This window comes from Serratia sp. CY55921 (genome assembly GCF_052167655.1).
Taxonomy (GTDB): Bacteria; Pseudomonadota; Gammaproteobacteria; order Enterobacterales; family Enterobacteriaceae; genus Serratia; species Serratia ureilytica.
In genome coordinates this window covers 112639-168679 of record NZ_JBJNMU010000007.1, presented here as the reverse complement: position 1 = coordinate 168679, position 56041 = coordinate 112639, and the positions used below count along the sequence as shown (strand labels likewise).

At 61.7% G+C, this 56041-nt stretch carries 49 protein-coding genes (2 of these 49 running past the window's edge); 16 read left to right on the top strand and 33 right to left on the bottom strand.

Annotated elements, in window-relative coordinates:
* The 9 genes from ACJ8M3_RS22640 to ACJ8M3_RS22600 all read right to left on the bottom strand — a co-directional run.
* Positions 1–1139, bottom strand: partial view of an FGGY-family carbohydrate kinase gene (locus ACJ8M3_RS22640; protein WP_004931001.1) — the 5' portion only. It extends 499 nt beyond the left edge of the window; 1139 of the gene's 1638 nt are visible here — the first part of the coding sequence; its start codon is at positions 1137–1139; the stop codon falls past the left edge of the window.
* Positions 1140–1149: 10 nt separating this feature from the next.
* Positions 1150–2103, bottom strand: a complete 954-nt coding sequence (locus ACJ8M3_RS22635; RefSeq protein WP_016930441.1) for an ABC transporter permease — start codon at positions 2101–2103, stop codon at positions 1150–1152.
* Between the two features lies 1 nt (position 2104).
* Positions 2105–3094, bottom strand: coding sequence for an ABC transporter permease (locus ACJ8M3_RS22630; protein ID WP_015379367.1), 990 nt, complete (start codon positions 3092–3094; stop codon positions 2105–2107).
* Positions 3087–4586, bottom strand: a complete 1500-nt coding sequence (locus ACJ8M3_RS22625; protein ID WP_028128101.1) for a sugar ABC transporter ATP-binding protein — start codon at positions 4584–4586, stop codon at positions 3087–3089. The genes ACJ8M3_RS22630 and ACJ8M3_RS22625 overlap by 8 nt, the downstream gene beginning before the upstream one ends.
* A 105-nt stretch (positions 4587–4691) precedes the next feature.
* A complete protein-coding gene (locus tag ACJ8M3_RS22620; RefSeq protein WP_033636379.1) occupies positions 4692–5678 on the bottom strand; it encodes an autoinducer 2 ABC transporter substrate-binding protein in 987 nt (328 codons plus the stop codon).
* A gap of 329 nt (positions 5679–6007) precedes the next feature.
* On the bottom strand, positions 6008–7351 hold the full coding sequence (gene gdhA / locus ACJ8M3_RS22615; RefSeq protein WP_021505207.1) for an NADP-specific glutamate dehydrogenase: 1344 nt from the start codon (positions 7349–7351) through the stop codon (positions 6008–6010).
* Between the two features lie 200 nt (positions 7352–7551).
* Positions 7552–7989, bottom strand: a complete 438-nt coding sequence (gene uspA, locus ACJ8M3_RS22610; protein ID WP_004930988.1) for a universal stress protein UspA — start codon at positions 7987–7989, stop codon at positions 7552–7554.
* Between the two features lie 267 nt (positions 7990–8256).
* Positions 8257–9165, bottom strand: coding sequence for a LysR family transcriptional regulator (locus tag ACJ8M3_RS22605; protein WP_089197540.1), 909 nt, complete (start codon positions 9163–9165; stop codon positions 8257–8259).
* 104 nt (positions 9166–9269) lie between these two features.
* Positions 9270–10043, bottom strand: a complete 774-nt coding sequence (locus ACJ8M3_RS22600; protein ID WP_033651782.1) for an SDR family oxidoreductase — start codon at positions 10041–10043, stop codon at positions 9270–9272.
* A 434-nt stretch (positions 10044–10477) separates the two neighbouring features.
* Between ACJ8M3_RS22600 and uspB the strand changes: the two genes are divergently transcribed.
* Positions 10478–10813: a universal stress protein UspB gene (gene uspB, locus ACJ8M3_RS22595; RefSeq protein ID WP_004930978.1), complete on the top strand. Its 336-nt coding sequence runs from the start codon at positions 10478–10480 to the stop codon at positions 10811–10813.
* Between the two features lie 74 nt (positions 10814–10887).
* Here the strand turns inward: uspB and pitA are convergent, their stop codons facing one another.
* Positions 10888–12390, bottom strand: coding sequence for an inorganic phosphate transporter PitA (gene pitA / locus ACJ8M3_RS22590; protein ID WP_033645348.1), 1503 nt, complete (start codon positions 12388–12390; stop codon positions 10888–10890).
* Positions 12391–12690: 300 nt separating this feature from the next.
* Between pitA and ACJ8M3_RS22585 the strand changes: the two genes are divergently transcribed.
* Entirely contained in the window at positions 12691–13890 is a 1200-nt protein-coding gene (locus ACJ8M3_RS22585) for an NAD(P)/FAD-dependent oxidoreductase (protein WP_033645347.1), read from the top strand.
* Between the two features lie 29 nt (positions 13891–13919).
* Here ACJ8M3_RS22585 and add read toward each other — a convergent pair whose 3' ends face one another.
* Positions 13920–14912, bottom strand: a complete 993-nt coding sequence (gene add / locus ACJ8M3_RS22580; RefSeq protein WP_089197725.1) for an adenosine deaminase — start codon at positions 14910–14912, stop codon at positions 13920–13922.
* Between the two features lie 9 nt (positions 14913–14921).
* Positions 14922–15863, bottom strand: a complete 942-nt coding sequence (locus ACJ8M3_RS22575) for a nucleoside hydrolase (protein ID WP_033645346.1) — start codon at positions 15861–15863, stop codon at positions 14922–14924.
* Positions 15864–16021: 158 nt separating this feature from the next.
* Here ACJ8M3_RS22575 and ACJ8M3_RS22570 point away from each other — a divergent pair, with 158 nt between their 5' ends.
* The gene (locus ACJ8M3_RS22570) at positions 16022–16705 is read left to right on the top strand and encodes a Crp/Fnr family transcriptional regulator (protein ID WP_033645345.1); all 684 of its coding nucleotides are present in this window, start codon (positions 16022–16024) and stop codon (positions 16703–16705) included.
* On the opposite strand, the gene ACJ8M3_RS22565 is transcribed toward ACJ8M3_RS22570, so the two are convergent.
* The 4 genes from ACJ8M3_RS22565 to ACJ8M3_RS22550 all read right to left on the bottom strand — a co-directional run bounded on the left by ACJ8M3_RS22565 (position 16702) and on the right by ACJ8M3_RS22550 (position 19580).
* Positions 16702–17121, bottom strand: a complete 420-nt coding sequence (locus tag ACJ8M3_RS22565; RefSeq protein ID WP_033645344.1) for a VOC family protein — start codon at positions 17119–17121, stop codon at positions 16702–16704. The genes ACJ8M3_RS22570 and ACJ8M3_RS22565 overlap by 4 nt on opposite strands.
* Before the next feature lie 144 nt (positions 17122–17265).
* Positions 17266–17682, bottom strand: coding sequence for an SRPBCC family protein (locus ACJ8M3_RS22560; protein WP_033645343.1), 417 nt, complete (start codon positions 17680–17682; stop codon positions 17266–17268).
* A 36-nt stretch (positions 17683–17718) separates the two neighbouring features.
* A complete protein-coding gene (locus ACJ8M3_RS22555; RefSeq protein ID WP_033645342.1) occupies positions 17719–18516 on the bottom strand; it encodes an SDR family NAD(P)-dependent oxidoreductase in 798 nt (265 codons plus the stop codon).
* 53 nt (positions 18517–18569) lie between these two features.
* On the bottom strand, positions 18570–19580 hold the full coding sequence (locus ACJ8M3_RS22550; protein WP_089197539.1) for an aldo/keto reductase: 1011 nt from the start codon (positions 19578–19580) through the stop codon (positions 18570–18572).
* Positions 19581–19721: 141 nt separating this feature from the next.
* Here ACJ8M3_RS22550 and ACJ8M3_RS22545 point away from each other — a divergent pair, with 141 nt between their 5' ends.
* The gene (locus ACJ8M3_RS22545; RefSeq protein WP_033645340.1) at positions 19722–20621 is read left to right on the top strand and encodes a LysR substrate-binding domain-containing protein; all 900 of its coding nucleotides are present in this window, start codon (positions 19722–19724) and stop codon (positions 20619–20621) included.
* A 33-nt stretch (positions 20622–20654) separates the two neighbouring features.
* On the opposite strand, the gene ACJ8M3_RS22540 is transcribed toward ACJ8M3_RS22545, so the two are convergent.
* From ACJ8M3_RS22540 to ACJ8M3_RS22530, 3 genes are read right to left on the bottom strand one after another with little or no spacing between them, the layout of a single operon-like run.
* Complete coding sequence (locus ACJ8M3_RS22540) at positions 20655–22847, bottom strand: virulence factor SrfC family protein (protein WP_060660153.1); 2193 nt, start codon at positions 22845–22847, stop codon at positions 20655–20657.
* A complete protein-coding gene (locus tag ACJ8M3_RS22535; protein WP_060660862.1) occupies positions 22844–25789 on the bottom strand; it encodes a virulence factor SrfB in 2946 nt (981 codons plus the stop codon). Before ACJ8M3_RS22535 ends, ACJ8M3_RS22540 begins: the two co-directional genes overlap by 4 nt.
* On the bottom strand, positions 25789–27027 hold the full coding sequence (locus ACJ8M3_RS22530) for an SrfA family protein (protein WP_089197724.1): 1239 nt from the start codon (positions 27025–27027) through the stop codon (positions 25789–25791). Before ACJ8M3_RS22530 ends, ACJ8M3_RS22535 begins: the two co-directional genes overlap by 1 nt.
* Before the next feature lie 297 nt (positions 27028–27324).
* Here ACJ8M3_RS22530 and ACJ8M3_RS22525 point away from each other — a divergent pair, with 297 nt between their 5' ends.
* Positions 27325–28239 carry a DMT family transporter gene (locus tag ACJ8M3_RS22525; protein ID WP_033645389.1) on the top strand — a complete coding sequence of 305 codons (915 nt, stop codon included), beginning with the start codon at positions 27325–27327 and terminating at the stop codon, positions 28237–28239.
* Here ACJ8M3_RS22525 and pdxR read toward each other — a convergent pair.
* The 9 genes from pdxR to ACJ8M3_RS22480 form a co-directional block, all read right to left on the bottom strand.
* Positions 28236–29729, bottom strand: a complete 1494-nt coding sequence (gene pdxR / locus ACJ8M3_RS22520; RefSeq protein ID WP_033645337.1) for a MocR-like pyridoxine biosynthesis transcription factor PdxR — start codon at positions 29727–29729, stop codon at positions 28236–28238. The genes ACJ8M3_RS22525 and pdxR overlap by 4 nt on opposite strands.
* Positions 29730–29808: 79 nt before the next feature.
* On the bottom strand, positions 29809–30432 hold the full coding sequence (locus tag ACJ8M3_RS22515; RefSeq protein WP_033645336.1) for a LuxR C-terminal-related transcriptional regulator: 624 nt from the start codon (positions 30430–30432) through the stop codon (positions 29809–29811).
* A 109-nt stretch (positions 30433–30541) separates the two neighbouring features.
* Entirely contained in the window at positions 30542–31081 is a 540-nt protein-coding gene (locus ACJ8M3_RS22510) for a fimbrial protein (RefSeq protein ID WP_033645335.1), read from the bottom strand.
* Positions 31082–31099: 18 nt separating this feature from the next.
* Positions 31100–32104 (bottom strand): fimbrial protein, encoded by a 1005-nt coding sequence (locus tag ACJ8M3_RS22505; protein WP_033651772.1) that lies wholly within the window; start codon positions 32102–32104, stop codon positions 31100–31102.
* Between the two features lie 14 nt (positions 32105–32118).
* Positions 32119–32730, bottom strand: a complete 612-nt coding sequence (locus ACJ8M3_RS22500; RefSeq protein WP_089197537.1) for a fimbrial protein — start codon at positions 32728–32730, stop codon at positions 32119–32121.
* A gap of 11 nt (positions 32731–32741) precedes the next feature.
* Positions 32742–33488, bottom strand: coding sequence for a fimbrial biogenesis chaperone (locus ACJ8M3_RS22495; RefSeq protein ID WP_033645332.1), 747 nt, complete (start codon positions 33486–33488; stop codon positions 32742–32744).
* Between the two features lie 24 nt (positions 33489–33512).
* Positions 33513–36014: a fimbria/pilus outer membrane usher protein gene (locus ACJ8M3_RS22490; protein WP_033645331.1), complete on the bottom strand. Its 2502-nt coding sequence runs from the start codon at positions 36012–36014 to the stop codon at positions 33513–33515.
* A gap of 71 nt (positions 36015–36085) precedes the next feature.
* Positions 36086–36637, bottom strand: a complete 552-nt coding sequence (locus ACJ8M3_RS22485) for a fimbrial protein (protein WP_033645330.1) — start codon at positions 36635–36637, stop codon at positions 36086–36088.
* Between the two features lie 91 nt (positions 36638–36728).
* Positions 36729–37259 (bottom strand): fimbrial protein, encoded by a 531-nt coding sequence (locus ACJ8M3_RS22480; protein WP_033645329.1) that lies wholly within the window; start codon positions 37257–37259, stop codon positions 36729–36731.
* Positions 37260–38016: 757 nt separating this feature from the next.
* On the opposite strand from ACJ8M3_RS22480, the gene ACJ8M3_RS22475 reads away from it, so the two are divergent.
* The 5 genes from ACJ8M3_RS22475 (at position 38017) to fetB (ending at position 41514) form a co-directional block, all read left to right on the top strand.
* Positions 38017–38430, top strand: coding sequence for a hypothetical protein (locus tag ACJ8M3_RS22475; protein ID WP_033645328.1), 414 nt, complete (start codon positions 38017–38019; stop codon positions 38428–38430).
* 29 nt (positions 38431–38459) lie between these two features.
* Positions 38460–39560 (top strand): FKBP-type peptidyl-prolyl cis-trans isomerase N-terminal domain-containing protein, encoded by a 1101-nt coding sequence (locus ACJ8M3_RS22470; RefSeq protein WP_230358742.1) that lies wholly within the window; start codon positions 38460–38462, stop codon positions 39558–39560.
* Between the two features lie 37 nt (positions 39561–39597).
* Positions 39598–39885 (top strand): FaeA/PapI family transcriptional regulator, encoded by a 288-nt coding sequence (locus ACJ8M3_RS22465; protein ID WP_004930885.1) that lies wholly within the window; start codon positions 39598–39600, stop codon positions 39883–39885.
* Positions 39886–40076: 191 nt separating this feature from the next.
* On the top strand, positions 40077–40754 hold the full coding sequence (fetA, locus tag ACJ8M3_RS22460; protein WP_033645325.1) for an iron efflux ABC transporter ATP-binding subunit FetA: 678 nt from the start codon (positions 40077–40079) through the stop codon (positions 40752–40754).
* Positions 40741–41514, top strand: coding sequence for an iron efflux ABC transporter permease subunit FetB (gene fetB, locus ACJ8M3_RS22455; RefSeq protein WP_033645324.1), 774 nt, complete (start codon positions 40741–40743; stop codon positions 41512–41514). The genes fetA and fetB overlap by 14 nt, the downstream gene beginning before the upstream one ends.
* A 36-nt stretch (positions 41515–41550) precedes the next feature.
* Here fetB and ACJ8M3_RS22450 read toward each other — a convergent pair whose 3' ends face one another.
* The gene (locus tag ACJ8M3_RS22450) at positions 41551–42387 is read right to left on the bottom strand and encodes a TIM barrel protein (protein ID WP_069100671.1); all 837 of its coding nucleotides are present in this window, start codon (positions 42385–42387) and stop codon (positions 41551–41553) included.
* Positions 42388–42418: 31 nt separating this feature from the next.
* Complete coding sequence (locus ACJ8M3_RS22445; protein WP_069100672.1) at positions 42419–43861, bottom strand: sugar porter family MFS transporter; 1443 nt, start codon at positions 43859–43861, stop codon at positions 42419–42421.
* Between the two features lie 556 nt (positions 43862–44417).
* Here ACJ8M3_RS22445 and ACJ8M3_RS22440 point away from each other — a divergent pair.
* Together ACJ8M3_RS22440 and iolB are read left to right on the top strand one after the other, a co-directional pair.
* Positions 44418–45923, top strand: a complete 1506-nt coding sequence (locus ACJ8M3_RS22440) for a CoA-acylating methylmalonate-semialdehyde dehydrogenase (protein ID WP_089197535.1) — start codon at positions 44418–44420, stop codon at positions 45921–45923.
* A 76-nt stretch (positions 45924–45999) separates the two neighbouring features.
* Positions 46000–46821, top strand: a complete 822-nt coding sequence (gene iolB, locus ACJ8M3_RS22435) for a 5-deoxy-glucuronate isomerase (protein ID WP_089197534.1) — start codon at positions 46000–46002, stop codon at positions 46819–46821.
* Between the two features lie 38 nt (positions 46822–46859).
* On the opposite strand, the gene ACJ8M3_RS22430 is transcribed toward iolB, so the two are convergent.
* Entirely contained in the window at positions 46860–47696 is an 837-nt protein-coding gene (locus ACJ8M3_RS22430) for a MurR/RpiR family transcriptional regulator (protein ID WP_004930856.1), read from the bottom strand.
* Positions 47697–47899: 203 nt separating this feature from the next.
* Positions 47900–49831 carry a bifunctional 5-dehydro-2-deoxygluconokinase/5-dehydro-2-deoxyphosphogluconate aldolase gene (locus tag ACJ8M3_RS22425; RefSeq protein ID WP_047026506.1) on the bottom strand — a complete coding sequence of 644 codons (1932 nt, stop codon included), beginning with the start codon at positions 49829–49831 and terminating at the stop codon, positions 47900–47902.
* A gap of 546 nt (positions 49832–50377) precedes the next feature.
* On the opposite strand from ACJ8M3_RS22425, the gene iolD reads away from it, so the two are divergent.
* From iolD to iolE, 4 genes are read left to right on the top strand one after another with little or no spacing between them, the layout of a single operon-like run.
* Positions 50378–52318, top strand: coding sequence for a 3D-(3,5/4)-trihydroxycyclohexane-1,2-dione acylhydrolase (decyclizing) (iolD, locus tag ACJ8M3_RS22420; protein WP_089197533.1), 1941 nt, complete (start codon positions 50378–50380; stop codon positions 52316–52318).
* A 41-nt stretch (positions 52319–52359) separates the two neighbouring features.
* A complete protein-coding gene (locus tag ACJ8M3_RS22415; protein WP_089197532.1) occupies positions 52360–53373 on the top strand; it encodes a Gfo/Idh/MocA family protein in 1014 nt (337 codons plus the stop codon).
* A gap of 40 nt (positions 53374–53413) precedes the next feature.
* The gene (locus ACJ8M3_RS22410) at positions 53414–54298 is read left to right on the top strand and encodes a sugar phosphate isomerase/epimerase family protein (RefSeq protein ID WP_033645316.1); all 885 of its coding nucleotides are present in this window, start codon (positions 53414–53416) and stop codon (positions 54296–54298) included.
* Positions 54299–54357: 59 nt separating this feature from the next.
* Positions 54358–55254 carry a myo-inosose-2 dehydratase gene (iolE, locus tag ACJ8M3_RS22405; RefSeq protein ID WP_033645315.1) on the top strand — a complete coding sequence of 299 codons (897 nt, stop codon included), beginning with the start codon at positions 54358–54360 and terminating at the stop codon, positions 55252–55254.
* A 60-nt stretch (positions 55255–55314) separates the two neighbouring features.
* Here iolE and ACJ8M3_RS22400 read toward each other — a convergent pair whose 3' ends face one another.
* Positions 55315–56041, bottom strand: the 3' portion of a protein-coding gene (locus tag ACJ8M3_RS22400; protein WP_089197531.1) for a P1 family peptidase. 455 nt of this gene lie beyond the right edge of the window; only the last 727 of its 1182 coding nucleotides appear in the window; its start codon lies off the right edge, out of view; the stop codon is at positions 55315–55317.

Sequence of the window (56041 nt, the reverse complement as noted above, 5' to 3'; positions counted from 1 at the left end):
ATGTGAATGTCCTGCGTCAGGAAGGCGATGTTCTCCGGCTCGCCGGCCATGCGGCGCAGAATGGCGTTCAGCACCTCATAGATGGTCTGGCCCTGAGTTTTCGCCTGCGCCAGCAGCTCCTGATAGCACGGGTGCGACTGGATGACGTGGTCGATCAGCGCGCCGGTGGCGGACTGGCCGCCTTCGTTCAACCAGTATTCCGGCAGGATCGCCGAGTAATACGGCCCCCAGACGCCGCCGATAAAGCGCGCGGTGCGCGACATCGCCATATGACCGGTGGAGGTGCCGCCGATCAGCGCGACGCGGCGGTTGAAGTCGGCCACCTCGCCGGAGACGCCGGTGGCGCCCAGCGTGCCGAGGGTGCCGGCGTGGGCATCGATGATTGACACGCTCACCGCCGTGCCGGCGATCAGCCCCATCTCGCTGGCGGCGCGCTGAGTCAGGCCATGGCCCAGCGGCTCGCCCATCATTTTAACGTCGCTGCCGATCTTGGCGGCGTCGTGTTCCAGCACGTCTTCCAGCCCGATCTGCTGGAAGTAGCTCTTGTCCCAACGCTGCTCGTGGCCGAGATAGGTCCACTTGCACACCGTCGAGCACAGCGAGCGGGTGGCGTCCTGGGTGGCGCGCCAGGTGAGGAAGTCCGGCAGATCGAACAGGTAACCGGCGTTGGCCCAGGTGGTGGGCATGTGTTGCTTCAGCCACAGCAGTTTCGGCGTCTGCATCTCCGGCGAAATGATGCCGCCGACGAAGTCCAGCACCCGGTGTTTGGTGGCGTTGATGCGCTCGGCCTGGGCGATCGCCCGGTGATCCATCCACACGATGATGTTCTGCTCGGTGCGGCCGGAGGGGCTGACGGTCAGCGGTTTGCCTTCTTTATCCAGCACCACCAGCGAACAGGTGGCGTCGAAGCCCAGCCCTTTGACCTGGATCGGGTTGATGTCGGCCTGGTTGACCGCGTCGCGCACCGCATTGCACACCGCCTGCCAGATGTTATCCGACGACTGCTCGACGAAATCCGCCTTCGGCCGGTACAGATCGATGGCCCGGCTGGCCTGGCCGACCATGCGGCCATTGAGATCGAATACGCCCGCGCGCGCGCTTCCGGTGCCCACATCTACGCCAATAAAATAGCTCGCCATTATTTTCTCCTCAGGCTTTTCGATTCTGTAACGCGATAAACAGGATCAGCACGCCGCCCCACAGGGCCATGGTCAGGTAGCTGCTGACCCCCAGCAAATTGAGGCCGCTTTCCAACATTTGCAGCACGATCAGCGCCAGCACCAGCCCCAGAATGCGGCCGAAGCCGCCGTCCGGGTTAATGCCGCCCAGCACCGAGGCCAGAATGGTCACCAGCAGATAAGATTCGCCGTAGCCGGCCTTGGCCGAGTTGAACTTGGCCATCATCAGCAGGGCGGCGCCCCAGCCGAGCAGCGCCGACAGGATATACACCGCGATCTGCACCCGCGCGGTGTTCACGCCGCTGAAGCGGGTGGCCTGCTCGTTGGAGCCGATCAGGTACAGGCTGCGCCCCAGCGTGGTGTGCTCCAGCAGCAGCCACAGACCCACCGCCACCAGCAGGAACAGGATCAGCGCCACCGGCACGCCGAGCACGGCGCCGTTGCCGAGAAATTGAATCGCCGCCGGGAAGCCGGAGATCACCGCGCCGTTGGACAGCAGAATATTCAGGCCGGTGATCAGGGTCATGGTGCCGAGCGAGGCGAGGATGGGCGAGACGCCTATCCAGGCTACCAGCGCGCCGTTGAGCGCGCCGATCGCCACCGCCACCAGCAGGCCGGCCAACAGCGCCAGCGCCAGGAACAGCGGCTGGTCGGGATGGCTGACGATGATCGCCGCCATCACCAGCGAACAGGCGTTGGCGCCGGCGATGATCGACAGGTTGATGCCGCCGGTCAGCATGGTGATGCCCATGCCGAGCGCCAGCAGGCCGAGGATCGGCAGCTGCGAGGCGATCGACTGGAAGTTGCCGAGGCTGAAGAAGCGCGATCCGAGCAGCCCGGCGAACAGCAGCGCCACCGCGATGATGATCGCGCCCTGCAGGCGAATGATCCGATCGTTTGGGATCAACCGAGTTAACTGCGTCATGTCAGATCTCCTTGAGCAGCTTGCGTTTTTCGTTCCAGGCGGTGGTGCTGATGCTGATCAAAATGATCGCGCCGCTGAATACCTGGTGCCAATAGGCCGAGACGCTGAGCAGCGTCAGCCCGTTTTGCAGGAAGGCCAGCAGCACCACGCCGAGCAGGGTGCCGGTCAACGATCCGCGGCCGCCGCTCATGCTGGTGCCGCCCAGCACCACCGCCGCCAATACCGTCAGCTCGAAGCCGAGCAGCGAGTTGGGCGCCACCGACTGGGTGATCTGCGCCTGCACCACCGCCGCGACGCCGGCCAGAATGCCCATATAGCCGTAGACGCAGAAGTGCAGCCGCAGCAGGTTCAACCCCAGGCGCGACGCCGCGTCGCGGTTGCCGCCCATGGCGTAGATCTGGCGCCCCAGCCGGGTGCGGTTCATCAGCACGCCGGTGACGACGATGGTTGCCAGCAGGCACAGCAGCGGCAGCGTCAGGCCGTAGTCGTAACCGTCGGCGCCCTGGAACGAGAACCAGTTGATGCCGTTCATGAACCAGTCCGGGAAGCCGTACAGCCAGGTGCCGTTGGTGGCGTATACCAGCAGGCCGTAGAACAGGTTAAGGGTGGCGATGGTGATGATGATCGCCGGCACCTTCAGCCAGTACACCAGGAAACCGTTCACCAGCCCGAGCAGCAGGCCGACGCCAATCGCCAGGGCGAACGCCAGCGGGAAGCTGCCGCCGTGCTGGATCACCCAACTGGCCATCACATACTGCGCGATGGCGGTGACCGCCGGGAACGAAATGTCGATGCCGCCGGCGATCAGCACCACGAACAGCCCGCAGGCCAGGATGCCGAGAATGGCGTAGCTGGTGGCGACGTCGGTCAGGTTGCCGAGCGTCAGAAACTCATCGGTGCCGGCGCTCAGGCCGATCGCCAGCAGCAGCACCAGCAGGCCGAGATAAAACTCGTGCCGCCCGGCCAGGCGGGCCAATAATGACTTATCCATTCACCACCTCGGCGATCTGTTGTTCGGTACTCTGGTGCGGCGCGAATTCGGCGATCAGCTCGCCTTTGCGCATCACCATCACCCGATGGCTGTTGTAATAGGCTTCCGGGATCTCGTCACAGATCATCAGCACCGCCATGCCCAGCTGCGCCAGATCGCGGGCGATCTGATAGATCCCCTCTTTGTTGGCGATGTCCACGCCGACGGTGGGCGAGTCGAGGATCAGGATCTTCGGCTGGGTCGCGACCCATTTGGCGATGGCGATGCGCTGGGCGTTGCCGCCGGACAGGGTTTTCACCGGCAATGCGCTGTCGGACACCTTGATGTTCAAATCGCGGATCAGCCGGTTAACCAGCTCGGTCGCCTTGGCGTGATCCAGCAGCCCGAGCGAGGTATGCAGCCGATCGAAGACGGTGACGATGGTGTTGTCGTAGATCGATTGCTCCATGATCAATCCCTGCGTCAGACGATCCTCCGACACATAGCCGATGCCGTGGCGCACCGCTTCGCGGTTGTTGTGCAGCTGCACCGCCCGGCCCTCGATGCGGATCTCGCCGCTGTCCGGCCGCGTCATGCCGAACAGGCTGAGGCACAGTTCGGTGCGGCCGGCGCCGAGCAGGCCGACGATCGAGACGATCTCGCCGCCGCGCAGCGCCAGATTGACGTTGCGGTATTTTTCGCCGCGGCTGAGGTTGCGCACCTCGAGCAGCGGCGCCTGTTCGGCCGGCGGCAGCGGGGGCAGCGGGCTGTAATGGAAGCGTTGGCCGGTCATCAGGAACGCCAGTTCATGGCTGTCCAGTTCGCTGGCCGGCCAGGTGCCCACCAGCTTGCCGTCGCGCATCACGCTGATGCGATCGGCGACTTCCATCACTTCATCCAATCGGTGGCTGACGAACACCACGCAGATGCCGGCCGCCTTCAGTTCGTTGACCACCCGCAGCAGGCCGTCGACTTCCTGGCGGGTCAGCGAGGCGGTCGGTTCGTCCATGATAACCAACCGCGCTTCGGCGGCGATGGCGCGGCAAATCGCCACCAGCTGCCGATCGGCGATCGACAGTTTTTCTACTTTTTTATCGGGATCGATGTGTACGCCGACCCGCGCCATGGCGTCCAGCGCCGTCTGGCGCATCACCCGCTTGCGCACCCAGAAGTGGCCGCCGGGCAGGTAACGGTGGATGGCGATGTTTTCCGCCACCGTCAGGTTAGGGAACAGCGACAGGTCCTGGTAGATCACCTGTATGCCGTAATAACCGGACAGCTGCGGCGTCAGGGCGTGGAAGAGTTTGCCTTCCAGCGAAATATTGGCGCCTTTTTCCGGCTGATAGACGCCGGAGATGATTTTAATGATGGTGCTTTTGCCGCAGCCGTTTTGCCCGGCCAGGCAGTGCACTTCGCCTTTATTCAGCGTCAGGTTGATCTGGTCTAATGCCAGCACGCCTGGGAATCGCTTGCTGATATTCTCCAGGGTGATAAATGCGGGGGAGGCTGTCATAACGTTAACCTGTGCTTGCGTAGCGGCCGAAGCCCTGGGCGCAGCAACGCTGCGCCCCTACGAGGGTTTAACTACTTTCCCGGTGTGGCGAAATTACGCGAAAAATCAGAATCCGAGCGATTGGGCGTTGTCTTTGGTCACTTCCAAAATCTTATTAAACCGAATCACTTTGTGTTCCATATCGACGTCGGCTTTGCCGAGGCCCTCGATCGACAGGTCCTTATTCACTTCTTTGCCCTGCAGCAGCTGGTCGGCCACCGTCACCAGCGCATAACCGGCGTCTTTCGGATCCCACAGCAGCGCTTTCTTGATGTCGCCGCGCATCAGGTAAGGAGCGGCCTGCGCCGGCATGGCGATGCCCACCACCGCGATTTTGTCCTTGGCGCGTTTCTTGGCCACCGCCTGGCCGGCACCGATTGGGCCGAGCGAACCGAAGCCGATGATGCCCTTCATCTGCGGATAGGTTTTCATCAGATCCAGCGTGGTGGCGTAGGATTTGTCGATGCTTTCCGCCACCGGCAAGCGCGAGGTGACTTCAAACATGTCCGGGTATTTTTCTTTCTGGTATTTGATGGCGGAATCGGCCCAGGCGTTGTGCAACGGCACAGTCAGCGAGCCGACGTAGATCGCGTAGCCGCCTTTGCCGCCCATGTCTTTCGCCAGCTCATCGACGTTGGCCTGCGCGTATTTCTCGCTGTCGATGGTCTCGATGTCCCACTGGCCGATCTGCTGGTCCGGGGATTCATGGGTCAGCACCACGATGCCTTTGTCGCGCGCTTTTTTCAGCACCGGCTCCAGCACCTTGGCGTCGTTCGGCACCACGATGATGGCGTTGACGTTCTTGGCGATCAGATCCTCAATCACCTTGACCTGCGCAGCCGGATCCGGCGTAGACGGGCCGGTCTGGTAAGCGTTGACGTCGAGTTTTTTCGCCGCTTCGTTGACGCCCACTTCCATGCGGTTGAACCACGGAATGCCGGTCACTTTGGCGACCACGGCAATCTCATATTTATCAGCGGCGAACACAGGTGTTGTCGATAACATGCACGCAGAAACCACACATGCATTTAATAATGCGAGGTTAAATTTCATTAGCTGTACCTTTTTTTATCTGTAGGGGTGGCGGTTTTTCCACCGCTGCAGATTACAAAGGAATGGAAGAGGGAGCGTAGCCGAAGTTAATGAAATGTGATCTGCGCACATTTAAGTAAAATACTGGCGTATTTAGTGTTAAATAAATGTTTAATTATTTGGTGGTGGTAAACTTACTACCAATTAAACGGCCATAAATAACTTTTTATTAACCTTAAATTAACGTTCTCGCATCATTTTGATGGCTTGGACGCGGAAAAAAATGCCGGCGCAGAGGCCGGCATTGAAGCATTTAATCGATGTGTGAACAAGATCACCTTTGCGCCCGATTACAGCACGCCCTGGGCCAGCATCGCCTCCGCAACCTTAACGAAACCGGCGATATTCGCGCCGTGTACATAGTGGGTTTGCTTGCCCTCGCCGCCGTATTCCACGCAGGCATGGTGAATATCCGCCATGATATGTTGTAAACGTACATCCACTTTTTCCGCCCGCCAGCCGATGCGCGCGGCGTTTTGCGCCATCTCCAGCCCCGAGGTGGCCACGCCGCCGGCGTTGGCCGCCTTGCCGGGCGCGAACAGCACCCCGGCGTCGAGGAAGGCGTCGGTGGCCTGGATGGTGGTCGGCATGTTGGCGCCTTCCGCCACCGCTTTCACCCCATTGCGGATCAGCGTCTGCGCCGCCTCGAGGTCCAGTTCGTTCTGGGTGGCGCACGGCAGGGCGATATCCACCGGCACGTTCCACGGCTGCTGGCCCGCCAGGTAGGTCAGGCCGCGTTCGCGGGCATAGTCCGCCACCCGGCCGTAGCGCTGGTTTTTGATCTCCGCCAGGTGCGCCAGCTTCTCGGTGGTGAAGCCGTCTTCGTCCACCAGAGTGCCGCCGGAATCCGACACGGTGATCACGCGCGCGTCCAGCTCCAACGCTTTCTCGATGGTGTACTGCGCCACGTTGCCGGAGCCGGACACCGCCACCCGCATGCCCTCAAAGCCCAAGCCGTGGCGCTGCAGCATGGCGTCGGTAAAGTACACCAGGCCGTAGCCGGTCGCCTCGGGGCGGATCAGGCTGCCGCCGAAGGAGAGCCCTTTGCCGGTAAACACGCAGGCGGTGTTGTTGGACAGTTTCTTCATCATGCCGGCCATAAAGCCGACTTCACGGCCGCCGACGCCGATGTCGCCGGCCGGCACGTCGGTGTCCGGGCCCAAGTGGCGATACAGTTCGGTCATCAGCGCCTGGCAGAAACGCATGATCTCGCCCTGGCTTTTGCCCTTCGGATCGAAATCGGAGCCGCCTTTGCCGCCGCCCATCGGCAGGGTGGTCAGCGCATTCTTGAAGGTCTGCTCAAAGCCGAGGAACTTCAGGATCGACAGGTTCACCGACGGGTGGAAGCGCATGCCGCCCTTGTAGGGGCCGATGGCCGAGTTGAACTGGACACGAAAGGCGCGATTGACCTGCACCTGGCCGCGATCGTCCACCCAGCTGACGCGGAACTGAATGATGCGCTCGGGCTCCACCAGGCGCTCCAGCAGCGCCTGTTCGCGATAGCGCGGGTTGCGCTCGATAAATGGCCACAGCGAGGTGAACACTTCGCGCACGGCCTGCAGATATTCCGGCTGGTGGGGGTTATGGCGTTGTAACGAGGACAGGAAAGACTCTACCGATACGGCATATTCCATGGATAACTCCTTTTAGCATTAAATTTCCCCCCGCTATTTCTTATAGATTTGGGTATAGATGATGCTCGGGGGAGGATGTTGTGTCTTTAGCGACTATATCATCGGAGGGCGGTTGATTATCAAGCGATTAATCGGCGTAGCGGCATGAAAAACGCCCGCAGGGCGCGGGCGTTGGGCAGTTAAGTTAGCAGGCGCTTACTTTATTCGTCTTCTTCGTCGCGCAGCGGCACGATCAGCATATCGATGTGCACGGTATTGATCAGCTGGCGAGCGGAAGACATCAGTTTGCTCCAGAAGTCCTGGTGGTGGCCGCACAGCACCAGATCCATGTCGTATTTCTTGATGGCGTCCACCAGCACCTGCGCCAGATCGCCGCTGCCGCTCAGGGTCTCGGTGATCGGGTAGCCGGCGTTTTGCGACAGCTCGGTCAGCGCCTGGTGGGTTTCTTCAGAGATGCGCTTTTGCATGTCGCCGAGATTGACGTCGATAAGGCCAGTATAGAGATCGGAATAGTTGACATCGACGTGGATCAGAGAAACTTTGGCGTTATACGGCCGCGCCATAGAGACGGCTTTTTCTACCAGGATCTTGCTTTCCGGGGATAGGTCTACCGCGATCAATATGTGTTTGTAAGCCATAAGAATACTCCTTCCATAAACATGCCGATTAAAAAGGGTTAGCAGGCGTTCCGTGTACCCGCCTGGCGCTTTTGGTTCCATAGTATCATTCGGATAACGCAATGATATGTTGGGGCGATCACACTGCGCCGCATCGAAAATCTCTGCGCACGATACCTTTCGTTGTACACCCGCGCGGCGAAAAAGCCTAAGGGTTATGCGGGTTTTAACGGTCTGACCGCTTGAATTATAAGCGTTATTAAACAAAGTATAGCGCTAAATGTGCAATCAGCGCTCCAGATGCGGTTGCAGCAGGCTTTCAAACCACTCGTGAAACACCGCCAAACGGCGGGAACGCTGGCGGCGATGGGGGTAGATCAGGGCGATCGGCATGGAGGCGGCGCGGTAACCGGGCAGGACTTCCACCAGTTCACCGGCGTCGAGCAGGTGTTGCACGTCGTAGCGCGGGATTTGCATCAATCCCAGCCCGGCGCGGCAGCAGGCGATATAGTTTTCGGCGTTGTTGACCACCACCCGGCTGGGCAAGTCGAGCCGCTGGGTGTGGCCGTCGCCGGTCAGGTATTCCCAGGGGGATTCGCGGCCGGTTTTGGGCGAGGCGTAGCCGATGCTCCAGTGCCCCTCGGCGAGATCGGCGGGATGAAGAGGATGGCCGAATTCGCTCAGGTAGGCGGGGCTGGCGCAGTTGATCAGCGCGATATGGCCGAGCGGGCGCATCACCAGGCTGCTGTCGTGCAGATCGCCGACGCGCACCGCGCAGTCGACCCCTTCCTGCACCAGATCGATGGCGCGATCGGCGGAGCCGAGCACCAGCTGCAGATGAGGGTGGCGCCGCAGCAGGCTGGGCAGCGCCGGCGCGATCAGCCGACGGGCGATGCGGCTCGGCACATCGACGCTGAGCCGCCCGGAGGCCTGCCGTTGGCTGGCCTGAAACGACTGATCGATATCCTCCACCTCGGCCAGCAGCGGGCGCAGCCGTTCGAGCAGCTGTTCGCCGTCGGCGGTCAGCCGCACTTGCCGTGTGGTGCGGTGCAGCAGGCGCACGCCCAGCTGCGTTTCCAGTTGCTGAACGGCGGCGGACACCGAGGCGCGCGGCACCTCCAGCGCATGGGCCGCCCGGATAAAGCTGCCCATCTCCGCCACCTGCACGAATACGCGGTATTGATTGAATCTGTCCATCTCGTTGACCTGCTGTTCCTTGGCGCCGTTTCTGACAGAGAGTGTAGCCGCATGGCGCGGTTGCGCGCGAGCAGGTGCGGGGGCGATATTTGCCCCCGTCGAACTTATTTGGTGGTGTAGCCGCCGTTGATCAGGATGGTTTGGCCGGTTACCCACCAGCCGTCGCTGACCAGATGGCGGATGAAGGGCACCACGTCTTCGATATCGGTCAGGCCGGTTTGGCTGAACGGCGACAGCGCCGCCGCCGTCTTGTGGTAGGCCACGGCGTCCGCGCCTTCCGCCGGGTAGAAGAACGGGGTATCCATCGGGCCGGGGCCGACCGCCGTCACGGAGATGCCGCGCTCGCCGAACTCCTTGGCGGCGGCGCGGGTGAAATGCTCCACCGGCGCTTTGGTGCCGGCGTAAGCGGCGTAGAACGGCGTGAAGGCGCCGAGCAGCGAGGTGACCAGCGTGCAGATTTTGCCGTTGTCGTTAAGGTGCTTACCCGCTTCTTTCAGGAAGAAGAACGCGGTTTTGGCGTTGACCGCAGTCATCTCGTCGTACTCGGCTTCGCTGATGTCGATCAGCGGCTTTTTCAGCACCTTGCCGACGGTATTGATGGCGATATCCGGCTTGCCGACGGCGGCGACAGCATCGGCGAACAGCTTCTCGACCGCGCCCGCCGTGGTCAGATCGGCCTGCAGCGCGACGCCTTGCGCCCCGGCGGCCTGAATGGCGGCGACGGTTTTCTCCGCCTCGGTTTTGGAGGCGGCGCTGTTGTAGTGGATCACCACCGCTTTGGCGCCTTGCTCAGCCAAATCGCGCGCGATCAGCCCGCCGAGGTTCTTGGCGCCGCCGGCGATCAGGACGGTTTTTCCCTTGATTGAATGGTTTGCCATAACAGTTTCCTTGGATAAGCGTAACGGAAACCTGAGTCTAGCCAGCGTGGGGGGAAAGATCAGCGGCGTGGCGCGGGATAGACTATCCATAAAAACAGCCTAATCGAAAACGGGCGGTTATCGCTTATAACGCCCCGGCAGGTGACTTTTCGGCACAGGGCGGTAAATTTTATCCACTGCTCAGGCCAGTTTGCGTTTCATTAACCTACAATGATGGATATGGGCCTCATCATTTCTCCTCTGAGTAGAACCATGCCGTGCAAATCTCATCGTGCGGTGCGGCAACGTCTTCGGAGGCGGTGGGTTATGGGCGTGGCCCGTGCAGGCAAAAAAAGGGGATGAGAGCGGTAAGCTCCAGCAGAGTATCGGGTAATGAGGTAGGGCGGTTGGACCCGGCGGATGGCCGCGGATAACAACGCCTTGAGGGGGCAATCATGATCAGTACCGTCGCGCTGTTTTGGGCCTTGTGTGTGGTGTGTGTGGTTAACATGGTGCGGTATTACTCTTCTCTGCGCGCGCTGCTGGTGGTATTGCGCGGCTGTGACCCGCTGCTGTACCAATATGTCGACGGCGGCGGTTTCTTTACCGCCCACGGCCAACCCAGCAAGCAGCTGAGGCTGGTGCGTTATATTTTCGCGCAGCGCTATGTCGAGCACCACGATCCGGAGTTTATTCGCCGCTGCGAGCGGGTGCGCGGGCAGTTTATGCTGACTTCGGCCCTGTGCGGCCTGGTGGTCATCTGCCTGATAGCGATGATGATTTGGTATTAATGCCTTTCTGTTTCCCTTGATGCAGGCAAAAAAAAAGGCGGCCATGCGGCCGCCTTCCTCATGATGCTTGTCGCTTAGATCAGCTTCAACGCGACCCAATACAGCGCACCGGAAAGCAGAATCGAGATTGGCAGGGTGAGCACCCAGGCCAACAGGATGTTCTTCACGGTTTTGCTCTGCACGCCGCCGCCGTCCACGATCATCGTCCCGGCAACCGCCGAAGAGAGAACGTGGGTGGTGGAGACCGGCATGCCGGTATAACTCGCCACGCCGATCGACAGCGCCGCGGTCATCTGGGCCGATACGCCCTGGGCGTAGGTCATGCCTTTCTTGCCGATCTTCTCGCCGATGGTGGTGGCTACGCGTTTCCAGCCCACCATGGTGCCGAGCGACAGCGCCAGCGCGACGGCGACGATGATCCACATCGGCGCGTACTCGACGGTCTGCAGCAGATCCTGACGCAGGTTCTTCAGGAAGCGCTGGTCGGCGGATGAGGTTTCCGGCAGCTTGGCGACTTTATCCGCCGTGTCGGTCACGCACATCAGCAGGCGGCGCAAATGGCTGCGCTGCTCAACCGTCAACTGATCGTAGCTTTGCAGGTTGGTCAGCATGCCCTGAGCCAGCTCGATCGCCGGCATGGCGCGCGAACTGTCGCAGTGGAACTCGGCCGGTTTGCCAGGCGTGGCTTCGTCATCCGGGCTTGGCACCAGCGGCGTCAACGACACCGCATGCGACAGCGCGTCGCCGTGCTGCTGGTAATATTGCTGCAGGTGGGTCACGGCGTCACGCGTACGGGTGATGTCATAACCGGTTGCATTCATATTGACCACGAAGCCGGCCGGGGCAACGCCGATCAGCACCAGCATGATAAGGCCGATGCCTTTCTGACCGTCGTTGGCGCCGTGCGAGAAGCTGACGCCAATCGCCGACAGGATCAGCGCGATACGGGTCCAGAACGGCGGCTTGCGTTTGCCGTCGACCTTTTCACGTTCCGCTGGGGTCATGTGGATACGCTGGCGTTTCTTGGTGCCACTCCAATAGCGGCGCAAGGCGAACACCATCACTCCCGCCACCATCATGCCGACCAGCGGCGAGAACAGCAGAGAAAGGAAAATGCCAATCATTTTCGGGACGTTAAGCGCATCCACGACCGAAGTGTGGGTCATCAGGGCGTTGGTTAAACCGACACCGATGATTGCGCCTATCAGCGTATGGGAACTGGACGCCGGCAGACCGAAATACCAGGTGCCGAGGTTCCAGATGATTGCCGCCAACAGCATGGAGAAGACCATGGCTAATCCGTGTGCTGAACTGACGTTCAACAACAGATCGGTAGGCAACAAGTGGACGATGGCGTAAGCAACACTCAAACCGCCGAGCATTACGCCAAGAAAGTTGAACAAACCTGCCATCACGACCGCAAGTTGCGAGCGCATGGCGCGGGTATAAATAACTGTAGCGACCGCATTGGCCGTATCATGAAAACCGTTGATGGCTTCATAAAACAACACGAACAACAATGCGAGAATTAACATCAGGCCGGTATGGAAATCCAGGCCAGCGAACAAATGCAGCATAAGCGTTACGCCAGTTTGTGGACATGAACGCCGCGCATTATCAGTGACAACCGGTGCCGGGGAAAAGGAAAATATGACGTTTTTTTGATTTGGACATGACGAAATGGTGGCGTGTCTATAACAAAAATATGGAATATCAATGCGTTAATCTGCTCTGACCTCTGTAATATTTTCTTACTATGGCGTTGGCGGCGCGGGGGCTTTACAATCTGCCGCCGTGAATTTGGCGGTGACCGGCGGCGAAACGGCGTAATATGGCGCTCTTTTGTCGCGATTGTGGTTTTGATAAGTGAGGCTCAGGTGGAACAGTTTGATGTCGTAGTGATTGGGGCGGGCGCCGCCGGCATGTTTTGCGCCGCGCAGGCGGGGCAACTCGGTTGCCGCGTGTTGCTGCTCGACAACGGCAAAAAACCGGGCCGCAAGATCCTGATGTCCGGCGGCGGGCGCTGCAACTTCACCAACATGTACGCCGAACCGGCGGCCTATCTGTCGAACAACCCGCATTTTTGCAAGTCGGCGCTGGCGCGCTACACCCAGTGGGACTTCATCGATCTGATCAACCGTTACGGCATCGCCTACCATGAAAAAACGCTGGGGCAGCTGTTCTGCGACGATTCGGCGCAGCAGGTGGTGGATCTGCTGGTCAAAGAGTGCGAGCTGGGCCAGGTGACGATGCGCCTGCGCAGCGAAGTGCTGGGCGTGGAGAAAACCGAGAACGGCTACGCGCTGGCGCTGAATGGCGAAAAAGTAAGTGCTCGCTCACTTGTGGTGGCCAGCGGCGGATTATCCATGCCGGGGCTGGGCGCCTCGCCGTTCGGTTACAAGCTGGCGGAGCAGTTCGGCCTCAGGGTGCTGCCGACGCGCGCCGGGCTGGTGCCGTTTACCCTGCATAAGCCGCTGCTGGAGCATGTGCAAACGCTGTCCGGCGTGTCGGTGCCGGCGGTGATCACCGCCGAGAACGGCGTCAGCTTCCGTGAAAGCATCCTGTTCACCCATCGCGGCCTGTCCGGCCCGGCGGTATTGCAGTTGTCCAGCTACTGGCAACCGGGTGAGTATGTGAGCATTAACTTACTTCCTGAGCTTGATCTGGCGGGCTTCCTTGATGAACAGCGCCTGCAGCACCCTAACCAAAGCCTGAAAAACACCCTGGCGCTGCACTTGCCGAAGCGGCTGGTGGAATGCTTGCAGACCCTGGGACAACTGCCGGAGGCGACGCTGAAGCAGCTGAATGCGCCGCAGCAGGCGGCACTGGTGGATCTGTTGCAGAACTGGCGCGTGCAGCCGAACGGCACCGAGGGTTATCGCACGGCGGAGGTGACGCTCGGCGGCGTCGACACCAACGAACTTTCTTCCAAGACGATGGAAGCCCACAAGGCGCCGGGGCTCTATTTTATCGGCGAAGTGGTGGACGTGACCGGGTGGCTGGGCGGTTACAACTTCCAGTGGGCCTGGAGCTCGGCCTGGGCCTGCGCCCAGGCGCTGGCGGCGCAGGGGCGGTAAAACGCCGCTTGGCCTTGAAACGCGCCGGGTCACATCGACCCGGCATTGAGCTGACTCATTAATTTAATTTTAGTATCGCCGTCGAGAAAACTCGCCTCCAGCGCCTGTCGGTTGCTGCGGTTAAAATCGTCATCCTGCCAGCCGAAGGCGTCATGCAACAGCTGGTACTCCTTGTTCAGCGTGGTATCGACGACGGTGCGCGCATCGGTATTCACGTTTAGCCGCACCCCCCACTTTTTGAGCCGATCTATCGGATGATCGTCGATGCTGTCGAACAAATTGCAGGTGAGATTGCAGCTGGGGCAGATCTCGAGCAGGACGCCGGTGGCTACCAGGCGCTCGACGAGCGCAGGGTCCTCGATGCTTCTGACGCCGTGGCCGATGCGTGACACCTGCAGCCTATCTAGCGTCTCCCGCACGCTGTCGGGGCCTTTCGCCTCACCGGCGTGGGCGATGACGTTGCCGCCGGCGGCACGCACGGCGCGAAAGGCCGCCACATGGTGGGTCAGCGGGTAACGCGCTTCATCGGCGGCCAAATCCAGCGCCACCACGCCGCTTCCCTGATAATCGATAACCAGCTTCGCCGTTTGCAGGCTGGCGGCCGCGTCGAAATGCCGCAGCGTGCATAGGATAAGCCCGGCGGCGATGCCGTAAGCCCGCGAGGCGTTATGCATGGCCGCCAGCACCGTCTCGACCACCGCTTCGCCGGTTAACCCCAGCCGGGTATGCAGCAGCGGCGCGAAGCGCAGCTCGGCATAGATGACATTATCCGCCGCCAACTGCGCGAATAAGTCCTCGACGGCCAGCGCTATCGCCTGGCTTGTCTGCAATAGATCTATTTGCGGCGCTATCTTGCTTAGAAAGTCCCCCAGATCGGCGCATCGTTTCGCCGCGACAAATTGCCGATTAAATGCCGTTCTGGTTATTTGCGGGTCGACCTTTTTTAAATAGTGGTAGCTTAAACAGGTATCCAAATGGACGTGTAATTCCACTTTCTTCAATTTTCTTGGATCGAATTTCATGCGGGTCACTTATTTCATTAACGGCTGAGATAACAACGAGAACAGTTTTTCTTTAAACAGGCCGGGCTTAATGCGGGTAATCACGCGCGCATTGGCCGGTTCGCCGGTAAGCTGAGTGGAATCGATGACGTAATGGCCGTAAGACCTCTCACTTTTATATTCTACCCATGAATACGCTTCCAGACTGGTCTCGACGATATCCGGATAGAGCGCCACCGCCATGGTGGTCGGATCGGGCAAATCAAACCCTTTGCGTTCGGTGCGCCGTGCGTTGAACGCCATCAGCGCGCGATTGCAGCGCACGGCAAAGCGTCCCAGTTCGCCGAGGTTATTCAATCGTTCTATATCGCGTTCGTCGATAAACGCTTCCCCCATGCCGATCTCCCAGCCGACGAGAGTGAGCGGCAGCCCGGCAGTGAGCACCAGATGCGCAGCCTCGGCGTCGGCGTAAAAATTAAATTCGGCCAGCGGGGTGATATTGCCTGGCGTCAGTCCGGAACCGCCCATGACATACACGCGCTTCACTTTTTCGGCCAGCGCGGGCGCTTTCAGCACCGCCATCGCGAGATTGGTCAGCGGCCCCAGGGTGACGATTTCCAGCTCGCCCTTGAGCCGTGCGGCGCAGTCGATGATGGCGTCCACGGCATGAACGGGTTCTACGGCCAAGCGTGGGGTCGGCAAGGCCATGTCGCCCATGCCGTCTTCACCGTGAATATGGTGCGAGTGATAGCGCGTGCGAAACAGTGGTTTCGCCATGCCGGCGTAAACCGGAGGAGCATAGGTTCCCGCTTTTTCCACGCAAATGAGCGCATTTTTGACGCAGTGTTCTAGCGGGCAGTTTCCGGCGACCGCGGTGATCGCTTCCACTTTCACGCCAGGTTCGCGCAACGCCATCAGCAGCGCAACGGCATCGTCGGAAGCGGTATCGGTGTCTATCAGAATGTGTCGCATGGCAATCTCCTCGTAGGGGGTACGGAGAAAATACCCAGGCGGCCCAAGGCAAAAAAGGTCAGATGTCCTTTTTCGTTCTGAAGCGCGTCGGCTATGCTGAACGCAGTCGAAAGCGAGGAGGCAAGACGTTTAAGGATGAACCTTGGGAGTGAATCGCCTTGAAAACGGTCGGTGACAGCAAGCTAAAAGAAGCGTTCATTGAGGTTCACGATCTGCAAACGGCGCTTTCGCCCACGCTGCTCGCCGCACTGCGCCTGGTGAGCGTCGAAGCCGGCGAATACCTGGTGACGCAAAGCGATCGTTTGACCCACCTGTTTTTTCTCGTGCAGGGAAAATTGCAGGTTGAGAATTTTGATGTGAATGGCGCGCACATTGTCTTTTCCTTCGAAACGGATTTCTCGGTAATTGGCGATCTGGAGCTGTTCTCCCAGGCGCAGCGCACGCTGTTCAGCACCGTGCAGGCGGTGACCGACGCGCTGCTTCTCGCGGCACCGATAGAGGTCATCAACAATCACGCCCTGAGCGACCCGGCATTCCTCACCTTTATCTGCCGGCAATTGAGCAATAAGCTGCTGAATTCCTCCTTGCTGCATGCGAACGGCGTTTTGACGGCGGAATATAAACTGCGAAAATTTTTATTATTCAAGGTAAAGAGCGAAGGGGAGTTGATTGAGCTGGAAAACCGGGAGGCGCTGGCGGCGAGATTGGGCATCTCCGTCAGACAACTGAGCCGCGCGCTGGCGCAGCTCGCGGCGGAAGGCATCATTCAGTTTAAAAACAAATCACTGCGGGTGACCGATCGCCAACGGCTGTCCGCTATCGAAGGTAACCAAAGCGGTTAATCGAGCGCCGGCCCTTTCAATTCCACGCGATTGCCGTCCGGATCGCTGAAATAAATCGACGGCCCGTCGCCTTCCGCGCCGTAGCGCGATTCGGCGGGATCCGCGTCGATCCCCTGCGATCGCAGGTAGGTCAACAACGCGTCTTCGTTGAACGGATCGATGCGCAGGCAGACGTGATCGACATTTTGCCGATGAAGATCGGGCGCTTCGCCGCCTTTTTTCCCCAGCACGCCGTTGACGTCCACCAGGTCGATCATGGAGGCGCCGGCGCGCAGGTGCACCAGCCCCAAATCCGGCCGCTGTTTGGCGATATCACAACCGATGACCTGGGTATAAAAACGCAGGCTGTTCTGCATATCGCGCACGCGCAGAACCACATGATCCAACTGTTGCAGGTTGAAAGGGCGCACGGTCATCTCCTCAAATGAACATCTCCTTTACAGCATAAGCGGCGATGGCGGATTTATCCTGTTTCGCGGCGTTGCCGCTTCGCGCGGCCAAACCAAAAAAAAACGGCCGATGGGTGCAGCCATCGGCCGTGGGGCTTGAGTGTTCAAGCGTTAACGAGGGAAGTTACCGCTCAGCGCATCCAGGCCGCCCTGGTAGATGTCGCTGAACAGGGCGATGGCCTCGTCGTCGCTGATGTTGACCGGCGTGAAGCTGCCCGACCATTCCACGCGCGCCACGTTGGCGTCGTCGGTGGCGTGCACTGACAGGGTGGACAGGTAATTCACCACCGGGAACGGCGCCTGCATGATGGAGTAGCTGTAGCTGCGTTGACGGTTATCGAACGCTTCCAGCCGCTCGATGACGGTGCCGCCGTCGGCGGTGGTCAAAGTGCGCACGCGGCCGCCTTGCGAAATGACGCTTTTCGGAATGAACGGCAGCCAGTCAGGCAGGGCGTCGAAGCCGCCGATCAGTTGCCATACGGTGTCGGCGGATGCCGGGATGTCCATTGAGACGGATGTAGTAGCCATTTTCTTTCTCTCTTAATATCGGTTTCGGGTACAGGGTTACATTGCCAGCGTGTCTACGACGCCGCCGTCGACGCGCAGCGCCGCGCCGGTGGTGGCCGAAGACAGCGGAGACGCGAGGTAAACGGCCAGGTTGGCCACTTCATCGACGTCCGCCGCGCGCTGAATGATGGAGCTTGGGCGTTCGGTTTTAACGAACTCGTCGGCCTGATCGCGGGCGCTGCGCCCGGATTTGGCCGCCGCATCCGCCAGCATGTCTTGCAGGCCTTCGGTAAAGGTTGGCCCCGGCAGGATGGCGTTGACCGTCACGCCGGTGCCGGCGAGGCGTTTCGCCAGGCCGTGAGACACCGCCAGGTTGGCGCTTTTGGTGACGCCGTAGTTGATCATGTCCGCCGGGATGGCGACGCCGGATTCGGACGACACGAAAATAATGCGTCCCCAACCCTGCTCGGTCATGCTCTGCGCATAGTGGCGCGCCAGCCGCACGCCTGAGAGGACGTTGACGTTATAGAAGTGCATCCACTCGCTGTCGGGCACGGTAAAGAAGTCGTTATCGTTGAAAATGCCCAGGTTGTTGATCAGCACGTCGGCTCTCGGTTCCGCGGCGAACAGGGTTGCAGCCCCGTGTTCCGTCCCGAGATCGGCGACCACGCCGCGCACCTGCGCGCCGGGCACGTTGGCGCTGATGTCGGCGATGGCGTTATCGACCCCGGCTTTCTGACGGCCGACGATCACCACGGTGGCGCCCGTTTTGGCGAGCCCGCGCGCGATGCCGAGGCCGATGCCAGAGGTGGAGCCGCTGACGACGGCGACTTTGCCTGAAAGATCCAGTTTCATCATGTATCTCATCGAGTTAATGGGGGTAATGGGGCCATGCGGCCCCATAAAACTTAACGAATCGGCAGCGGCGCGTTGTCGGCCACCAGTTTCTGACGGCGCATTTCGGCCCAGAATTCAGCCGGGATAACGGCGTCCAGCGCGGCCAGATCTTCGGCCATCCGGCCAGGGCGGCTCGAACCGGGGATCACGGCGGCGACCGCCGGGTTAGCCAGCGAGAACTGCAGCGCGGCGGCTTTGATGTCGACCTGGAAGCGAGCGGCGATCGCTTTGATTTGCGCCACTTTCGCCAGCACCGCCGGGGATGCTTTCTGGTATTCGTAGTGCTCGCCACTGGCCAGCACGCCGGAGTTGTAAGGGCCGCCGACGACAATGTCGACGTTGCTCGCCAGGGCTTCCGGCATCAAACGTTGCAGCGCGCGTTCATGATCCAGCAGGCTGTAACGGCCGGCCAGCAGGAAGGCGTCCGGCTGCGTTTCGCTCAGGCCCAGCGCCAGTTCGCAAGGCTCGACGCGGTTGACGCCGAGGCCCCAGGCCTTGATCACCCCTTCTTCACGCAGACGGGTCAGCGCGCGGAAAGCGCCGGTGCGGGCGATGTTGAACTGTTCAATCCAGTTGTCGCCGTAGAAATCCTGGGCCGGATCGTGGATCCAGACGATATCCAGGCGGTCGGTTTTCAGGCGCTTCAGGCTGTCTTCGATGGAACGCAGCGTGGCGTCGGCGGAGTAGTCGTTGACTATTTTGTTCTTCAAGCCGTGTTCGAACAAACCGCCTTTCTCGCCCAGATCGCGGGCGGAAGTGTCTTCTTCTTCGTCCAGCATGATGCGGCCCACTTTGGTGCTCAGCACATACTCATCGCGTGGGTAGTGCGACAGCACTTCACCCATGCGGATTTCCGACAGGCCGGAACCGTAGAGCGGCGCGGTGTCGAAGTAGCGGATGCCCAGATCCCAGGCGCCGCTGACGGTGGCTTGCACGTCGTCTTGCGGGATGTTGCGGAACATATTGCCGAGCGGTGCGCCGCCCAAACCGATCTTGCCGGGTAAAATATTTCTGATGCTCATGTCAGGTCCTCAATACGTTATCTTTTCAGGGAAATTGGGGGGCGCACAGTGCGTCTGCCCCGTCACGAGGCTAAAGATAGCGTGGCAAGTTGTGACTTGATAGGACATAATTTGTCTAAGTTAAGTCCTTTGAGGTCTCAAATGATCGATTTACGTCAGTTGAAATACTTCGTCGCGGTGGCGGAAGAGGAGCACGTCGGCCGCGCTGCCGAACGGCTGCACATTTCCCAGTCGCCGCTGAGCCGGCAGATTTCCCAGCTTGAGGAACGTCTCGGATTGATGCTGTTTGAGCGCAATCAGCAGCGCATTCGCCTGACCGCTGACGGCCAGACGTTTCTGGCCGAAACCCGCGCGCTGTTGACGCACGCCAACCGGCTCGAATCGCTCGGACGCCGCCTGGGGCGGGGTGAAGACGGTGGGCTGTGCATCGGCTATATCGAAAATGCGATGCACTCCGGCGTCTTGTCGAACGCCTTGCGGTCGCTGCGGGTGTCCCGGCCGGATGTGCACATCGTGCTTTACAGCCAGCCTTCTTCCATGCAGTTGGAAGGGCTGCGGCAGCGTAGCCTGGACGTGGCGCTGGTCAATACGGCGCCGGATCGCGACGATCAGGATTTGGACTATACGCAGGTGTTGGACGATCGCATGTTGCTGGCCCTGCCGCAGACGCATCCGCTGGCGGACAGGGAAACGCTGCAGCCGGCGGATCTCACCGATCAGGCCTGGATCTCGGTGATCCACAAAGAGGATGCCCATTCGCGCGACGACTTCGTGGCGGCCTGCGTGAAGGCCGGGTTCGATCCGGATATTCGGCTGGAAGCGGGCGAGCCGCTGACGGCGTTGGGGCTGGTCGCCGCCGGGTTGGGGATGACGCTTATCCAGCACAGCCTGCGGCATAACGCGCCGCAAGGCGTGGTGCTGCGCGAGCTGCCCTGGATGCAATACACCACGCAGCTGTGGGCAGTGTGGCACAAGGCCAACCTGCGCCCGCTGGTCACCCACTTTCGCGAAGTGATGTCGGCCGGGCCGGCCTGCCACTGATCGCGCGGCGGCGTCCGGCCCGGATGGCGCCTGCTACGGCGCAGCGCGCAGGGCCGCGACGATCGCCGCCAGGTCGGCGCGCTGCTCGTCTGCCAGCGCGGGCTGCGCCTGCGCGGCATTCTCCGCCAGCAGGGTTTGCAGGCCGATCAGCCAGTCATAGATATAAAACGCGGTATTTTTGGTCGGCGTCGGCGCCAGCCGGGTTAGCCGCTGCTGGCCACTCCAGTCCACCGCCGGCTGCGGCGGCGGGGTAAAGATCGGCTGGCCGGGATTGACGCGGCTCTCGGGGCGCGTGGCCGCGTCGCGCCGCTGGAAGCCGAGCCAGGCGACGAAGTCGCCCAGTAGCGCCAGCGCCTGGCTGATCTGCCGATCTTCACCCTGTTCCGGCAAGCTCCTGGCGCACAGCGCGCGCTCCAGTTCGTCGTCGAGCCGCAGGCGGCAGGCGGCGCCGATCAGCGCATCGACCAGCAGTTCGAGGTGCGGCCTGTCGACGCCGAGCAGATCCAGCAACCGGCGGCTGTCAGGCAGCGCGCGCAGATGGTTGACCCAGTCGGCGAAGATCCGCGCGGCGAAAGGCGATGCGGGCTGCTCGCCGGGCGCCGCAGGGTCTTGCGCACCGAACAGATCGATATCCAGCCCAAACGGCGAAGGCGGCGTCGTCTGGGACGGCGTCGTATGCTGCTGTTGCTGATAAAGCTGGCGCAGCGTATCGCGCTGGGGCAGCAACCGTTCCAGCAGTTCGCCGTGGCGGCCGGCCTGCGCCTGCAACGCGCGCAACAGCTGCTGGGCGCGTTGCTGCGCCGCGTGCGGATCGGCGACGGAGAGCCAGTTGCCGAGCAGGCTTTCCGTCAGTTCGCGCTGCAACTCTTCACGCTGTTCGAGCAAGCGCGCTTGTTTGTGGGCCGGGCGCGCCTGTGCAGCCAGGTAGTTCACCATCCGGCGGCAGTCCTGTTCATCCAGCGCCAGCAGCGTGGCCCAGCTGTCGCCGGGCTCGCCGACCTGACGCTGGACGGCATCGTCGGGCCGCGCTTTGCCTTCCTGACGCAGGTCGAACGGCGTGATCGCCCAGATTAAACCGGGCTTGCGGCGCTGGCGCAGCGCCGGGGTTTCCCCCTGGGTGTGGTTGACCCAATCGGCGAGCGCCTGGCCGACGCGCGCGGTGTCCTGCGGCGTGGCGGCGGCATCGGTCACCAGCAGCAGGCTGGCGTGCAGGCCGTCGGCGCAACGGGCCAGTAAATGGGCGCGCTTCGCCTGCTGCAGACGCTGCGCCGGCTCCGCCTGCGGACAGATGCGGCTGCCGGGCAGGTCGATCAGCGCCACGTCGGCGGGCAAGCCTGCCTGCGTCGTCTGCGGCAGCAGGGTGGTCAATTCTGCGGTCAGCCAGGCCAGATCGCTCAGTGCGATCTCCCGTTCATCGCCGTTTTCGGTCATGACGGCGATCGTGGCGTTTTCCGGTGCGGCGCTTGCGGTCAGCAGCGCCAACGCGCGGCGCGGGGCATGAACCCGTCTGCTGCCGTCGAGGGTATGCAGTGCGTGCGCCAGCTGGCGGTAACGCGCCGTCAGCGTCGCTTCCTCTCCCCACAGCGGCGCAAACAGGCGCGCGCGGTCATCGATGCTCAACTGCGGCGCCAGCGTCACCGCCTGCGGCCAGAAGTGCCTGTCGAGCGTGGATTGCTCTTTGTCGCCGTGGCGGCGCAGGCTGTCCCACAGCGCCAGTACGGCATTGCCGTCGAGGCCATCGATGGCTACCGCCTGTCGGTGGCGCGTCAGCGCTTGCAGGTGGCCGGCGATGGCGCGGGCGTCCCAGTCCGGGCGAAAGCCGCTCATCGCGGCGGCGTCAATCGTCATGGCCAACCACTGCGCTTCATCGAGCAAGGCGAGGGCGATCGGATAATCGGCGGGCCCCGCCTCGGCCGCCGTGCAGTAGCGCACCGCGAGCGAAAGGTCCGCGTCGAAGCGCTTCGCGCCGGGCGCCAGCGCCGCCAACAGATGGGCTTTGGCGGCGGCGTTGTGGCCATATAAACCGATGGCGACCTGCGCAGGCCGTGTGTTTTCCAACAGTGCGGCGCGGTTATGGCAACGCCGCAAACGCTGTATCAGTCGATCGGCTTCCCGCTCCAGGCGGGCGGAGTGATGGCGTGCGGCGTCCACCCAGTCGATCGCCTGCAAAATGCCGGCGCTGAGCGCGTTATTCGGAGCCGCTGGGGCGAGGGTTTGCGTGTTCATCGTGGGTAAATGCTCCCGCTGTCTATCCAGTAGTGGGTCGCACCGGAGGCGCTGGCAGCCAGGGTATTGAGTTTCAGTTGCAGGTGGTGCGCCGGGACGGGGCTGCCGTCGGCCAGCAGCGCCTGGGCGATCTTGACGCTCTCGGCGCCCTGCTCGGCGCTGGCGGTGATGGCCAGCCGCAGGCCGATCACCGCGTCGCCGGCCAGCTTGCGCGCCAACTGGGCGTCATTGATGGTCAGCGTATAGAGCGGCGAGGCCGGCCAGCGTTCGTTGTCCAGCTGGCGGAAGCCCAGACGCAGCGGGCCGCGCAGCTGGAAGCTGCCGGCGGGATCGAGCGCGAAATCGGCGCGATCCAGATCGATGTCGCGGTAATAGACGTTATCGTCCGCCAGCATGTTGTTGCCGTCCAGCATGCCCAGATAGCGAATGGTGGAGTAGGGCTGGAAATCGCCGACGTTGAAGTAAAAGCTCTCCAGCCGCAGATCGATCGCCAGCAGGCACAGCATGGCGCCCACGGCAGCGGTGGATTTCGGGTTGTCGATGCGGCCGCGTTTGTTGAATGGGTACCAGCTGCGGGTGTGGTAGCCCTCGAGCGGCAGAATACGGCTGGCGGGCAGCGGCTGCAGATGGCGCAGCAGCGCCTGCACGCCGGGGAAGCGCGCCGGGCGGCCGGTCAGCAGCAACACGTCGCAGGTGTACAGCGCCACCACTTCGGCCAGCAGGCGCAGACAGCGGCCGATGCCGATGCGATCGGACAAGAAAGCGGCGTGCAGGTCGGCCAGACGGATCACCAGCGGGGTGTGCAGGATATCGAAGGCGTCGCTGTCGGCTTCGCGCTGCACTTCGCCGTTGATAAACGCCAGCACCTGCGGCGTCGGCCGCTGCGGCAGCAGATCGCCGAGGCCGGCGGCGATTTCCGCGCGGCTGTCCAGCGGATCGTACTGCTCATAGGCGGCGAGCAGCGCGCGTCCGGCGGGCATGAAGATCTGCAGCGCGGCCTGTTGACGCAGGGTGGAAAGCCCGTCCATGCGCCCTTCGTTGCCGAACAGTTTGTCCATCAGCGCCGCGGCGGCGCTCACGCCGGCGGCCTCGAACGCCTGTTGCACGGCGGGCAGGACAAACTGCTGGATGATGTCCAGCAAGATATCGTCGCCGGCGACCTTAAAGCCCTCGCGGAACAGCAGGCGCGGGTTGATTTTGATGTTGTTGCCTACGCCGTCATCGAGCGAGTAGTGCGTGATCGCCAGATCGGTGGTGCCGCCGCCGATGTCGATGGAGGCGATGCGCAGCGTCTTGCCGGGCTGTTCACCCGGCGCCAGCGGCCGATCGGGCCGAGCCATGGCGGCGAAGAAGGCGTCGGTGCGGCCGGCGAAGTTCACCTGGGTTTCGTTGTACAGATAGACCATCTGGCCGCAGGTGGCTTCGTCCCACTCGATCTGCACCTGCGGCGCCGGGAAGCGAGTGTGCGCGCCGTCGAACGGCGCATCCTGCGGGTGCCAGCCGAGGGCTTTCCACACCAGCCCGATCGCTTCCTGCATGCGGCGGCGGAAGATCTCCCGCTCCGGCTTCGGCATCGCCGACGGCAGCGTCAGGATGATGGCGCGTAAACGGCGCGGGGCGGCGGCGTTCGGCATGCGGCTGCGTTGGGCGATGCTGTTGATCTGCATCAGCGCCTGCGCCAACAGCTCGCTCAGCATCAGGCTCATCACCGCGCTGCGGCTGTAATGGGCGGCGAACACCGGCAGCCGTTCGGCCGTCGGCAGGGCGGACAGCGGCACGCCCTCGTCGTTGATCAAAGTGGTCAACGGCGCGGCGGCGGCCATCGGCTCGTGCCGCTCGTTGAAGCGCCAGCCGGGCGCATAGCGCTCTTCGTCCCACAGATAGCGGCGCGGGCTGGAGATGCCGGTGGTGCCTTCATGCCCTTCGCGTCGCTGCGCCAATTGCGCGGCTTCACGGCCGACGCGGGTGATGGACGGCCATTGGAAGGCGTCGTCGCGTCCGCTCTGGAAGGACAGATGTGGCTTGCCGAACGCGGCCCGAGAAAACTCCACCCGGCTCTCGAACAGTTCGTTGTAGACGTGATGCGGTTCGGACAGCGAACGCAGCTGCAGCTCATAGGTTTGCTTCAGGCCGTTGCTCTCTTCCGGATGGTCTTCGACCAGCACGCCGCAGGTGTGAGAATTGCCGACGTCCAGCACCAGATCGACGTCGATCGCCGGCTGTTGCAGCGTCGCCGCCGCTATTTTTATCTGCGGCACCGTCAGCTGATGGCCGAGCATGTGCAACAGGTTGAGGTAGTGCGCCTGATACTCGAAGGTTTTCAGCCCGGCGTTGATCTCCGCCTCGGCGCGCTGTTCCCGCTCGGCGGCGCGCTGGCTGAACGCCTCTCGCAACCAGCCGTCCACCCAGGTCAGATCGAGGAACTCGCCCAGCTCGTGGTTGCGGTGCGCCAGCGCGAAGCTCAGATCGGCGCCGAGATCGCTCTCGCCCGGCGCCAGCGCTTCCTGGCCGGGCGCGGCGGCGCGGGTATCGAAGGCCAGCACCACCCGCAGCAGGTTGCCGTCCTGATCCGGTTCATCCAGTTGCACCACCTGCAGGCGAGCCCAGTTATCCGGGCCTGACAAAAATATCCCCGAGGCGGTATAGCGCAAGAACGGCAACGGCAGCCAGAGCTTATCCAGCAGGCGCAGCGACTGCTGCAGCGGGTAGCTGAACTCCGGCCGCACCACTTCGGCGGCTTGCCCGCCCTCGGCCGGCAGCTGATATTTGCCGCTCTCGGCCTCCCATTGCAGGCGCAGCAGCGGGCCGCTGGCGGTCTTGCGCACGAATTTGCCGGGAAACTCGGCGTCCAGCCGCGGGGTCAGGGCAAAGTCCATAAACTGAATGCCGCTGTCCTGAATCAGCGTAATGCCGTGTTTGTAGTCCGTAAGGGGTGCCAGCATCATTTACTCTCGCGCTTGAACGTCATGGGATAGGTGGTGTCCGCATCGTAGCGGCCGGTGCATTCCGCGGCCCCGGTCTCGCCCTGGCGGCAGACGATTTCCGGGATCTGGTAGCGGCTGCCGTCGCTGCAGCGCGCTTTGGTGCGGCTGTTGATCACCAGATTGCCGGACTGCATCAGCCCGGCCTCGACCGCCACCCGGCAGGTGACGCCGTCGCCGTAGGCGATGACGGCGCTGCCTTTGCCCGCGTTCAGGCGGTATTGCAGGCTGGGGCGCTTGCCGGTGATCGGATCTTTCAGCGCCACCGTGGCGCGCCATTTGCCGTTAAGGAAACGGGTGGAGCCGGCCTTCACCGCCTCGGGCGGCAGCACCAGCGCATTTTTGTCCGCCGGCTGCGGGATGACCGGCGCCGGGGGCGGCGGCATCAGCGTGGCGTGCGCCAGCGGCAAGCGCAGCTCAGGCAACGGCGCGGCGGTTTTTTCCGGCGGTGCCGGAGGGCGCACCTCAGCCGGCATCGCCGGTTGCGGCGGCGGTGAGCGGTGCAGCCAGGCGGCCAGCGCCGCGCTGCCTAGCAGCAGTACCGGCAACAGCCACAGCGCGTGGCGTCGACGCGGGCGAACAACGGCGGGGGATTCGGCGGGCGTCGTCGGGGCGGGCACCGGTTCAGGCTCGGCGGCCGGGGCCGGTTTTACCGGTTCGACAACGGCCGGTTTGCGCGGCGCGGCGGCGATCGGCGCCGGTTTTTCCACTTCCGATTCGGGCGGGCGCAGGCAGGCTAACGGATCGTCCGGGCTCTGCGCCTGCGGTTTGATAAAGCCCCAAAAGGTCAGCACCGGCCGATCGTCCACCAGGTAGACGTGGTTGGGATCGGGAATGTGCATCGCTTTGGCCAGCAGCGCGCCGAACAGGCGGTGGCTGGGGTGATCGGTCGCCCGGGTCTGTTCCGTCAGGCTGCGGAAGGTCGCCAGGCAGTGTTCCAGGTGGCGCACCGCCTGCGCGCGCTGGGCATCGCTTGCCGCCAGCCAGGAGGTCACCTTGCCCGGAAAGGGCGCATACCAGTCGATGCGCGTGCCGCTTTCGTTCGGCTGGGGGATCGCCAGACAGTCGGCGGCCTGCTGCTGTCGGCGAAGACGCAGGGTTTCCCGCAGCTGCTGCGCGCAGGCGTAGATCGGTTGCCCGTTTTCGCCTAAAGCCAGCACATCATCCAAACTGCCACTGCGTAAGAAGGGTTTCACCACGGCGCCGCACCTTGTCCTGTTCTGCAAAAACGCATAAAAGTCCATGGTACCCCGCCGGCGATGCCGCCAAACGGCCAAGGACAGCCCGAAAAACGCCCTTCTTTGGCGTTAGCGGCGCACTTTGGCAACCGGCACAGTGAAAATCTCGCTATCTGGACCTGTCTGTGAACCGCTTTATCTGAAAAATAGAACGCAGCCCCGGCAAGCGACGCCGGGGAACGATGTTCTCTTTCACTATGACCTCGCCTCGCGGGTTGCCGATTTCGGTATGCCTCAGGCGTGCGGAGCATTCGCATGATGGACAGTCAGTCTGAAAAAACGCTTGTTGTTACCCCTGCTCATCCCGCCGTCGGGCATTCGGCTCAGGGCTGGATGAACGGTTTCCTCGGCATGATTATCTTCAGCGGCTCGTTGCCCGCCACCCGGGTGGCGGTGCTGGAGCTCGATCCGCTGTTTCTGACGGCGATCAGGGCGGCGATCGCCGCTTTGCTGGCCCTGTGCGCGCTGCGGATCACTCGCCAGGCGCGGCCGACGCGGGCCGATTTGCCGCCGTTGCTGTTTGTAGCGCTCGGCGTGGTCATCGGTTTTCCGCTGCTGACGGCGCTGGCGCTGCAGCACACCACCTCGGCGCATTCGCTGGTGTATATCGGCCTGCTGCCGCTGGCGACCGCCGGTTTTGGCGTCTTGCGCGGCGGTGAGCGCCCCAAGCCCGCTTTTTGGGCTTTTTCGGGCATTGGCGCCGCGCTGGTGGGGGCGTTCGCGCTGAGCCAGGGGAGCGGCGGCGCCTGGCAGGGAGATGCGCTGATGGTCGGCGCGGTGCTGCTGTGCGGTTTGGGTTATGCCGAAGGCGCGGTGCTGTCGCGCCGGATCGGCGGCTGGCAGGTGATCTCCTGGGCGCTGGTGGCGGCGTTGCCGTTGACGCTGGCGGCCGCATGGTGGGCGGCACCGGCCGCTTGGCCCGTCGTCAGCGGCGCCGCCTGGCTGTCGCTGGCTTACGTCTCGGTGTTCAGCATGTGGATCGGCTTTATCTTCTGGTATCGCGGCCTGGCGCAGGGCGGCATCGCCGCCGTCGGGCAATTGCAGCTGCTGCAGCCGTTCTTCGGCCTGGCGCTGGCGGGCTGGCTGCTGCAGGAAACCGTCCAGCCGATGATGATCGCCGTGATGGCCGGCGTGGTGGTTTGCGTGTTCGGCGCCAAGCGCTTTTCTCGCTAGGCCCCGTTGCGGGCGCAGGCGCGGATCACCTCGCCGAGTCGTTCTACCGCCTGCTGCACCTGGCGGTCATCGTAACCGCCCAACCCCAGCACCAGACCCGGCTCACCGTGGCCGGGCGCATACATCGGCGATACCGCCCGCAGCGCCAATCCGGCTTCGTTGGCCTGCTGGGCGACCTGCACGTCGTCGAGATCTTTCCTCAGCCACAGCACCATGTGCATGCCCTGATCGCAGGGCTGCACCCTCCCCAATTCGGCCGGGATGCGCGCGTTGATCGCCTCGATCAGCACCCGGCGTTTCTCGGCGTAGACGCCGCGCATTTTGCGGATATGCCGGTCGAGATACCCTTCGGCGATAAAGGCGGCCAGTACGTGTTGATCTGCGCTGGGCGGGTGACGATCCATCAGGATCCGGGCGCCGCAAAAGGCGTCGACCAGCGGCGGCGGCACGATGGCGTAACCCAATCGCAGCGAAGGGAACAGCACCTTGCTGAAGGTGCCGAGATAGAGCGTCCGCTCGGGCGCCAACCCTTGCAGCGAAGGGAACGGGTGGCCGGCGTAGCGCATCTCGCTGTCGTAATCGTCTTCCACGATCCAGGCCTGCCGTTCTCTGGCCCAGGCCAGCAGGGCGCTTCTTTTCGCCATGCTCATCGGCATGCCCAGCGGATATTGATGAGACGGCGTGACAAAAGCGGCTCGGGCGTCGGCGGCCAGGCGCACGCCGGCGGCGACGTCGATGCCGTCGTCGGCGACAGGCACTCTGATCATGTGTCGATCGCGAAACAGGCTGTTAAAAAGGGCGGTGATGCCGGCGTAGGCGGGGTCCTCGACCCAGGCGCTGTCGCCGGCGTCCAACAGGATCTGCGCGGCCAGATACAGTCCCTGCTGGGTGCCGGCGGTGATGAGGATTTGCTGCGGCGTGCAGTTTACCGAGCGGGAACGGCGCACATAATCGCAGATGGCTTCGCGCAGCGGCAGGGCGCCCAACGGATCGCCATAGCCGGATGGGGCGCCGGGGCCGCGCGCCCGGATGCGGTTGCCGAGCCGCCGCCAGATATCGTCGGGCGCGGTATCGCCGATCGGGACCGACACGGTGAATGGCACCGACGGCAGCGCCCGCGCCTGGGCGGCAAAACGCGCCAGATGCTGCGCCTGTGAAGAAAGCGGCACGGCTGTGGCCGGAGCGGTTTGCACCGTGGCGTGTGGCGTGCGGCGCGGCGCCTGATAGTGGGCGACCCGGGTGCCGGAGCCGGGCTGCGGTTCAAGAAAGCCTTCCGCCGTCAGCTGAGCAAACGCCTCCAATACCGTGCCGCGCGCCAGATTCAGCGCCGCCGACAGCCGGCGCGTCGAAGGCAGCAGATCGCCCGCTTTCAGATCGCCTTTGTGGATGGCCCGGCGCAGTGCCTGCGCCAGTTGGTGGCTTAGCTGCCCCGCCTGGCGGTCAATCTCGCCGAGGGCGGGGACGTCAACGACTTGGGCTGTTCTGGGCATGCATTCCGGCTCGCTGTGCAGTGCAAAAATGAGTATTCAGAGTAAACCACTCTGTCGGCACTCGCGAGTCCGTTGTCAGTCAACTCAGCCCGCGCTGATTCAGCAGCACCTTATTCAGCTCGCTGTTTTTACGCACGTTGAGCTTGCGCATCGCCGAACGCTTATGGGCGCTGATGGTTTTCTGGCTGCGCTGCAGCAGGCCGGCGATGCTGCAGGCGGACATGCCGCTGCTCATCAAACCCAGCACCTTTTTCTCGCAGTGGCTGAGCGCGGCGATGCGGCAAGCCTGGCATTTCCACTGGCCGGCGGCGTGCAGCGCCACCCACGGATGCAGGATGAACTTTTCCAACGCCATCTGCAGCTTGAGGCGAATGGCGTAGGCCGAATCGCGCCGATGGATGCTGAACAGCGGCGGCAGGTTTTTCACCTGTTGCTGGGTCGCGTCGTCGAGGATCAGCAGGGTCAGCTGCCGCTGGCGCGGAACGCCGTGAGGGCTTTGATAACAACAGGCGCAGCCCCAGCGCTCTTCCGGCGTGCGGAACACGATTTCGATGTTATCCAACGCCTGCAGCGCCAGCGGCGAGAACTGCGGGTACCGGCGGTGGCATTCGTTCAGGGAGTGCAGATAGTCCTGCAGCAGCAGACGCAGCCCCTGCTGGTAGAAGTTATCGCTGTCGAACAGCGTGAAGCGAATATCTGGCATGGGTGACTCCTTAAAAAGCCGTGGCGCCGCGCCGGAGCAAACGGTGACGGCCCATCGCCGGCGTTCGCGCGCCGGTCGTTTTCCTGATTTCCCTGGGACGGTGCGAGGCTTATTGGTACGCCAGCACAAAATTGGCGATGGACGTGAATTCGCCTTCGGTAATGCTTTGGTTTTGAATCGCGCTGGGCCGCCCTTGCACATAGGCGGTGAAGTTCAGGCTGTTGGGGCCGTTTTGCAGCGCGACGGCGCTGGTGGCCTTATTCAAATCGATGTCTGCGCCCTGATGATCGAACAGGGCGATGGCGGCGCCGTTCGCGCCGTTGTTGATCGCCAGCTTGCCCGGCATCTCTCCGTCTTCGGTGCCGCTGAAGGTCACGCTGACGGATTTGAACACCGTGGTCTTGCAGTCGGTCAGCTTGATGCTGAACGGCACCGGCGTGGTATGGCCGTAGCGGTACAGGGTTTTGACGATCACCGTGCCCATCTCCACCAGCTGATCGGCGGACTGCGGTTCGATATTGCACGGCCGGCTCACCACGGTGCCGTGGAACTGCACCGGCGCGCCGATAAGCTCGGTGTTCGCCGCCGCCGGCATGGCGGCAAACCACCAGGACGCGCAGCTGAGCAGCGCTAAAGCGCGTAGACGCATTTTCCGTTCCTCCCTCGGTTACTGGAATGCCGCCACGATGGTGGCCGACGCGTTGAATTCCCCTTCGCCGATCTCCGCGCCGCCGTTGGCGAACGGCGCCGCCACCAGGTTCCAGGAGCCGCCGTTGCCGATGTTCGGCACCGGGTAAAACTCGTTCGGAATGACCAACTGGCCGTTGTGCGTCAGCCGGATGCCGAGATCGTTCTTGTCGGTTTTGAACACCTCGTTGCTGAAGGCGGCCGCCGTGCCCGACACCGCCAGCTTGATGTTCAGCGTGCCGTCCTCGAAGCTGCCGCCCTCGCACTGGAAGCGCACCGGAATGCTTTGCGGATAGTTCGAGCCGTTGAGATCGCTGCCGCCGATTTCGCCGAACTCCACGTTGATCAGCTGGCCTTCGTTCACTACGCATTTATCCGGCACGTAAAGGATCGCGGACTGGATAAACACCTGCGCCATCGGATTGGGGCCGAAACCGCCGTCGGTCGAGCCGAGGCGGCCGAACATCTCGATGATCTGCCGATCGTTAATCTCGACGCCGTTGATGATCTTTTTGCGCACCCGGAAGGTGATGCGGCCTTTTGAACCGCTTTCATAGTTGTTGACCTGCACATAGGGCGGTGAGCAACTGTGATTGGGATACTCGTTGGATTCGTTGTAAAAAGGCACCGTGACATAGGCCTTCTTATTACCTGCAATCCACACTTCGGCTTTTAAATCCAGGAAGTCGTTCAACTGCAAGAAGCCGTTGCCGTAGTCAGAGGGGGGCAGCGCCGAATCCGACTTGTAAAAGTGCGGGCTTCGGGGGATCGGCGTATCGCAGTAGGCCTTGCCGGTATAGGTACCGCCTAATGAATAGGGAAACTGTTTGGTGAACCCCACCTGGTTGGTGATGTTGCTTTGATTCAGATCGATATAGAACTGTTTGGGGCCGCCGTCCGGCGTGACGTAGCCGTTGGCCCAGGCGGCGGGGGCCGCCAGCGCGATCGCCAGCGGCAGGCAGAGTTTGGTCAGTTGTGTTTTCATCGCGTTCTCGAGCCTCACAGGTAAATCACCTGAATGTGCGCCACGGCAGCGAACCCGGCCGCCATCACCGCCCGCTGGGTGGATTCCACGCTGGCGCTGAACCACAGGGTGTTGCTACCGGGTTGCAGAATGTAAGGGCGGCTGCGTTGATTCAGCTCCAGCGCCTGGCCTTGTTGGTCTTGCAGCCGCAGGCCGATGCCCTGCACGCCGCCGTTCAGCTTCAGCAGCGATGGGTTATCGACATCGCTTTCGCCGAGAAAAACCAGCGTGGCGGCCTGCTCTCCCTGCAGGTAGAGGCGGCCGGCGTCGCCGTTGCGCGGGCCGGCCGGGTTATCCGCCAGCGCGCGCGCGCCCAGCAGGCAGTTGCGGAACGAGAGGCGAAAACGCACCGGCGCGCTGCGATCGCCAGCGTTGCGGAAGTCGCGTGCGCTGATGTCGCCCAGATCGACGGACTGATCCCGGCTGTCCGGCGTCAGGCTGCAGGGAGAGCTGAGCAGGCCGCCGTGAAAGCTGACGGTGCCGGTGGTGCCTTCGATCACGCCCAGCGGCGTTGCCGCCATCGCGCCGCCGCCGCACAGCAGTGCGCCGAGCAGCAGCGGGCGCAGTCGATCGGTGAATTCAGCCATGCTGGACCTCCTTATTTTTTCTCGGGCACGGCGGTGCAAACGCCGCCATTGCAGACGAAGCGCAGCTCCGGATGGCCGCCGTAGTCGTTGATGTAGGTGATGACGAAGCTGTTCATGCCGGTCTCTTGCAGCTTGAGGCTTTCGCTGGATTTCGGCTTCAGCATCAGCGGCTGAAAACCGCCGATCGCGCCGCCGCCCTGTTTTTGCGTCTGCCGCGTCATGCCGGTCAGGGTGATGTAAAACGGCGTCGGGTTGTCGACGGTGATGGCGCCGCCGCTTTTACGGAACACCAGCTTTTCCTGCCACACCTGGCCCTTGGGCGCGACGATGGCTTTCGGTCGATAGAACAGTTTGATCTGCGTTTGCAGCGCCAGCTGCATCACGTTGGTTTTGGTGCTTTTCGGCGGAATTTCGCGCAGGTTGAAGTAGAACACCGACTCGCGATCCTGTGGCAGGCGATCCGCCTCCGGCGTCTTGGTGATGCGCACCACGCTGCGCTCGCTTGGTTCCACGCGCTGCAGCGGCGGCAGCACCACCAGCGGCGAGGTGATTTTCTGGTGCTGCTCGTTCTCCAGCCAGGACTGCGCCAGGAAGGGCAGCTCTTTGTTTTCGTTGACGATATTCAGGCTGATCGATTTGGCGTCGCTCACATAAACGGCGCGCGTGCGATCCAGCGATATCGCCGCGTCGGCGGTGGGCAGTACGGCGCTCAGGGCCAGGCCGGCGGCGGTCAGTAGCGTTATCGGGTGTTTGTTCATGTCATTATTTCTCAGCGTTACGGATTACAGGGTGGCGCACGGCAGCAGCAGCTGGTCCAGCGGCTTGGCGGCGCCGGGGATCACGATGCGGCAGCGGCGTTGGCCTTCCCAGGCGACGTCCAGTTTTTCCTCCGGCTGCACGCCGGTCAGGTAAACCGAGCCGCCGTCGTTGACCACCGCGACCTCGCGGCCTTTCTCGCTCAGCACCGCGGCGCCGAACGGCGGTTCGCTGCCGTCCGCGAGGCGAATGGTGGCCAACAGCTTGCTGCCTTTCACCACCTCGAAGTGGCGGTAGCCGATGGCGCCTTCGGTCAGCGTGCCTTGCACCACGGCGCGAGTGGCCTCGACGTCGTCCGCCAGCTTGTTGACGTCGATGCGGGTGTCGGTGTTGTAGTAGCTGGTGATGTCGGAAATCACCGCCAGCCCGAAACGGTTGCTGTAGGCGCGGCCGTTGTTGATCGGCACGCCGGCGATGCCGTCGGTGTCGAGCATCATGCGGCTGCCGCCGTTGCTCGAGTTCTGATGCGCCGCGATGCCGTGCCGGGTCGCAGTGAGGCCGCCGCGGAACGAGCCACCGATCGACGAGTAGCTGTCCTGCTGGTAAGAGGCGCTGGCGTTCAGCGAGCCAAACGAGGCGTTGTGGGTGTAGTACCCGCGCGCCAGCGATTTGCCGGACTGATTAAAGCCGCCGCTGACCTGCCAGGTATTGTCCGGATCGCTGTAGTCGTTGTACGACGCGGTCTGCGTGACATCGCCGTTGTTGGTTTGCAGCGCATAACCGACGCGCCGACGGTCGCCGATCGGCACGGTGAAGTTGAGCATCACGCTGTCGTCGGTGCGGCCCTGGTAATAGGTGCGGTAAGCCGACAGCGAGGCGGTGATGTTGCTGATATCGCCGACGCTGAACAGCTTGCTGGCCGACAGCCCGTAACGGTCCTGGGTTCGCGCATCCCAATAGGTCTGGTGCGAGTAGGTCAGGTAGGCGGTGATCGCCTTGGCGCTGTCTTCCGCCATAAAGGTTTTGCTGGCGGTGATGGTGTACAGCTCTTTCTGGCGGCCGTTGTAATTCTTGTCGTAATCGCCGTAACGCTCCTGCAGGTACTGCGACATGTTCATGAACTTGCGCTGCGAGAAGCGGTAGCCGGCGAAGGTGATCTGGCTGTTCAGCTCATCGAACCGTTTGGCGTAGTTGAGCTTGAACGACATGCCGCTGGCGGTCGGCTCGCCGGGCAGACGGGCGATCGACTGGGTGACGTCCAACGACATGGCGCCGAACACGTTCAGATCGCGGCCGAGGCCGAGCGCCCAGGCGTTATAGTCGCCGCCGAGCAGCGCCCCGCCATACAGCGACCAGGCGTTGCTCAGCCCCCAGGAGAAGTCGCTGGCGGAAAACAGCGGGCCCTGGGTGCGGTGGTCGTAGGCCGAGGTTTTGCCGAGCGCCACGTTGTAGCGCACGTAGCCCGGGCGGGTCAGGTACGGAATGGTGGCGGTATCCACCTGGAAGGTCGAGACGGTGCCGTCCTGCTCTTCCACCTTGACGTCCAGCTTGCCGCGCACCGAGCTGTTGAGATCCTGAATGGCGAACGGCCCGGCGGGCACGGTGGTTTCGTACAGCGTGCGGCCTTCCTGCGAGACGGTGATCTTGGCGTTGCTCTTGGCGATGCCGCGCACTTCCGGCGCGTAGCCCTGCAGGTTCGGCGGCAGCATGCGCTCGTCGCTGGCCAGATTGAGGCCGGTGAAGCGATAGGCGTCGAACACCCCGGAGTCGAGATAAATCTCACCCAGTGTCAGCTTGGCGGCCTGCATCGGCAGCGCGCGGTAGGCGTAGATCTGGTTCCAGTCGAAGCCGGTGCTGCGATCGCCGGCCTGCTGATTGTAATTGGCCTGGTAGTCCGCGCGCAGGCGCCAAGGGCCCAGGTTGGCGCCCAGCGTGCCGTAGCTGCTCAGGTTCTGGGCGGTGTTGTTGTTGTGATTCTGCTTGCCTAACTGGCCGCTCAGGTTGTAGTCCAGCAGCAGGCCGGGAATGCCGTCGTCCCACTGCTCGGGCGGCGTCCAGTCGGGATCGGAGTATTTCATCCACGCCTGCGGGATGGTGATCGCCAGCACGCCGCCGCCGATGCGATCGGAGACGGTCGCGCCTTTGATGCCGCGAATGTCGGCGCACTGGTTGTCGTGCCACAGGGTGACTTTTTTGGCCGCTTCTTCTTTCAGCGCCATTTTTTCCACCAGATCAGGCGGCAGGCACACCTGGCTGCCGCTCTTGTTATCCGGCGACGGGAAATACTGAATGCTGCGCTGGGGCAGCGTTTTCTGGTTGATCTTGATGTCCAGCAAATAAGCGCCGGGCATGACGTAGTCGGCATCGGAGAAACGCGAAAGATCCACTTTGCTGCGCTCGCCGATATCCAGGACGTCGGTATTGAATTCCGTGGCGGAAAATGCCGGACGCACCCAGAGGAAAGATAGAATGACGAGAAGAGGTAGGTGTTTCCGTGTCAGTAATGACGTCATAGCATAATCACTCATGGCAAGTCCGCGCCCAATAGCAGGTCATCCGTGCGACCTGAATACGTAATGCTGTGCAGCGCCCGCCGGCGCTAGAGATAAGACAGGGTGAATTTGGCCAGAGAGCTGAAGCCGCCCGCCCGTGCCTTATCGGGATGCAGGCGCAACTGCGCGCCAAAACGCAGCGTGTTGTCGCCGGCGACGATCTGGTAATCCGCCGTCGTGCTGCCGAGCGGGATCGGGGTGCCGGCATCGGTCAACAGCTCGATAGCCACGCCCTGCGCCTCGCCGTAAACGCCCAGCAGGGAAGGATCCCGGCTGTCGGCGGTGCCGTCGAAGGTGACGTTGGCTGCGCGATAGATGAAGTCAGGCTTCACCTGGCTGGCCAGTTCGCAGTTCACCAGTTTGATCGTGAAATGACGGCGGCTGCCGATCAGCACCGATTGCCCGTCCTGCGAGGCATCGGTCATGGAGATCAGACCGAAATCGACGGTTTGATCCAGGCTGTCGCTGGCGATGCCGCACGGCGTTTCAACGATGGTGCCGCCCAGGCTGACTTTGCCGTGGCCCTGATTTTTCACTGCCGCCGCCGCGCTGCCTACGCTGAGCGCGATGAGCAACAGGCCGCAAAGGCGGATAGTCATGCTGGCGTCTCCCTGTCTTGCCCTGTTCCCTTGCCGCTCTCGTCGGCATGCAATCAAGCGGGGGATGCCCTGAGACATCCCCTGTGGGGTATTACAGGTAAGCCAGGGTGAAGTTGGCCACGCTGGTGAAGTCGCCCGGCACCACGGCGGCGGAGGCGCTGCTGCCCTGCAGGTAAGCGGCGAATTTCAGCGAGTTGTCGCCGTTGTTCAGGCCCTGACCGTCGGTCGCCGTGCCCAGTTCCACTTCCTTGGAGTGCAGGTTGTCGTAGATCACGATGCCGGCGCCGGTTGCCGTGCCGCTCAGGGCCAGCAGTTTGTTGTTGACCGGATCAGGCGTGCCGGTAAAGGTCACCTTGACGTTTTTCATGGTGGAGATGGAGCAATCTTTCAGTTCGATGTTGAAAGGTTGCATGCTGGATTTACCCTGGTTAGCCAGGATGCGGCTGCTGATCTGGCCCATTGGTACGGTTTGGTCAACGGATTCCGGCGCGACGCTGCATGGCGCATCGATAATTTCGCCGGTAAAGGTGACTTTACCGCTGCCCTGATTAGATGCGGCGTGAGCAACAGATGCAGAAGCGAAAGCAATCACGGTTGCCAGCATTAATTTATTCAGTTTCATTTCTCAGGTTCCTGTAGAGAGTTTTTAAATAAAAAGAACAGCACATCTAAATCCCCCGCAGCGGCGGCAACGTCATGTCGCCGGCCGTACGGTTGGAGCCAGATCCTTTTGCTCTGGGCAATACGCCAACATCCGTTATTTATGAGAAATAACGAGATTGGGAAAATCGACAATGGATTTTCTGGTAAATAAAATACGAGTTTTACGTGTGGCGTGTTGCTGGGAATATTCTTGCAAATAATAGTATTGCTTGGAAATAGATTTTATTAAATTAAGTCAAATTCAGAATATAAAACCAAAAGGAAAAAGAAATATATTTGCTTTAAAACCAATAGATCGTATACAAATATTATCCAGTATAAATCACTATATAAATAACGATATGCGAGATATTAGATCGGGGGAAATAGGCTGATACCTACAATTCGCCATATTGTTTTGCTAATATCGCCCTGAGGCAGCAGATGATGAATTTCCCTTTAGAAACAAAATATAAAACATAATCTATTGTTTTTATTGTTGTTTCGTGGTTTTCTTCTCCTAAGGGATTGGTTTTTTTATTCGTGTTTAGCCCGCGTTTAGGTCTAATTCATTAACAATTAAATAACAATGTCATCGGTAGTGAATTATTCTATCGCACTGCGGTATAGGGATTTTTCACTGCCTAACCCATTTTGATTAATCAAATTAAGGCATGTGCTGTTGCCGTTCGCCACATAATGATGACCTAAGTGACAATTAAAGGATTATAAACGGAATGATAACGATGATTAATGCTTGCGGCGGCCGCCGCACGGTAGTTTCTGCTATATTTTTACTGTCTGTCATGTCGCTGTCAGGCTGCGTGGGCGGTAGCAAGACAAACCTGAATTCCGTGAAAAAAATTTCACAGAACAATCCTAATGATAAATCCGATGAACAACGTATCGCGCTTTGCCAGCAACGGGTTAACTCATTAAAAAATATTAATCCGCAGAGTTACCAAAAACGCATTGCCTATTTTAACGGTCTGCTTTCCAACGCTTCCGGATATGCCGGCGTGCGCGGCAATGTGGATGAAAGCACCCGTAAAGCGATTGATGCTCTTTATCAATATAAAACCGAGAAATTCTGCGCCGACGTTGAACATGAGCTGATGTCCGATCTGTCCAACCGGGTCGAGAATCTGTAGCCATGAAGCGATGCGCGCAAAGATGGGCGATGGGGCTTTGGCTGTTGGCGCTGAGCGGCGCCGTTTGCGCCGCTGACGACGGCATTCCCGCCCTGTTGAAATTTGCCGAACAGCGGCAGGCTCCGCCGGCCGCGCTCAAGGAGGAAACCGCGCGTAAACCGGCGCCCGCACCGGCCGCCAAACCGGCCGCCGTCGCGGGGGCAGACGGCGCTCGTTTAACTTCTCTGAAGCACTCTGTACAACAGCAGGCGGAGAAAATCCGTCAGCTGGAGCGCCAGTTGGCGGCGGCTCAGGCCGCCGCGGCGCCGAAAAGCGAGCGGACCGATGTCGATATTCGGCCACTGGCCGATGCCCTGAAGGCGTTGCGGCAGGCCGTTGCGCCGTTGCCTGAGGTCACCGCGCTGGCCGCTTCGCTCACGCGGGCCGAACAGCGCAGCGCAAGCTTGACGGCGCAGTTGGCACAGCAACGACAGCGGGTAGACACCTTGCTGGCTGAGCGGCGGCAGGCGGCTGAGGCCCCGGTGCTGGCCAGCGAGGCGGACAAACAGGCGTATGCCGCCGGCGTGTCTCTGGGGCGCGACATTTTGCATCTGCAGCAGGAGAACCGGCGCGCGGGGCTGGAGGCAGACCGGCAGCTTTTGCTGGCCGGCATCGCCGATACCCTGGCCGGGCGGTTGCGGCTGGATGAGGCCGCCATCGACGGCGCGCTGCGCGCGGCTCAGCAGCGTTTGCAGCAGACACAGGCTCCTCCCCTGGACGGCAAGGCCTATCTGGCCGATTTCGCCCGCCAGGAAGGGGTAAAGCGGGATGCACTCGGTTTCTACTATCGGGTGGACTATGCCGGCAGCGGCGCGATCGGCGCCGACGATCGGGTGGATATCGTGGTGCGCGAAAGCCTGACCGACGGCCGGGTGGTCAAAGATATGGAGCTGGCGGGGACAGTGATCTCGCAGCCATTGACGCGCTATCCGCCGCTGTTTCGCGCCGCTATCGAGAAGCTGCAGCGCCACGGCTCGATCACGCTGGCGGTGCCGCCGGCGCTGGCGTACGGCAAGCAGGGCAGCCCGCCGGCGATCCCCCCGAATGCCACCATGATTTACACCCTGCGCATCGCTGACGTGCAGCCGTGAGCGGGGTGCTCAGCAGTAACCACTCAGGAGGAATGCTATGGCCAAGGCGCCGAAAACGTTTGAAAGCAGAAAATCGCTGATGCTGAATGTGTTGCAAGGATTGTGCAGGGAGCGTGTGGAAGGATCTGGGGGCCACCATCCCCCGCCGGAACAGTGGCCGAAGACGCGCGAGCTGGCGGATAAATGCGGCGAAAATATTTATACCACCCGCACCCTGCTGCTGGCGCTGGAAAAGGAGGGCAAGGTTCACTGCACCCACCGCAGCATCAACAATTCTCTCCGCTGGTACAGCTGCGACGAACAGGCAGCGATAAAAAAAGAGTGATTCGACCCTGGCGGTCGCTTTTGACTATTCCTACAGCTAATCATTAATTAAATTTATCATTTGACGGGGCGTTTCGCTCCGTCAATCCTCCCTCTTCGTTCGCTGCCATCCGTACAGGCATTGCTAAGATGTTTTTTGCAGCCATATACTTATCGCTCAGACGGGAACAGGTGTAGGGAGCCGGCATCGTAATGAAGGAAAAGAAAGACATACTGAGATTGGATGATATTCATTATCAAATAGACCGCCAGGTGATCCTGGACTCCGTCTCTTTCACGTTGGGTGAGGGCGAGTTCAAACTGATCACCGGGCCTTCCGGCTGCGGAAAAAGCACGCTGCTGAAAATCATCTCTTCCTTAATGAATCCGACCAGCGGAAGCCTCTATTTTGACGGCCAGGCGATCGACGAGATGTCGCCGGAGGCGTATCGCAAGCAGGTCTCTTATTGCTTCCAGACGCCGGCGCTGTTCGGCAATACGGTTTACGACAATCTGGCGCTGCCGTATCAGATCCGCCAGGAACCGCCGGCCGAGCGAAAAATGAAGGCCGATCTGGCGCGTTTCGGCCTGCCGGAGGCGATGCTGACGAAAAGCATCAATGAACTGTCCGGCGGGGAGAAGCAGCGCGTGTCCCTGATCCGCAACCTGCAGTTTATGCCGCGGGTGCTGTTGCTCGATGAGATCACCAGCGCGTTGGACGAGGAAAATAAGCGCAACGTCAACGAAATCGTGCATCAGCTGGTGGCGGAACACCGGCTGGCGGTGCTGTGGGTGACGCACGATACCGAAGAGATAGCGCATGCGGACGAGGTGATCACCCTGCGCGCGCACGGCGCCGAGCCACAGGAGCAACAGCATGAATCAGCATAATATCACCAACGAATCCTTGGGCTTGTCGATGGTGCTGGTGGTGGTCGCCATCCTGATCAGCCACCGGGAAAAGCTGGCGCTGGAAAAGGACATCATCTGGAGCATCTGCCGCGCGGTGGTGCAGCTGATCATCGTCGGCTACGTGCTGAAGTATATTTTCGACCTGGATAACGCCGTTCTCACCGTGTTGATGGTGCTGTTCATCTGCTTTAACGCGGCCTACAACGCCAAGAAACGCAGCAAGTACGTCGAACACGCGTTCGTGACGTCGTTTATCGCCATCACCACCGGCGCGGTGCTGACGCTGGCGGTGCTGGTGTTGACCGGCTCCATCGAATTTACGCCGATGCAGGTGATCCCCATCTCCGGGATGATCGCCGGCAACGCCATGGTGGCGGTGGGGCTGTGCTATACCAACCTCGGCCAGCGTTTCAAAAGCGAGCAGCAGAAGATTCAGGAGATGCTCAGCCTGGGGGCGACGCCCAAGTTCGCGTCGGCGGCGCTGATCCGCGACAGCATCCGCGCTTCGCTGATCCCGACCGTCGACTCGGCGAAAACCGTTGGGCTGGTCAGCCTGCCGGGCATGATGTCCGGGCTGATCTTCGCCGGCATCGATCCGGTGAAAGCGATCAAATATCAGATTATGGTGACCTTCATGCTGCTTTCCACCGCCAGCCTGTCGACCATCATCGCCTGCTATCTGGCCTACCGTAAGTTTTACAATGAGCGCCATCAGCTGGTGGTCGGCAACCTGAAGTAACGCCATGAAAAACGGCCTCCGCGGAGGCCGTTTTGTTTACCCTTGCAGCAGGGCGATGCTCTGGCGGATTTCCCGTTCGATATCCGCCTCGCTCCAGCGGTCCAGCTGTGAAGAGAACGGTTCGAAAGCATAGACGCCGGTGTAGCCCAGGCGTTCCAGGTTCTGCACCTGGCGGCGGCTCTCCAGCCGATCGCCCTCGCTCAGCATGATGCGCTCTTCGTCGCTCAGCGCGCTTTTATCCCGCCCGTCCTCCACGCCGGACAGATGCACCAGGCCGATCTGCGCCACCTGGATCTGCGCGTCAAAGTCGGCCTGCGTCACGCCGCTCAGATAGTGGTGGAACGTATCGAGCACGATGCGGTACGGCGCGCCCGAGTCGCGGATGAGCGCCTGGGTCAGCAGCGACGATCGCAGCGAGCTGATGCCGAAGCCCAGCGGTTCGACGTATCCCTGTACGCCATAGCGGGCAAACAGCGGTGCCAGCAGCCGCAACGCCGCGAGGGTGTCGTCGCGTTTTTGCTGCTCGCTGCGCGTGTCGTCGGCGCTGCAGTGGGGGCATAGCACCAGCGCCCGGCTGCGGATGGCCTGCGCCTGCGCCAGCATCGCTTCGGCGCGCTGTTGCAGCACCGCCGGGTCATCCATCAGATTGAACCTGCCGAGGGCGTTGATCGTGACGATCTCGATGCCGTATTGCGCGGCGAGCGCGTTGAGCTGCGCGTCGCTCAGATCGTCGGTCACCTTGCCGCTGGGCATGTCGTTGCGCAGCTCGACTTTGCTGAGCCCGCAGCGTTTCACCAGGCGGAAAAAATTGTCCAGATCGAGATTCGGCGCGATCTTGCGGTTAATGCAGAAGCGGTCCAGCGCAATGTTCATGGGCATGACTCCAGCGGTCAGGGTTGAGAGATCAGGATTTGCCGTTTTCCAGCGGCAGCGGCTTGCCTTCGGGCTGGGATTGGCGGTGGCGTTTGGCCAACACCACCTGCTCCATTTTTTCCAGCGAGACGCCTTTGGTTTCTGGGATATAGCGGCCGATAAACCAGTAGCTGAACAGGCAGCAGGCGGCGAAGATCCACATCGGGAAGGCGCCGTGGAAATGCGAGAACAGGTAAGGGTGATCGTTGATCATCGGGAACGACTGCGACACCGCGAAGTTGGCGACCCACATGCAGCCGACGGCGATGCTCATCCCCTGTGCGCGCATGCGGTTCGGGAAGATCTCCGACACCAGCACCCAGGCGCCGACGCCCCAGGAGAGCGCATAAAACACCATGAAGAACAGCATGCCGAACAGCGCGAAATAGCCGGTGGCCTGGGTGTAGAGCGCGTACGAGGTGAGCAGCAGGCCCGCGATGGCGCCCAGCGTGCCGTAACGCATCAACGGAATGCGGCCCATGCGATCCATCAGCATGGCGCCGATGACCGAACCGACCAGCTGCAGCACGCCGATCCAGATGGTCTGGAACAGCGCTTCCTGCGCGTTTTCGGTGACGGTTTTCAGCACCACCGGCGCGTAGTACATCATCACGTTAACGCCGGTGACCTGTTGCAGCATGGCGATCATACAGCCGACGAACAGGATGAAACGCACCCGCACATCGCCGTAGTTCAGCTTCCGGTGCTGCTGCTGTTGATCCTGCTGCAGCGAGTCTTTGATTTCTTTCAGCAGATTCTGCGCGTGGGCGGCGTTGGAGACCTTGGTCAACATCGCCAGCGCCTGATCGTCGCGGCCCATCATCACGTTCCAGCGCGGCGATTCAGGAATGACGAACACCAGGATGCAGAACAGAATGCAGGGGATCACGCCCGAGGCGAACATCCAGCGCCAGCCCATTTCCACCAGCCAGGCTTCGCTGGCGAGGCTGGCGATTTTGAAGTTGACGTAGAAAATCACGATCTGACCGAAGACGATGGCGAACTGCTGCATGCTGAGCGCCCGCCCGCGCATGTCTTTCGGCGACACTTCCGACATGTACATCGGCGACACGGTGGCGGCGATGCCGACCGCCAGCCCGCCAATGATGCGGTAAATGACGAACCAGGTGAAGGTCGGGGCCAATGCGGCGCCGACGGCGGAAACGGTGAACAGCAGCGCCGCCAGCATCAGCGCTTTTTTACGGCCCCAGCGCGCCGCCAGCGGCCCGGCGGCGAAGGCGCCGACCACGCAGCCGATCACCACGTTGGAGACGGCCCAGCCGGTTTCGGCCGGGCTGAGATTGAAATAGGTTTTCAACGCTTCGATCGCGCCGGAGATCACGGCGGTGTCGTAGCCGAACAGAATGCCGCCCAGGGCGGCGATGCCGCAAATTCGCAATATGTAACCGGTATTGTGCTTACGCTGATATGACATGTGTTGCTCCGATTTTTATCCTGGCTTCCGTCCGCACGGTTGGGGTGTCGGGAAGAGGGCGAGCGGAAGGGTGTGAACCGTGCCTGTCATCAAGGCGATGTCGTTGATAAATGCTGGAACAAACAAGAACATTTATTTCATAATTAGTGAATAATGGAATATTGATTTTTAGATCCAGTTCAAAAAAAACCGTCGCGAGCGATCCGGGCGCCTTGGGCGCTCGGAGGGAGGCGGTAACGGCCGCAGGTCAGGCGCAGTGCGGATTTTCTGTAGCAAAGTCAGTGTGCATTAGCGATGGACTCTCCTGCGAAACCGCGCCTTGATTGGCGCGGTAATGAAAGCGCCAACCCGATCGACACCGCAAAATTGCGACCTCACGCACTAAAAATAAATTTTTCAAAACAATTTATTTGAAACTTTTTTTTCAATGAAATAGAGTTTGCTGCATCCGGTCAGGATGTAGCCGGCTTGTCGACGGAGTTTGGCGAGCGGGACGATTAACGCCGCGCCGCCTGTGAGTGGCCAGGCGACAGCGGACTTGAAAAGAGGGCGTGACATGAAAACCGTGGGTAATTTTATTGACGGGCAGGTGTGCCTGAGCAGCAGCAATCAAACCGTTGACGTGCACAACCCGGCCAGCGGGCAGGTTGAGCGGCGCGTCACGCAGAGCACCGCCGCCGAAGTCAAACAGGCCATCGACGTGGCGCATCGGGCGTTCGCCGACTGGTCGCGTACCACGCCGCTGCGCCGCGCGCGCATCATGTTCAATTTCAAGGCGTTGCTGGAACAGCACCGCGACGAGTTGGCCGAGCTTATCGTCAGTGAGCACGGCAAAGTGTATTCGGATGCGCTGGGCGAACTGACGCGCGGCATGGAAGTGGTCGAATTTGCCTGCGGCATCCCGCATCTGATCAAGGGCGAGTACTCATCTGATGTCGGCAGCGGCGTCGACAGCTTCTCGCTGATGCAGCCGCTGGGCGTGGTGGCGGGCATTACCCCGTTCAACTTCCCGGCGATGGTGCCGATGTGGATGTTCCCCATCGCGCTGGCCTGCGGCAACACCTTTATCCTCAAGCCGCCGGCGCTGGTACCTTCGGCCTCGGTGCGCTTGGCGGAGCTGCTGAAAGAAGCCGGCCTGCCGGACGGCGTGTTCAACGTGGTGCACTGCGCCAATGAAGACGCAGCGCAGCTGTGCACCGATCCGCGCATTCAGGCGGTGAGCTTCGTCGGCTCCTCTACCGTGGCGGAACATATCTATACCACCGCCAGCGCACACGGCAAGCGGGTACAGGCCTTTGGCGCAGCGAAGAACCAGGCGATCGTCATGCCGGACGCCGATCTGGACGCCACGGTCAACGCGTTGATGGGCGGCGCGTTCGGCTCTGCCGGCGAGCGCTGCATGGCGCTGCCGATCGCCGTGGTGGTCGGTGACGACACCGCCGATAAACTGATCGCCAAACTGAAGCCGCTGATCGCGCAGCTGCGCGTCGGGCCAGGCTTGCAGCAGGGTGGCGAAGAGAATGAAATGGGGCCGCTGGTGTCGTCCGCTCACCAGAAAAAGGTGCTGGGCTACATCGATCTGGGCGTGGAGGAAGGCGCCACCCTGGTGGCCGACGGCCGCAATTATCAGGTGTCGGGCTATCCTGAAGGCTACTACGTCGGCGGCACGCTGTTCGACCATGTGAAGCCGAACATGCGCATCTACCGCGAAGAGATCTTCGGGCCGGTGCTGGGCATCGTGCGGGTGCCGGACTACCGTACCGCCATCGACACGGTGAACGGCCACGAGTTCGGCAACGGCAGCGCCATCTTTACCGGCAGCGGCCACTACGCGCGCCAGTTCGTGCAAGAAGTGCAGGCCGGGATGGTCGGCGTCAACGTGCCGGTACCGGTGCCGATGGCGTTCCACAGCTTCGGCGGCTGGAAGCGCTCGGTGTTCGGCGCGTTGAACGTGCACGGCACCGATGGCGTGCGCTTCTACACGCGCATGAAGACCGCCACCGCACGTTGGCCGGCCGGGCAGCAGACGGTGTCCGAATTCAGCATGCCGACGCTGGGTTAAGCGCTGTCATATTCAGGCCAGGCCGTTGTTCCTTCGAGCAGCGGCCTTTGCACGGGTCGTTAACAGGAGAATCGAGATGTCTTCACTGCTTGCCAAATGTCAGACGCCGAACGCCGAAGGGCGCATCCAGCACGTGACGCCGGAAAATGCCGGTTGGCGCTATGTCGGCTTTGACGTTTACCGCCTGGCCGCCGGGCAGTCGCTGCAGCTTGAGTGCGGCGACCAGGAACTGTGCCTGGTGCTGGTTGCCGGTATCGCCTCCGTCGCCACGCTGCGCGCCGAATACCCGCATATCGGCAAACGCATGAGCCCGTTCGAACGTACGCCGCCTTACGCGGTGTATGTGCCGCACCACGATCGCATCGACGTGCGGGCGGAAACCGATCTGGAGCTGGCGGTGTGCAGCGCGCCCGGCGGCGGCCACCTGCCTTCACGGCTGATCACGCCGGCGGATATCGGCGTGGAGCGGCGCGGCAAGGGGCGCAACCAGCGGCTGGTGCACAACATTCTGCCGGACAGCGAGCCGGCCGACAGTCTGCTGGTGGTGGAGGTTTACACCGACGAGGGCAACACCAGCTCCTACCCGAGCCACAAGCACGATCAAGAAGACTCGCCGGACGAAACCTATCTGGAAGAGACGTACTATCACCGCATTCAGCCGGAGCAAGGGTTCTGCATGCAGCGCGTCTATACCGACGACCGCACGCTCGACGAGTGCATGCCGGCCTACAATCGCGACGTGGTGAAAGTGCCGCGCGGTTATCACCCGGTGGCGACCCTGGCGGGTTACGACAACTATTACCTCAACGTGATGGCCGGGCCGGTGCGGCAGTGGAAGTTCACCTGGGAAAAAGACCACGCCTGGATTAACGGCGACGGCTACCCCGCCGCGCAATAGGCGCTTGAGGCCCGGCTTGCCGGGCTTTTTTGTCAGCTTTACTCGTCCCGGGCGTTATTCAGCGCCAGCGAGACCGCCAGCGTCTGCGCCAGGCACATCGAGGCCACCTGCGAGCGGAACCCGTCCACCTGCGCTTCGCGCACCACGAAACAGACGTCGCTGAAGGCGGCCAGCGGGCTGACCTGGCTGTCGGTGATGGCGATCTGCTGCGCGCCGCGCTTGGCGCCCAATTCCACCAGTTCCACCGCCTCGCGGGCGTACGGCGAATAGCTGATGGCGATCACCACGTCCTTCGGTTTCACCATGCTCAGCTGTTCGGTGAACATCCCGCCCAGGCCGTCGATCAGAAACGCGCGGCGCTCCAGATGGCGCAGCGCATAGGTGAGGTAGGAAGCGACGCTGAACGAGCGGCGCAGGCCGATCACGTAGATGTTTTCGGCGTTGTTGAGCAGCTCGACGGCGCGATCCAGCTGCTCGGGGGCGATCTGCATCGCCAGCTGCTGCAGCGCCTGCGCGTTGACCATGGTGAACACGTTGAGAATCTCCGCCGGTTTCTCCGGCGCGACGTTGTCGTCGGTGGAGGTTTGGCGGAACAGGCGCGCGCGCTCGGTATAGTTCACCGTCTCTTCCATCAGATGCTGACGGAACACCTGCTTCATTTCGTTGAAGCCGCTGAAGCCGAAGGCGTTGGCGAAACGGATCAGCGTGGAAGGCGGCACGCTGGCCTGTGCGGCGATGGAGGCAACGGTATCGAAAGCGATGCTGTTACTGTTATCCAAAATGTAGCGCGCCACCTGCTTCAAACGCTTGCTCAGCGTTTCATAACGGTGGCGGATCTCGTCCTGTAACAGCGAAAGTTGAGTTGGGTTGTTCATCCATTCGGCTCGCAGTGGGGTGAAGGCGCATTGGCCTGACGCCTGAAATATTGACAGGGTATTTTAACAGACGGAGCGGAAATTTCATTTCCTCAAAAAGCGATTTATTCGATCGCACATTGCGCGACTTCACAGAAAATGGGCAAAAAAATCCCCTTAAAGCGGCGAAATGGCCTTAAGGGGACGTGAACCTGCTGTTGCTGTCAGTGCGCGCCGCCCGCCTGCGGACGGTACTGGCGCCAGAAACCGATCAGCGTCAGGTATTTTTGTTTCACCTGCTCGATCAGGGCCGCGTCGTCGATTTCCCCCTGTAGCCAGCGGCGCGAAGGTTGGCCGAAAATGGTGCGGCCGACGGCGAAACCTTTCACCCAGCGCGCATCTGCGGCGGCGGCAAAGCCCGCCTTCAGCACCGCCTCCGGGGAGTCGAGCCCCAGGATCAGCACGCCGCGGCAGTCGGGATCGCAGGCGTCGATCAGCGCGCCGACCCGCTGCCAGTTTTCCGCGCTCAACGGCGGTAGTTTCCACCAGTCCGGCTGAATGCCCAACTGGTAGAAGTGTTCAATCATCTCCAGGTAATAGCGCTCGTCCTTGTCGGCGTTGCTGTCCGGCAGGATCACCTCCAGCAGCAGCTCATGGCCGGATTTGCAGCAGCCGCGGTAGACGTCGGCGATCAGCGCATCCTGTTCGCGGCGCAGTTCCGCCGCGTCGTGCGGGTGATAAAACACCAGGCACTTCACCACGTGCTCCTGCGGCCAGTCGATCAATTGCGAGCCAATATTGCCGTGCTCCAGGCGCAGCGGGCGCGAGCTGGGCAGCTCCACCGGCCGGCCGATCCACCATCCCTGGCCGGTGATCTCGTTCAGCGCCGCCTGCCCGTAGGTGGTGTCGGCCAGAATGCCGCTGTTGCCGTTGAGCCCGGCCTGCGCGGCAGCTTGTTGCGCCGCGGTGAGCAGCAAGGTCTTCAGACGCGGGATGCGTTCCTCGCCGACGCCGGCTTCGCGCGCCATGTCCGCCAGCTGCTTGCGGTGATCGAAGGCGAACACGCACAGTTCCGGCCACTGTTGCTTGCGGGTGGTGACCCGGTGCAGGTGGTTCAGGCGCGCGTCGCGGTCCGGGCGCGTGACCTGGTGTTCACGCTGCAGGTAGTCGTCCAGCTCCCGTTTGGTCGGCATGGCCGGCGCGCAGCCGTGGCGCGAGACCACCAATGCGCCGCAGGCGTTGGCGTAGCGGCAGGCCTGATCCCAACCCTCATCGTTCAGATAGCCGCGCAGCAGACCGGACATAAAGGCGTCGCCGGCCCCCAGCACGTTCAGCACCTCCACACGCACGCCGGCGTGCAGCTTCACCTGCGCCCAGTCGTCGGCGATGTCATCTTCGAACACTGAGCAGCCCTGCGCGCCGCGCTTGCACACCAGCGTGGCCGCGGTCGTCCGGCGCACGTTTTTCAGCGCCGTCAGCGTATCGGTGCTGCCGCCGGCGATATGAAATTCCTCTTCGGTGCCGACGATCAGATCGAATTGGTGCAGCACTTCCTGCAGCTCGCGGGTCACCTGTGCCGATTCCACAAAGCGGGTTTCGCCGTCGCCCAGCGACGTCAGCCCCCACAGCACCGGGCGATAATCGATGTCGAGCGCGGTGCGCAAACCGTGGCGGCGCGCGTATTCCAGCGCCTTCAACACGGCGGCGCGGGTGTTCGGGTGCGACAGGTGCGTGCCGGTGATGGCCAGCGCGCGCGCGCTGGCGATGTAGGTTTCGTCGATGTCGTCCGGCGTCAGCGCCATGTCCGCGCAGTTTTCGCGGTAGAAGATCAGCGGGAAGGTTTCCTGATCCTTGATGCCGAGGATCACCAGGCCGGTTAACCGGTGTTTGTCGGTGATCAGACAGCGGGTATCGGCCCCGACGCGCTGCAGCTCTTCACGCAGAAAGCGGCCCATGTGTTCATCGCCGACGCGGGCCAGCATGCCGGATTTCAACCCCTGAATGGCGGTGCCGTAGGCCACGTTGCCGGAAGAGCCGCCGAGGTATTTGGCGAATGTGCCGGCGTCTTCCAGACGCGCGCCGATCTGCTGAGCATAGAAATCGACGGCGATGCGCCCGAGACAAATGACATCAAGCTGTTTTTCTTGTGTAGCCATACCCGTTTCCTTCTGTTTAAGCAAAACTCCGGCGGCGGCCCGAGCGTGGCGCCTTGCAGGAAGCATGGGAACAGTATGGGGAATGAAAATTTCAATTTCAATATGGAATGAAATTTACACCCCAAAAATGTGATGCGTTTAAAACATCGACGGAGGAGCGGAAAAAGCGGATTAAGTCGCCATGAGAGGGTGGCGGAGGGCGTGTGGCAAAGAGGCGCCGGGGCAGGATGAAAGACGGTCGCCCTGCGTGCTGATGGCATTCCTCGGCCGGTGCGCGGCGCTAAGCCGGTAAAGGCCAAACCACGAGATGAAACGGGCTTTTCATCTAATATGCGATCTTTATCGCAAAATGAAATGTTTCTTCTGTAATGTGATTTTATGAAAAATATATTTGTTTATAATCGCTTCACGTTTCAGGTTGTCGACTTCGTGAGCAGCGGGCATCGCCTGCTCAAGATAATAGCTGCCGCCGCGTAACACAAACACGGGATTGTCGGCTCGGCGCGAGCCCTTTCCGGGGCGGCCCTCAATCTAAAGGGTGAGTAAATGGGCAAGATCAGGCTAACCATGGCGCAGGCGCTCGTCAGATTTCTCGATAACCAGTATCTGCTGGCCGACGGGGTGGAAACCAAATTCGTCGCGGGCATTTTCGCGATTTTCGGCCACGGCAACGTACTGGGGTTGGGGCAAGCGCTGGAACAGGATAGTGGCGATCTGCGGGTGCACCAGGGCCGCAACGAACAGGGGATGGCCCACGCGGCGATCGGCTTCGCCAAGCAGAAATTGCGCCGGCAGATTTACGCCTGCACCTCCTCGGTCGGCCCCGGCGCCGCCAATATGATCACCGCCGCGGCTACCGCCACCGCCAACCGCATCCCTTTATTGCTGCTGCCAGGCGACGTTTACGCTTCCCGCCAGCCGGATCCGGTGCTGCAGCAAATCGAACAGTCTTACGATCTCAGCATCAGCACCAACGACGCGTTCCGCGCGGTGAGCAAGTACTGGGACCGTATCGTGCGGCCGGAGCAGCTGATGAGCGCCTGCATCAACGCGATGCGCGTGCTGACCGATCCGGCGGAAACCGGCGCGGTGACGCTGTGTCTGCCGCAGGACGTGCAGGGGGAAGCCTACGACTACCCCGACTATTTCTTCCAAAAACGCGTACACCGGCTCGATCGCCGCCCGGCGACCGATGGCATGTTGGCGGACGCCTTGGCGCTGCTGACGGCCAAACGCAAACCGCTGCTGGTGTGCGGCGGCGGCGTGAAGTACTCGCAGGCCGGGCGGGCGCTGCGCGAATTCGCCGAGCGCTTCGGCATTCCGTTCGCCGAAACCCAGGCCGGCAAAGGCGCGGTGCCGAGCGATCATGAATTCAATCTCGGCGGCATCGGCGAAACCGGCTGCCTGGCGGCCAACACGCTGGCTCGACAGGCCGATCTGGTGATTGGCGTCGGCACCCGTTACACCGATTTCACCACCTCGTCCAAATGGCTGTTCCAACATCCGGACGTCAGCTTCCTCAATATCAACGTCAGCGCCTTTGACGCCGGCAAGCTCGACGGCGTGCAGGTGCTGGCGGACGCCCGCGAGGGCCTGAGCGAACTGAGCGCGCTGCTGGCGCAGGCTGATTATCGCGCCGGCTGGGGCGACGCCATCGCCGCGGCGCGCGGCGCCCAGCGTGAAGAGACCGAGCGGGTTTACGCGGTGGAATACAGCGGCGCAGGCTTTGTGCCGGAAATAGACGATCACCTCGATCGCGAACGGGTGTTCGCCGAATTTATCGCTCAGACCGACTCGGCGATGACGCAAAGCCGGGTGCTGGGGGTGCTGAACCGCGAGCTGCCGCCGGACAGCGTGATTGTCGCCGCCGCCGGCAGCCTGCCGGGCGACCTGCAACGGGTGTGGCACAACCATGGCGAGCACGGTTACCACGTGGAATACGGCTACTCCTGCATGGGGTACGAGGTGAACGCCGCATTGGGGGTCAAGCTGGCCGAGCCGCAGCGCGAGGTGTACGCGATGGTGGGCGACGGCGCCTTCATGATGCTCCATTCCGAGCTGGCCACTTCGATTCAGGAAGGCTGCAAGATCAACGTGGTGCTGTTTGACAACATGACCAACGGCTGCATCAACAACCTGCAGATGGAACACGGCATGGACAGTTACACCACCGAATTCCGCTTCCGCAATCCAGAGGGCGGCAAGCTCGACGGCAAACTGGTGCCGGTCGATTTCGCCATGCTGGCGGCGGCTTACGGCTGCAAAACCTATCGCGTCACCACCGAGCAGCAGCTGCTCGACGCGCTGGCCGACGCCCGCAGGCAAACCGTGTCCACGCTGCTCGACATCAAAGTGCTGCCGAAGACCATGGTGCACAAGTACCTCAGCTGGTGGCGCGTGGGCGGCGCTCAGGTGGCCGACAGCGAGAAAATCGTCGCAGTGGCGCGCAAGCTGCAGGAAAACATCGATAAGGCGCGCGATTACTGATTCGTTTTCGAACACAACACACTTTCCAGAGGGTAGCGAAAATGACTTTGAACATTGGGGTTATCGGCACCGGCGCCATCGGCCGCGATCATATCCGTCGCTGCAGCAAAGTTTTGCAGGGCGCCCGCGTCGTGGCGGTGAACGACATCAATCGCGACAACGCCGCCAAGGCGGTGAACGATCTGCAGCTGGATGCGCGGGTGTATGACAGCGGCCACGATCTGATCAAGGCCGCCGACGTGCAGGCGGTGCTGGTCACCTCCTGGGGGCCGAGTCACGAAGAATTCGTGCTGGCGGCCATCGCCGCCGGCAAACCGGTGTTCTGCGAGAAACCGCTGGCGGTGACCGCGCAGGGCTGCAAAAACATCGTCGATGCCGAAGCGAAGTACGGCAAGCGGCTGGTGCAGGTCGGCTTTATGCGCCCCTATGACCAGGGCTATCGCGCGCTGAAACAGGTGCTGACCAGCGGCCAGATCGGCGAACCGCTGATGTTGCACTGCGCGCACCGCAACCCGACGGTCGGCGAGGCTTACACCACCGATATGGCGATCACCGACACCCTGATCCACGAAATCGACGTGCTGCGCTGGCTGCTCGACGACGACTATGTGTCGGTGCAGGTGGTGTTCCCGCGCAAGAGCCCGAAGGCGTTCCCGCATCTGAAAGATCCGCAGATTGTGCTGTTCGAAACCGCCAAAGGTACCCGCATCGACGTCGAGATTTTCGTCAACTGCCAGTACGGCTACGACATTCAGTGTGAAGTGGTGGGGGAAACCGGCATCGCCAAACTGCCGGAGCCGTCCTCGGTGCAGCTGCGCAGCGGCGCCCGCCTGTCGACCGAAATCCTGACCGACTGGAAGGATCGCTTTATCGACGCCTATGACGTCGAGCTGCAGGGGTTCATCAACGACGTGGCCGCGGGCCAACTGATCGGGCCTTCTGCCTGGGACGGCTACGCCGCCGCCGTGACCGCCGACGCCTGCGTGGCGGCCCAGCTCAGCGGCGAGATCGTACCGGTGACCCTGCCGGCGCGCCCGGTGTTCTACAACAAATAATCGGCTTGTCCCCCATACCTACGATTGCAGAGGAGTGACCATGAAGATCGCTTTTGATGTCGACGTTATCCGGGATTTGGGCGTGACCAAAATGGTTCAGCAGGTGGCGGACTGGGGCTACAAATACATCGAGCAGTCGCCGCACCCGCAGATCAACCCGTTTTACAAGCATCCGAAGGCCAGCCGCGAAATCATGGCGGAGTATAAAAACGCCCTGAAAGCGACCGGCGTGGAAATATCCTCATTTATCGTGGTGTATCGCTGGTCCGGGCCGGGGGAAGATCGCCGTCAGGCGGCGGTCAAAAACTGGCGACGGATGATCGAAATCGCGGTGGAGATGGGCGTGCAGGTGATCAACACCGAGTTGGCCGGTAACCCCAACGAGCCGGAGATCTGCGAGGAGCTGTGGTATCGCTCGATGGAGGAGCTGCTGCCGATCGTCGAGCGTGAGGGCATCCGTATGGAGATCCAGTCGCACCCGTGGGACTTCTGTGAGCTGAGCAACGAAACCGCCGATCTGGTGAAATCGCTGCGCAGCGACCACGTCAAATACCTCTACAGCGTGCCGCACACCTTCTACTACGACAAGGGGCAGGGCGACGTGGCCGGCATGCTGAAGTACGCCGGGGACGATCTTTCCCACGTGCTGATCGCCGACACCATGAACCACACCAAGCACTGCCGCTATATCGTCAACCCGCCGGGCGTTGACGCCGCGGTGCACCAGCATGTCGGCATCGGCGAAGGCGAGGTGAATTTCGATGCCCTGTTCCAGACGCTGCGCGACATGGAATTCGCCAACCGCAGCTTCAAGGTCGGCGGCGAATCGATCATCTGCACCTCGCTGTTCGGCTATCCGGAAAAGATGCCGAGCCAGGCGGTGGCGACCAGAGAGCGCATCGAAAGAGAGCTGTTGGGCAACTAATCTTATTCGGCTCGCCGGCGGCGTTTGCACCGGCGGCCCTCCAAGGACCGAGGCAGACCATGAATAAAGACAACGTGAAATTGGCCATTGCGCCGATCGGCTGGACCAACGACGATATGCCCGATCTGGGCAAGGAAAACACCTTTCAGCAGTGCGTCAGCGAAATGGCGCTGGCTGGCTTCACCGGCAGCGAAGTGGGCAGCAAATATCCGCGCGATCCGGCGGTGCTGAAGCCGATGCTGGATATTCGCGGCATCCAGATCTGCAACGCCTGGTTCAGCACCTTTTTCGCCGATGGTCAGAAAGACAAAACCATCGATGAATTTATCAACCACATGAATTTCCTGCATGCCATGGGCGCCAGGGTGATCGGCTGTTCTGAACAGAGCAAGAGCATTCAGGGCACCACCAAAGGCGTGTTCGAAGAGAAGCCGTACTTCAGCGATGAAGAGTGGCGGCGGGTGGCCGACGGTTACAACGAGCTGGCGAAGATCGCCGCCGGCAAAGGCATGCAGGTGTGTCTGCATCACCACATGGGCACCGGCATTCAGACCACCGCCGAAATCGATCGCTACATGAGCATGGTCAACGACGACGTCTACCTGCTGTTCGATACCGGTCACGCCTACTATTCGGAAGGCAGCCAGCAGGCGATGATGGCGATCCTGGAGAAGTATCTGCCGCGCATCAACCACGTCCATCTGAAGGACGTGCGCGATGAGGTGGTGGCGGAAGTGAAGGCCAACAAGCTGAGCTTCCTCGACGGCGTGAAGAAGGGCACTTTTACCGTGCCGGGTGATGGCGTGATCGACTTCAGGCCGGTGTTCAAGCTGCTGGACGAGCGCGGTTACAAGGGATGGATGGTGGTGGAAGCCGAGCAGGATCCGGCGCTGGCCAACCCGTTCGAGTATGCGGTGAAAGCGCGCCGCTATATTCGGGAAACCGCCGGCATTTAAGCGGTAAGGGGCAATAAAACTCGAGGGGCGCCGCCAGCGCCCCTTTTTGATGGCGGCGCGTTAGCCGCCGAGCGTTCGCCAGGTGGCAACCTGGCTGCCTGGCCACGGTGTGGCGGCATACACGCCACGGGCGATCGCCCGAGCGAGGGTGTCCGCCGCCAGCGCGCCGATTTGCAGCACCGCCAGTTCGCGGCTGCCCTGTACCTCGCGCAGCCCGGTGGACAGGGCGAACACCACGTCGCCGTCAAACGGGCTGTGCAGCGGGCGAATCGCGCGCGCCATGCCGTCTTGCGCCATGATGGCCACCCGTTTCAACTCCACGCGCGTCAGCGCCAGATCGGTGGCGATGCAGGCCAGGGTGGTGTTCTTTCTGCCGCCCTGCGGCTCTTGCACCATCCAGTCTTCGCCCTGAGCGCGCAGTTGCGCCAGCGCCGCCGCGCCGCCGTTGCCGAATTCACCTTCAATTTCATAGGGCGTCGCCCAGAAGGCGCGGGTGCCGGGCGCCACCACCGCTCCCAGGCTGTTGACCGCCACCAGCGCGCCGACGGTAGCGCCGTTGGCGGCGGCGATAGACGCCGAACCGAGGCCGCCTTTCAGCTTGCCCATGCCGGTCATGGCGCCGTAGCCGGCGCCGACGGTGCCCAGCGGAAAGTCCAATCCAGCCTTGCCGACCGCGTCGATGCCCAACTGGCGATACGGCGGCGTGAGCTGCCAGTTTTTGTCACCGCCGTTGGCCAGATCGTACAGGCAGGCGGTGGGCACGATCGGGGAGACCGGCACGCCGGGC

What these genes read in the sequence shown, in the direction of transcription:
- ACJ8M3_RS22635 (WP_016930441.1), bottom strand. Translation starts at nt 2,103, where the DNA reads ATGACGCAGTTAACTCGGTTGATCCCAAACGATCGGATCATTCGCCTG.
- ACJ8M3_RS22630 (WP_015379367.1), bottom strand. Translation starts at nt 3,094, where the DNA reads ATGGATAAGTCATTATTGGCCCGCCTGGCCGGGCGGCACGAGTTTTAT.
- ACJ8M3_RS22625 (WP_028128101.1), bottom strand. Translation starts at nt 4,586, where the DNA reads ATGACAGCCTCCCCCGCATTTATCACCCTGGAGAATATCAGCAAGCGA.
- ACJ8M3_RS22620 (WP_033636379.1), bottom strand. Translation starts at nt 5,678, where the DNA reads ATGAAATTTAACCTCGCATTATTAAATGCATGTGTGGTTTCTGCGTGC.
- gdhA (WP_021505207.1), bottom strand. Translation starts at nt 7,351, where the DNA reads ATGGAATATGCCGTATCGGTAGAGTCTTTCCTGTCCTCGTTACAACGC.
- uspA (WP_004930988.1), bottom strand. Translation starts at nt 7,989, where the DNA reads ATGGCTTACAAACACATATTGATCGCGGTAGACCTATCCCCGGAAAGC.
- ACJ8M3_RS22605 (WP_089197540.1), bottom strand. Translation starts at nt 9,165, where the DNA reads ATGGACAGATTCAATCAATACCGCGTATTCGTGCAGGTGGCGGAGATG.
- ACJ8M3_RS22600 (WP_033651782.1), bottom strand. Translation starts at nt 10,043, where the DNA reads ATGGCAAACCATTCAATCAAGGGAAAAACCGTCCTGATCGCCGGCGGC.
- uspB (WP_004930978.1), top strand. Translation starts at nt 10,478, where the DNA reads ATGATCAGTACCGTCGCGCTGTTTTGGGCCTTGTGTGTGGTGTGTGTG.
- pitA (WP_033645348.1), bottom strand. Translation starts at nt 12,390, where the DNA reads ATGCTGCATTTGTTCGCTGGCCTGGATTTCCATACCGGCCTGATGTTA.
- add (WP_089197725.1), bottom strand. Translation starts at nt 14,912, where the DNA reads ATGAAATTCGATCCAAGAAAATTGAAGAAAGTGGAATTACACGTCCAT.
- ACJ8M3_RS22575 (WP_033645346.1), bottom strand. Translation starts at nt 15,863, where the DNA reads ATGCGACACATTCTGATAGACACCGATACCGCTTCCGACGATGCCGTT.
- ACJ8M3_RS22565 (WP_033645344.1), bottom strand. Translation starts at nt 17,121, where the DNA reads ATGACCGTGCGCCCTTTCAACCTGCAACAGTTGGATCATGTGGTTCTG.
- ACJ8M3_RS22560 (WP_033645343.1), bottom strand. Translation starts at nt 17,682, where the DNA reads ATGGCTACTACATCCGTCTCAATGGACATCCCGGCATCCGCCGACACC.
- ACJ8M3_RS22555 (WP_033645342.1), bottom strand. Translation starts at nt 18,516, where the DNA reads ATGAAACTGGATCTTTCAGGCAAAGTCGCCGTCGTCAGCGGCTCCACC.
- ACJ8M3_RS22550 (WP_089197539.1), bottom strand. Translation starts at nt 19,580, where the DNA reads ATGAGCATCAGAAATATTTTACCCGGCAAGATCGGTTTGGGCGGCGCA.
- ACJ8M3_RS22545 (WP_033645340.1), top strand. Translation starts at nt 19,722, where the DNA reads ATGATCGATTTACGTCAGTTGAAATACTTCGTCGCGGTGGCGGAAGAG.
- ACJ8M3_RS22540 (WP_060660153.1), bottom strand. Translation starts at nt 22,847, where the DNA reads ATGAACACGCAAACCCTCGCCCCAGCGGCTCCGAATAACGCGCTCAGC.
- ACJ8M3_RS22535 (WP_060660862.1), bottom strand. Translation starts at nt 25,789, where the DNA reads ATGCTGGCACCCCTTACGGACTACAAACACGGCATTACGCTGATTCAG.
- ACJ8M3_RS22525 (WP_033645389.1), top strand. Translation starts at nt 27,325, where the DNA reads ATGGACAGTCAGTCTGAAAAAACGCTTGTTGTTACCCCTGCTCATCCC.
- pdxR (WP_033645337.1), bottom strand. Translation starts at nt 29,729, where the DNA reads ATGCCCAGAACAGCCCAAGTCGTTGACGTCCCCGCCCTCGGCGAGATT.
- ACJ8M3_RS22515 (WP_033645336.1), bottom strand. Translation starts at nt 30,432, where the DNA reads ATGCCAGATATTCGCTTCACGCTGTTCGACAGCGATAACTTCTACCAG.
- ACJ8M3_RS22510 (WP_033645335.1), bottom strand. Translation starts at nt 31,081, where the DNA reads ATGCGTCTACGCGCTTTAGCGCTGCTCAGCTGCGCGTCCTGGTGGTTT.
- ACJ8M3_RS22505 (WP_033651772.1), bottom strand. Translation starts at nt 32,104, where the DNA reads ATGAAAACACAACTGACCAAACTCTGCCTGCCGCTGGCGATCGCGCTG.
- ACJ8M3_RS22500 (WP_089197537.1), bottom strand. Translation starts at nt 32,730, where the DNA reads ATGGCTGAATTCACCGATCGACTGCGCCCGCTGCTGCTCGGCGCACTG.
- ACJ8M3_RS22495 (WP_033645332.1), bottom strand. Translation starts at nt 33,488, where the DNA reads ATGAACAAACACCCGATAACGCTACTGACCGCCGCCGGCCTGGCCCTG.
- ACJ8M3_RS22490 (WP_033645331.1), bottom strand. Translation starts at nt 36,014, where the DNA reads ATGAGTGATTATGCTATGACGTCATTACTGACACGGAAACACCTACCT.
- ACJ8M3_RS22485 (WP_033645330.1), bottom strand. Translation starts at nt 36,637, where the DNA reads ATGACTATCCGCCTTTGCGGCCTGTTGCTCATCGCGCTCAGCGTAGGC.
- ACJ8M3_RS22480 (WP_033645329.1), bottom strand. Translation starts at nt 37,259, where the DNA reads ATGAAACTGAATAAATTAATGCTGGCAACCGTGATTGCTTTCGCTTCT.
- ACJ8M3_RS22475 (WP_033645328.1), top strand. Translation starts at nt 38,017, where the DNA reads ATGATAACGATGATTAATGCTTGCGGCGGCCGCCGCACGGTAGTTTCT.
- ACJ8M3_RS22470 (WP_230358742.1), top strand. Translation starts at nt 38,460, where the DNA reads ATGGGGCTTTGGCTGTTGGCGCTGAGCGGCGCCGTTTGCGCCGCTGAC.
- ACJ8M3_RS22465 (WP_004930885.1), top strand. Translation starts at nt 39,598, where the DNA reads ATGGCCAAGGCGCCGAAAACGTTTGAAAGCAGAAAATCGCTGATGCTG.
- fetA (WP_033645325.1), top strand. Translation starts at nt 40,077, where the DNA reads ATGAAGGAAAAGAAAGACATACTGAGATTGGATGATATTCATTATCAA.
- fetB (WP_033645324.1), top strand. Translation starts at nt 40,741, where the DNA reads ATGAATCAGCATAATATCACCAACGAATCCTTGGGCTTGTCGATGGTG.
- ACJ8M3_RS22450 (WP_069100671.1), bottom strand. Translation starts at nt 42,387, where the DNA reads ATGAACATTGCGCTGGACCGCTTCTGCATTAACCGCAAGATCGCGCCG.
- ACJ8M3_RS22445 (WP_069100672.1), bottom strand. Translation starts at nt 43,861, where the DNA reads ATGTCATATCAGCGTAAGCACAATACCGGTTACATATTGCGAATTTGC.
- ACJ8M3_RS22440 (WP_089197535.1), top strand. Translation starts at nt 44,418, where the DNA reads ATGAAAACCGTGGGTAATTTTATTGACGGGCAGGTGTGCCTGAGCAGC.
- iolB (WP_089197534.1), top strand. Translation starts at nt 46,000, where the DNA reads ATGTCTTCACTGCTTGCCAAATGTCAGACGCCGAACGCCGAAGGGCGC.
- ACJ8M3_RS22430 (WP_004930856.1), bottom strand. Translation starts at nt 47,696, where the DNA reads ATGAACAACCCAACTCAACTTTCGCTGTTACAGGACGAGATCCGCCAC.
- ACJ8M3_RS22425 (WP_047026506.1), bottom strand. Translation starts at nt 49,831, where the DNA reads ATGGCTACACAAGAAAAACAGCTTGATGTCATTTGTCTCGGGCGCATC.
- iolD (WP_089197533.1), top strand. Translation starts at nt 50,378, where the DNA reads ATGGGCAAGATCAGGCTAACCATGGCGCAGGCGCTCGTCAGATTTCTC.
- ACJ8M3_RS22415 (WP_089197532.1), top strand. Translation starts at nt 52,360, where the DNA reads ATGACTTTGAACATTGGGGTTATCGGCACCGGCGCCATCGGCCGCGAT.
- ACJ8M3_RS22410 (WP_033645316.1), top strand. Translation starts at nt 53,414, where the DNA reads ATGAAGATCGCTTTTGATGTCGACGTTATCCGGGATTTGGGCGTGACC.
- iolE (WP_033645315.1), top strand. Translation starts at nt 54,358, where the DNA reads ATGAATAAAGACAACGTGAAATTGGCCATTGCGCCGATCGGCTGGACC.